This is a genomic window from Streptomyces sp. NPDC101234 (assembly GCF_044767525.1).
GTDB lineage: Bacteria > Actinomycetota > Actinomycetes > Streptomycetales > Streptomycetaceae > Streptomyces > Streptomyces sasae.
Genome location: NZ_JBIWOA010000001.1, coordinates 563,722 through 611,034, shown reverse-complemented (window position 1 = coordinate 611,034; position 47,313 = coordinate 563,722). Strand labels below are relative to the sequence as shown.

47 protein-coding genes and 1 pseudogene (1 of these 48 only partly in view) are annotated in these 47,313 nt (G+C 70.7%); 17 read left to right on the top strand and 31 right to left on the bottom strand.

Annotated elements, in window-relative coordinates; all coding sequences use genetic code 11:
* Positions 1–495, top strand: a pseudogene (locus tag ACIRR9_RS02870) (ATP-dependent helicase); the annotation flags it as partial.
* 128 nt (positions 496–623) lie between these two features.
* The gene (locus ACIRR9_RS02865; protein ID WP_403746889.1) at positions 624–1,520 is read left to right on the top strand and encodes an alpha/beta fold hydrolase; all 897 of its coding nucleotides are present in this window, start codon (positions 624–626) and stop codon (positions 1,518–1,520) included.
* Here ACIRR9_RS02865 and ACIRR9_RS02860 read toward each other — a convergent pair.
* Positions 1,517–2,416 carry an NYN domain-containing protein gene (locus ACIRR9_RS02860; protein ID WP_365347949.1) on the bottom strand — a complete coding sequence of 300 codons (900 nt, stop codon included), beginning with the start codon at positions 2,414–2,416 and terminating at the stop codon, positions 1,517–1,519. The two genes, ACIRR9_RS02865 and ACIRR9_RS02860, sit on opposite strands and share 4 nt — an antisense overlap.
* Before the next feature lie 160 nt (positions 2,417–2,576).
* Here ACIRR9_RS02860 and ACIRR9_RS02855 point away from each other — a divergent pair, with 160 nt between their 5' ends.
* The gene (locus ACIRR9_RS02855; protein ID WP_316775443.1) at positions 2,577–2,729 is read left to right on the top strand and encodes a hypothetical protein; all 153 of its coding nucleotides are present in this window, start codon (positions 2,577–2,579) and stop codon (positions 2,727–2,729) included.
* A 129-nt stretch (positions 2,730–2,858) separates the two neighbouring features.
* Here ACIRR9_RS02855 and ACIRR9_RS02850 read toward each other — a convergent pair whose 3' ends face one another.
* The 4 genes from ACIRR9_RS02850 to ACIRR9_RS02835 all read right to left on the bottom strand — a co-directional run bounded on the left by ACIRR9_RS02850 (position 2,859) and on the right by ACIRR9_RS02835 (position 6,043).
* Entirely contained in the window at positions 2,859–3,464 is a 606-nt protein-coding gene (locus ACIRR9_RS02850; RefSeq protein ID WP_403746887.1) for a MarC family protein, read from the bottom strand.
* Between the two features lie 56 nt (positions 3,465–3,520).
* Positions 3,521–4,378, bottom strand: coding sequence for a PHP domain-containing protein (locus tag ACIRR9_RS02845; protein ID WP_403746884.1), 858 nt, complete (start codon positions 4,376–4,378; stop codon positions 3,521–3,523).
* Positions 4,379–4,593: 215 nt separating this feature from the next.
* Positions 4,594–5,235 carry a DUF6758 family protein gene (locus ACIRR9_RS02840; RefSeq protein WP_403746882.1) on the bottom strand — a complete coding sequence of 214 codons (642 nt, stop codon included), beginning with the start codon at positions 5,233–5,235 and terminating at the stop codon, positions 4,594–4,596.
* 211 nt (positions 5,236–5,446) lie between these two features.
* The gene (locus ACIRR9_RS02835) at positions 5,447–6,043 is read right to left on the bottom strand and encodes a suppressor of fused domain protein (RefSeq protein WP_403746881.1); all 597 of its coding nucleotides are present in this window, start codon (positions 6,041–6,043) and stop codon (positions 5,447–5,449) included.
* Positions 6,044–6,557: 514 nt separating this feature from the next.
* Here ACIRR9_RS02835 and ACIRR9_RS02830 point away from each other — a divergent pair.
* Positions 6,558–7,688, top strand: a complete 1,131-nt coding sequence (locus ACIRR9_RS02830) for a magnesium and cobalt transport protein CorA (RefSeq protein ID WP_365347858.1) — start codon at positions 6,558–6,560, stop codon at positions 7,686–7,688.
* Between the two features lie 10 nt (positions 7,689–7,698).
* Entirely contained in the window at positions 7,699–8,211 is a 513-nt protein-coding gene (locus tag ACIRR9_RS02825) for a hypothetical protein (RefSeq protein ID WP_403746879.1), read from the top strand.
* Positions 8,212–8,624: 413 nt separating this feature from the next.
* Here ACIRR9_RS02825 and ACIRR9_RS02820 read toward each other — a convergent pair whose 3' ends face one another.
* Positions 8,625–9,350, bottom strand: a complete 726-nt coding sequence (locus tag ACIRR9_RS02820) for a hypothetical protein (protein ID WP_403746877.1) — start codon at positions 9,348–9,350, stop codon at positions 8,625–8,627.
* 199 nt (positions 9,351–9,549) lie between these two features.
* Here ACIRR9_RS02820 and ACIRR9_RS02815 point away from each other — a divergent pair, with 199 nt between their 5' ends.
* From ACIRR9_RS02815 to ACIRR9_RS02805, 3 genes are read left to right on the top strand one after another with little or no spacing between them, the layout of a single operon-like run.
* Complete coding sequence (locus tag ACIRR9_RS02815; protein WP_365347862.1) at positions 9,550–10,851, top strand: magnesium transporter MgtE N-terminal domain-containing protein; 1,302 nt, start codon at positions 9,550–9,552, stop codon at positions 10,849–10,851.
* Positions 10,841–11,437, top strand: coding sequence for a DUF1003 domain-containing protein (locus tag ACIRR9_RS02810; RefSeq protein WP_365347864.1), 597 nt, complete (start codon positions 10,841–10,843; stop codon positions 11,435–11,437). Before ACIRR9_RS02815 ends, ACIRR9_RS02810 begins: the two co-directional genes overlap by 11 nt.
* Before the next feature lie 43 nt (positions 11,438–11,480).
* Positions 11,481–12,614, top strand: coding sequence for an Mrp/NBP35 family ATP-binding protein (locus tag ACIRR9_RS02805; protein ID WP_365347866.1), 1,134 nt, complete (start codon positions 11,481–11,483; stop codon positions 12,612–12,614).
* Positions 12,615–12,774: 160 nt separating this feature from the next.
* On the opposite strand, the gene ACIRR9_RS02800 is transcribed toward ACIRR9_RS02805, so the two are convergent.
* The 5 genes from ACIRR9_RS02800 to sigE all read right to left on the bottom strand — a co-directional run bounded on the left by ACIRR9_RS02800 (position 12,775) and on the right by sigE (position 17,973).
* Positions 12,775–13,446, bottom strand: coding sequence for a hypothetical protein (locus ACIRR9_RS02800; protein ID WP_365347868.1), 672 nt, complete (start codon positions 13,444–13,446; stop codon positions 12,775–12,777).
* Between the two features lie 222 nt (positions 13,447–13,668).
* On the bottom strand, positions 13,669–14,130 hold the full coding sequence (locus tag ACIRR9_RS02795) for a sec-independent translocase (RefSeq protein ID WP_365347870.1): 462 nt from the start codon (positions 14,128–14,130) through the stop codon (positions 13,669–13,671).
* 201 nt (positions 14,131–14,331) lie between these two features.
* On the bottom strand, positions 14,332–16,116 hold the full coding sequence (locus tag ACIRR9_RS02790; RefSeq protein WP_403746873.1) for a trypsin-like peptidase domain-containing protein: 1,785 nt from the start codon (positions 16,114–16,116) through the stop codon (positions 14,332–14,334).
* A gap of 148 nt (positions 16,117–16,264) precedes the next feature.
* Positions 16,265–17,260, bottom strand: coding sequence for an anti-sigma factor family protein (locus ACIRR9_RS02785; RefSeq protein WP_403746872.1), 996 nt, complete (start codon positions 17,258–17,260; stop codon positions 16,265–16,267).
* On the bottom strand, positions 17,257–17,973 hold the full coding sequence (gene sigE, locus ACIRR9_RS02780; RefSeq protein ID WP_123974332.1) for an RNA polymerase sigma factor SigE: 717 nt from the start codon (positions 17,971–17,973) through the stop codon (positions 17,257–17,259). The genes ACIRR9_RS02785 and sigE overlap by 4 nt, the downstream gene beginning before the upstream one ends.
* A gap of 250 nt (positions 17,974–18,223) precedes the next feature.
* Here sigE and ACIRR9_RS02775 point away from each other — a divergent pair, with 250 nt between their 5' ends.
* Positions 18,224–18,907: an O-methyltransferase gene (locus ACIRR9_RS02775; RefSeq protein WP_365347876.1), complete on the top strand. Its 684-nt coding sequence runs from the start codon at positions 18,224–18,226 to the stop codon at positions 18,905–18,907.
* Between the two features lie 88 nt (positions 18,908–18,995).
* Here ACIRR9_RS02775 and ACIRR9_RS02770 read toward each other — a convergent pair whose 3' ends face one another.
* Positions 18,996–19,163 (bottom strand): DUF3117 domain-containing protein, encoded by a 168-nt coding sequence (locus ACIRR9_RS02770; protein WP_069751535.1) that lies wholly within the window; start codon positions 19,161–19,163, stop codon positions 18,996–18,998.
* Between the two features lie 379 nt (positions 19,164–19,542).
* Here ACIRR9_RS02770 and ACIRR9_RS02765 point away from each other — a divergent pair, with 379 nt between their 5' ends.
* Positions 19,543–20,346 (top strand): enoyl-CoA hydratase/isomerase family protein, encoded by an 804-nt coding sequence (locus ACIRR9_RS02765; protein ID WP_403746869.1) that lies wholly within the window; start codon positions 19,543–19,545, stop codon positions 20,344–20,346.
* Between the two features lie 100 nt (positions 20,347–20,446).
* Here the strand turns inward: ACIRR9_RS02765 and ACIRR9_RS02760 are convergent, their stop codons facing one another.
* Positions 20,447–21,034, bottom strand: a complete 588-nt coding sequence (locus ACIRR9_RS02760; protein WP_403747042.1) for a DNA-3-methyladenine glycosylase I — start codon at positions 21,032–21,034, stop codon at positions 20,447–20,449.
* A 14-nt stretch (positions 21,035–21,048) separates the two neighbouring features.
* Positions 21,049–21,408 (bottom strand): DivIVA domain-containing protein, encoded by a 360-nt coding sequence (locus tag ACIRR9_RS02755; RefSeq protein ID WP_403746868.1) that lies wholly within the window; start codon positions 21,406–21,408, stop codon positions 21,049–21,051.
* Between the two features lie 160 nt (positions 21,409–21,568).
* Here ACIRR9_RS02755 and folP point away from each other — a divergent pair, with 160 nt between their 5' ends.
* On the top strand, positions 21,569–22,429 hold the full coding sequence (folP, locus tag ACIRR9_RS02750; RefSeq protein ID WP_403250950.1) for a dihydropteroate synthase: 861 nt from the start codon (positions 21,569–21,571) through the stop codon (positions 22,427–22,429).
* Positions 22,430–22,546: 117 nt separating this feature from the next.
* Here the strand turns inward: folP and ACIRR9_RS02745 are convergent, their stop codons facing one another.
* Both ACIRR9_RS02745 and dapE read right to left on the bottom strand, forming a co-directional pair.
* On the bottom strand, positions 22,547–23,305 hold the full coding sequence (locus ACIRR9_RS02745; protein WP_403746866.1) for a TIGR00730 family Rossman fold protein: 759 nt from the start codon (positions 23,303–23,305) through the stop codon (positions 22,547–22,549).
* Between the two features lie 104 nt (positions 23,306–23,409).
* The gene (dapE, locus tag ACIRR9_RS02740; protein ID WP_403746864.1) at positions 23,410–24,489 is read right to left on the bottom strand and encodes a succinyl-diaminopimelate desuccinylase; all 1,080 of its coding nucleotides are present in this window, start codon (positions 24,487–24,489) and stop codon (positions 23,410–23,412) included.
* A gap of 93 nt (positions 24,490–24,582) precedes the next feature.
* Between dapE and ACIRR9_RS02735 the strand changes: the two genes are divergently transcribed.
* Together ACIRR9_RS02735 and ACIRR9_RS02730 are read left to right on the top strand one after the other, a co-directional pair.
* Positions 24,583–25,581, top strand: coding sequence for a heavy metal transporter (locus ACIRR9_RS02735; protein WP_403746862.1), 999 nt, complete (start codon positions 24,583–24,585; stop codon positions 25,579–25,581).
* A gap of 295 nt (positions 25,582–25,876) precedes the next feature.
* Positions 25,877–26,311, top strand: coding sequence for an ATP-binding protein (locus tag ACIRR9_RS02730; protein ID WP_403746859.1), 435 nt, complete (start codon positions 25,877–25,879; stop codon positions 26,309–26,311).
* A 168-nt stretch (positions 26,312–26,479) separates the two neighbouring features.
* Here ACIRR9_RS02730 and ACIRR9_RS02725 read toward each other — a convergent pair whose 3' ends face one another.
* Together ACIRR9_RS02725 and fdxA are read right to left on the bottom strand one after the other, a co-directional pair.
* Positions 26,480–27,574, bottom strand: a complete 1,095-nt coding sequence (locus tag ACIRR9_RS02725; protein WP_403746857.1) for a bifunctional succinyldiaminopimelate transaminase/glutamate-prephenate aminotransferase — start codon at positions 27,572–27,574, stop codon at positions 26,480–26,482.
* Between the two features lie 148 nt (positions 27,575–27,722).
* Positions 27,723–28,049 (bottom strand): ferredoxin, encoded by a 327-nt coding sequence (gene fdxA, locus ACIRR9_RS02720; RefSeq protein WP_046730523.1) that lies wholly within the window; start codon positions 28,047–28,049, stop codon positions 27,723–27,725.
* 140 nt (positions 28,050–28,189) lie between these two features.
* Here fdxA and ACIRR9_RS02715 point away from each other — a divergent pair, with 140 nt between their 5' ends.
* The gene (locus ACIRR9_RS02715; protein ID WP_403746855.1) at positions 28,190–29,221 is read left to right on the top strand and encodes a GNAT family N-acetyltransferase; all 1,032 of its coding nucleotides are present in this window, start codon (positions 28,190–28,192) and stop codon (positions 29,219–29,221) included.
* A gap of 44 nt (positions 29,222–29,265) precedes the next feature.
* Positions 29,266–30,123, top strand: a complete 858-nt coding sequence (locus ACIRR9_RS02710; protein WP_403746852.1) for a transglutaminase-like domain-containing protein — start codon at positions 29,266–29,268, stop codon at positions 30,121–30,123.
* A gap of 263 nt (positions 30,124–30,386) precedes the next feature.
* Here the strand turns inward: ACIRR9_RS02710 and ACIRR9_RS02705 are convergent, their stop codons facing one another.
* The 8 genes from ACIRR9_RS02705 to ACIRR9_RS02670 all read right to left on the bottom strand — a co-directional run bounded on the left by ACIRR9_RS02705 (position 30,387) and on the right by ACIRR9_RS02670 (position 38,037).
* Positions 30,387–31,001, bottom strand: coding sequence for a response regulator transcription factor (locus ACIRR9_RS02705; protein WP_123974343.1), 615 nt, complete (start codon positions 30,999–31,001; stop codon positions 30,387–30,389).
* Positions 30,998–32,197: a sensor histidine kinase gene (locus tag ACIRR9_RS02700; protein ID WP_403747041.1), complete on the bottom strand. Its 1,200-nt coding sequence runs from the start codon at positions 32,195–32,197 to the stop codon at positions 30,998–31,000. The genes ACIRR9_RS02705 and ACIRR9_RS02700 overlap by 4 nt, the downstream gene beginning before the upstream one ends.
* Positions 32,198–32,202: 5 nt before the next feature.
* Positions 32,203–32,943: an ABC transporter permease gene (locus tag ACIRR9_RS02695; protein WP_123974344.1), complete on the bottom strand. Its 741-nt coding sequence runs from the start codon at positions 32,941–32,943 to the stop codon at positions 32,203–32,205.
* Positions 32,940–33,872 carry an ABC transporter ATP-binding protein gene (locus ACIRR9_RS02690; RefSeq protein ID WP_403746850.1) on the bottom strand — a complete coding sequence of 311 codons (933 nt, stop codon included), beginning with the start codon at positions 33,870–33,872 and terminating at the stop codon, positions 32,940–32,942. The genes ACIRR9_RS02695 and ACIRR9_RS02690 overlap by 4 nt, the downstream gene beginning before the upstream one ends.
* A gap of 147 nt (positions 33,873–34,019) precedes the next feature.
* Positions 34,020–36,344: a hypothetical protein gene (locus ACIRR9_RS02685; RefSeq protein WP_403746848.1), complete on the bottom strand. Its 2,325-nt coding sequence runs from the start codon at positions 36,342–36,344 to the stop codon at positions 34,020–34,022.
* Positions 36,345–36,500: 156 nt separating this feature from the next.
* Positions 36,501–36,917 carry a DUF6113 family protein gene (locus ACIRR9_RS02680; protein ID WP_403746847.1) on the bottom strand — a complete coding sequence of 139 codons (417 nt, stop codon included), beginning with the start codon at positions 36,915–36,917 and terminating at the stop codon, positions 36,501–36,503.
* On the bottom strand, positions 36,914–37,780 hold the full coding sequence (gene mshB / locus ACIRR9_RS02675) for an N-acetyl-1-D-myo-inositol-2-amino-2-deoxy-alpha-D-glucopyranoside deacetylase (protein ID WP_403746845.1): 867 nt from the start codon (positions 37,778–37,780) through the stop codon (positions 36,914–36,916). Before mshB ends, ACIRR9_RS02680 begins: the two co-directional genes overlap by 4 nt.
* 62 nt (positions 37,781–37,842) lie before the next feature.
* Positions 37,843–38,037 carry a hypothetical protein gene (locus tag ACIRR9_RS02670; RefSeq protein WP_258783264.1) on the bottom strand — a complete coding sequence of 65 codons (195 nt, stop codon included), beginning with the start codon at positions 38,035–38,037 and terminating at the stop codon, positions 37,843–37,845.
* A 190-nt stretch (positions 38,038–38,227) separates the two neighbouring features.
* On the opposite strand from ACIRR9_RS02670, the gene ACIRR9_RS02665 reads away from it, so the two are divergent.
* Positions 38,228–40,348, top strand: coding sequence for a prolyl oligopeptidase family serine peptidase (locus ACIRR9_RS02665; RefSeq protein WP_403746843.1), 2,121 nt, complete (start codon positions 38,228–38,230; stop codon positions 40,346–40,348).
* Between the two features lie 152 nt (positions 40,349–40,500).
* Here the strand turns inward: ACIRR9_RS02665 and ACIRR9_RS02660 are convergent, their stop codons facing one another.
* From ACIRR9_RS02660 to ACIRR9_RS02640, 5 genes are read right to left on the bottom strand one after another with little or no spacing between them, the layout of a single operon-like run.
* On the bottom strand, positions 40,501–41,604 hold the full coding sequence (locus ACIRR9_RS02660) for an ABC transporter ATP-binding protein (protein ID WP_403746841.1): 1,104 nt from the start codon (positions 41,602–41,604) through the stop codon (positions 40,501–40,503).
* Positions 41,597–42,571 carry an ABC transporter ATP-binding protein gene (locus tag ACIRR9_RS02655; RefSeq protein WP_403746839.1) on the bottom strand — a complete coding sequence of 325 codons (975 nt, stop codon included), beginning with the start codon at positions 42,569–42,571 and terminating at the stop codon, positions 41,597–41,599. The genes ACIRR9_RS02660 and ACIRR9_RS02655 overlap by 8 nt, the downstream gene beginning before the upstream one ends.
* Positions 42,572–42,579: 8 nt before the next feature.
* Positions 42,580–43,560, bottom strand: coding sequence for an ABC transporter permease (locus ACIRR9_RS02650; protein ID WP_403746837.1), 981 nt, complete (start codon positions 43,558–43,560; stop codon positions 42,580–42,582).
* Positions 43,553–44,476 carry an ABC transporter permease gene (locus ACIRR9_RS02645; RefSeq protein WP_403746835.1) on the bottom strand — a complete coding sequence of 308 codons (924 nt, stop codon included), beginning with the start codon at positions 44,474–44,476 and terminating at the stop codon, positions 43,553–43,555. Before ACIRR9_RS02645 ends, ACIRR9_RS02650 begins: the two co-directional genes overlap by 8 nt.
* Positions 44,477–44,482: 6 nt before the next feature.
* On the bottom strand, positions 44,483–46,114 hold the full coding sequence (locus ACIRR9_RS02640) for an ABC transporter substrate-binding protein (protein ID WP_403746833.1): 1,632 nt from the start codon (positions 46,112–46,114) through the stop codon (positions 44,483–44,485).
* A 507-nt stretch (positions 46,115–46,621) separates the two neighbouring features.
* Between ACIRR9_RS02640 and ACIRR9_RS02635 the strand changes: the two genes are divergently transcribed.
* Positions 46,622–47,313, top strand: partial view of an ABC transporter permease gene (locus tag ACIRR9_RS02635; protein WP_403746830.1) — the 5' portion only. It continues 334 nt past the right edge of the window; only the first 692 of its 1,026 coding nucleotides appear in the window; the start codon lies at positions 46,622–46,624; its stop codon lies off the right edge, out of view.

Here is a 47,313-nt window from a genome sequence, read left to right as displayed (position 1 = left end):
GAGCCCAAGCCACGCCGCACCCGCAAGGCGGCAGCGACCGCCGAAGCCGCGGTCGACACCGCCGAAGGCACCGAGGCCAAGCCCCGCCGCACCCGCAAGACCGCGGCCGCCGCCCCGGAGGTCACCGAGACCGCTGAGGTCGTGGAGCCCAAGCCACGCCGCACCCGCAAGGCGGCAGCGACCGCCGAAGCCGCGGTCGACACCGCCGAAGGCACCGAGGCCAAGCCCCGCCGCACCCGGAAGGCGGCAGCCGCCGCCCCGGAGGTCGTCGAGGCCGAAGCCGCGCCCAAGCCGCGACGGACCCGGAAGACGGCCGCAGCCGCAGCCGAGGCGGCCGTGGACACCGCCGAGGCCGCCGAGGTCAAGCCCCGCCGCACCCGCAAGACGGCAGCCGCCGCCACCGCGGAGATCCCGGCGCAGGCCAGTGCGGAGCCGGAGGCCAAGCCGAAGGTCCGCCGGACCCGGAAGGCCGCTGCCGCGGCTCCCGAGGCCTGATCGCGGCACGCACCACGACGGCCCGGCCCACTTCGTGTGGGCCGGGCCGTCGGCGTCCGTGCCCCCGGGCTGCGGGATTCACCCACCGTCTCCCGGGCCGTCGCCGGCCTCCGGATAACCTCTCCCCCATGAGCAGGCCTCGTACCTTTGTCCCGCCCGCCGGTGCCCGCGCGTACGCGCTCGCCACCGAGCGGGGTGAGTTCGCCGTCGTCGACGCACCCGTGGCCGCCGGGGCCGAGCCCAAGGGGACCGCGCTGCTGCTGCCCGGGTTCACCGGCAGCAAGGAGGACTTCAGCCCGCTGCTGGCGGCACTCGGCGCGCGCGGGTACCGCACGGTCGCCGTGGACGGGCGCGGGCAGTTCGAGTCGGACGGGCCGGCGGACGACGAATCGGCTTACGCGCAGGAGGAGTTGGCGCGGGACGTGCTCGCGCAGGCGGCGGCGGTCGGCGACGGCCGGCCCGTGCAGCTGCTGGGGCACTCCCTCGGCGGTCAGATCGCGCGCGCGGCCGTGCTCCTGGACCACGCGCCGTTCCGTTCGCTGACCCTGATGGCGTCGGGCCCGGCACAGATCTCGGCCTCCCAGCAGCAGCGCGTGAAGCTGCTGCGGGACGCGCTCGCCGTGATGTCGATGGCCGAGGTGTGGGATGCCATGCAGGCCATGGAGGCGCCCGAGGAGCTGGACGAGGGCCTGGTCGACGGCCTGGACGGGGAACCGGAGGACGGCGCGGATCTGCGGCGCCGCTGGCTGGGCAACAAGCCGGCCCAACTCATCGCGACCGGCCGCCAGTTGTGCACCGAGCCGGACCGCGTCGCGGAACTCGCGGCCGTACCGCTGCCGTTCCACGTGCTGTCGGGTGCGCGGGACGACACCTGGCCGGTGCCGCTGCTGGACGACATGGCGCTACGGCTGGGGGCGCACAGGACGGTCATCGCGGGGGCGGAGCACTCTCCCAACACCGAGCGGCCGGCCCCCACCGCCGAGGCGATCGCCGCGTTCTGGGACGGCACCCCCCAGCAGGGCTAGTACTGCGTCTGGAGGTGCTCCCAGAAGCCGTCCCGCAGGGCGCGGCGGAGGTCGGCCTGGCCGCGCAGGGAGTACTGGAGCATGCCCTCGGCCTCGACGAGGAGGTCCTGGTCGACCGGGCCGGGCAGGTAGGGATGGCCGGGCAGCAGCTCGACGAGTGCCTCACGGCCGCGTGCGGACAGCCACTTCGCGGCGATCTGCGCGCCGACGAAGCGGACGTCCTCGCGGGTGGGCCGGGGGGTGCCGGTCTCGTAGGCGGCGGTGCGTCTGGAGACGTACGGCTTGAAGAACTCGAGGTCGAGGGTGCGCTGGCTGTCGACCTCCCAGAGCAGCGGCTCGGCCTGGTTGCGGCCTTCCGGGGCCTCGATGCCCCAGAGGTGGACGCGGGCGCCGTACCCCTGGGCGGCCTCGACCGCGGAGACCAGGTCCTCGTCGCCGCCGAGCAGGGCCGCGTCACTGATCGCGCGGTGCCGGGCCAGTGACTCCAGGTCCGTGCGGATCAGGGAGTCGACGCCTTTCTGCTGGTTGTTGGCGTTGAGGTTGCCGAGGCGGACCTTGACGTCGGGCAGCTCGGCGATGGTCTGCTGCTCGGCGGTGTGGATACGGCGGCGGGCGCCGTCGTACCAGTAGACGCGCAGCAGCCTGCTGTCCGCGAAGATCTGGCGGGCCTTGTCGATGAGCGCCTCGATCAGCCCCTCGGCGTCGAGGTCGAAGGCGCGGCGGTCCTCCGTCCCGGCGACGAGCCGACCCGTGGCCGCGTACAGGTAGCCGGCGTCGACGAAGATCGCATGCGTCGAGGGCGTCTTGGCCACCTCGGCGAGCATGCGGGTGAGCAGCTCGTTCGTGTGGTCGATACGGGCCCGGAGGGCGGCGAGGTCGTCGTTCATCACCTCCATTGTCCCGGCGGTCACGCTGCGAACACAACCAGTCCCGGTCAGTCTCCTCGATACCTCGTACCGGTCAGTAATTAGCCGTTCGAAAAATTTCTTTAGCGTAGGGAATGTTTGTAACACGCAAGTCGTTGACTAGGTCAGAACAGCGACGAAGGGAGAGGCCATGCGCTTCGAGATCATGCGACTCGACGAGGTTGACGGCACGACCGTGGACAGCACCGTCGTGGACGCCGCCTCCGTCAACAGGATCGTGCAGCAGGCCGCCGCCATCGGGCAGCGCCTGTGGATCCGACCGGCCGAGAACCAGGCTTCGTAACACGACGACGCGACACGAAGCAGTGAAGCATTAGTGAAGCAGTACTGACGCGCGGAACACCGCAGAGTCTTCAGAGCCCCCGTACGGCATCGATACCGTACGGGGGCTCTGCGTTTCTGTGCGGAGCGGCTACCCGCCCTTGATCACCTGGGTGACACCGTTGATGATCTGCTGCACGGCGATCGCGGAGAGCATCATGCCCGCCAGCCGTGTCACCAGCACCACGCCGCCGTCCTTGATGACCCGGATGATCAGCAGCGAGTAGCGCATCACCAGCCACAGCACCACATGGATCGCGAGGATCGCGGTCCACACGGACACCTGGGCGGCGACACTGCCCGCCTTCTGCACGGCGAGGATGACCGACACGATCGCACCGGGGCCGGCCAGCAGGGGCATGCCCAGCGGCACCAGTGCCACGTTCACGTCCTTGGTCTGCTTCGGCTCGTCGGTCTTGCCGGTGAGCAGGTCGAGGGCGATGAGCAGGAGCAGCAGCCCGCCCGCGATCATCAGCGCGGGCACGGAGACATGCAGATAGTCCAGGATCTGGTGCCCCAGCAGTCCGAAGACCGTGATCACACCGCCCGCCACGCACACGGCCTGGAAGGCCATCCGCTTCTGCACCTTGCCGGGCCGGCCGGCGGTGAGGGCGAGGAAGATCGGGGTGATCCCCGGGGGATCCATGATGACGAAGAGGGTCAGGAAGAGGGAGCCGAAGACGGCGAGGTCGAACATGACGGAGCTACATGCCTTGCGTGGAGAAAGACGGACGGGAAGTGCGCGGGCGGACCTCAGGCCCCGCCGGTCCCCGGCACCGGGAACGCGCCCGTCGCCCGGCGGGTGATCTCGCCGTACACCTCGGGGTCGGTCGTGTACTCACCGAGCAGCACGGTCTTGCGGCTGCCGTGGTAGTCGGACGACCCGGTGACCAGCAGCCCCAGCTCCCCGGCGAGGCCCCGCAGCCGTGCGCGCGTGTCCTCGTCGTGGTCCATGTGGTCGACCTCGATGCCGTCGAGGCCGGCCGCGGCCATCTCGGCGATCGCGGACTCCGGCACGATACGCCCGCGCTTGGAGGCCCCCGGGTGCGCGAACACACACACCCCGCCGGCCTGCTTGACCAGCCGGATCGCCTCGAAGGGGTCGGTCTCGTGCTTCTCCATGTAGGCCCGGCCGCCGTCGGCCAGCCACTCCTGCGTGAAGGCGTCGCTCACGGTCGGTACGACACCGAGCTCGACGAGCGCGGAGGCGACATGCGGCCGCCCCACCGAGCCGTCCCCGGCGATCCGCGCGACCTGCTCCCAGGTGACCGGCACGCCCAGCCCGTTCAGCTTGGCGATCATGCCGTGGGCGCGCGGCACCCGGTCGTCCCGGACCAGCTCACGCTCGGCGAGCAGATCGGGCTCCTCGGGGTCGAAGAGGTAGGCCAGCATGTGCATGGAGACGCCGTCGACACGGCAGGACAGCTCGGCCCCGGTGACCAGGGTGAGCCCCTCGGGCAGCGCGGCGACGGCCTCGGCGTACCCGCGGGTGGTGTCGTGGTCGGTCAGCGCGACGACGTCCAGCCCGGCAGCGGCGGCATTGCGCACCAGCTCGGCCGGGGTGTCCGTACCGTCGGAAGCGGTGGAGTGGCAGTGCAGATCGATACGCACGACACGGACTCCAGCGGGACGACACGGATAGGGACGCGTCAAGGATAACGGCTTGACGGAGCTGCCCTGTCACACCCGAAACCTGTGAGTGACCTTTACGCAGCCAACCCAGGGGCGCTGGGGGTACCCCCGGCCGAAGGCTGGGGGAGGAACTGCGCAAGCGGCCACACACCACCTGCTGCCGCGCACCGGCCGACACCCCACCCCCTTGGGCGCTACGGCTCGAGCAAGCGCGGCGACAACGCACCGCAAGGCACCAGGTCCAGCTCCGCCCCCGCGTCCCGCAGGTCCGTCAGCACCAGTTCGTCGTACATCAGCAACCCGGTCTGCTCGGGCCACACCACGATCCACAGCCACAGTCCCCGGGCCTCGCCCGCGAAAACGGCCCTGTCGTCCGGCGCCCCGGACACATGCCACAGCGGCGTCGGCCGCCCGGCGGCCAGCACCTTCGCCTGCGGCGGCTTCTCCACGTTCATCCCCGGCCCGGGATCCGGCCCGTCGATGCCCGCGTACCGCGCCCCGAGCCCGACGCCCAGTTCCTCGGCGACCAGGATCATCTCCCCTATGCCGCCGAGCGGCGCGGGTCCGGAGCAGGCGACGGCCGTCGCACGCCCCCCGCTGCGGTCGTCACCGGCGCACGCCACACCCGTGAACAGCCAGCCGACCGGCAACGGCCAGGGCATCCACACCGGCACCTGGGTGCGGTGCACCACCACACCGAGGGCCTCGACGCTGGGCGGGATCACGGGCTGTACCGGATGCACGGTCCCGTGCACGTCGCACTGCCAGGTGTCGGCGAAGAGTCCGGGAGCCCTGACCCGGCCACCACACTTCGGGCAACTGGGTTCGCCCCTCATAGGGCCCCACGGTCCTACCCGGAATCCCCCACGTCAAGGACGATCACCCGACCGGCGCACGCAACCTCGCAAAGAGGCGGGCATCGGTGCGCGCCCTTCCGATCCGGTGGGCGCCGGGCACCCCGCGGAGGGCTTCGCCGCGGCCTTTGCCAACTGACTTCCCCCGGACGGCGCTTGGTGAGCTTGCTCACCCTTGTGGCCGTCCGGCGGGTCAGTCAAGCGGGACGGACTTCCGGTTCGGATCCCGGAGATCCGTCCCGTTCGCGAGCCAGCGCTCCTGGAGGGCCTGCGCGCCGTGCACACGCTTCCAGGCGGCCTCGTTCGGCGTCATCGGCAGCAGCGGCAGGAACCGTACGGGGTCGAGAGGCTCGTCCAGCTCCAGATCCTCGACGAGACCGCCCGGCTCGCCGACCAGGACCGAGGTGAAGGGGGCGCCGGGCCACAGCGGATCGCCGACGTCGAGGGATGCACCCGGTGCCACAATCAGGCCCTCGACCTGCGGAGACGCGGCGAGTACGGCGAGCGCGCGGAGCACCTTGTCGGTCTCGGCGAGCCCGGCGCGGACCGACAGGACCAGCTCCGCCCGGGGTCCCTTGACAGGGTCGGCGACCATCGCGGTGGGGTCGGCCATGGGGTGCGCGGACATACCGAGCGTGACGTAGCGGGCGACGTTCTCGCCCTGGAGATCCTCGTGGAAACGGAGCACCTCGATACGGTCCGTACCGAGGAAGGTGACCGCCGCACGCGCGTCCGGTTCGCCCAGCGCGGTGCTCAACCGGGCCTCGACCAGAGGAAGAACATCAGCCATGTCGTGAGCATAGAACTCGTCAGTACCGGGCAAAGCAGCGCCTTGACACTGAGGGCTACTGCTACTCTGACCGCGGTGGTTCTGGGCAGCACGCAGCGCGTCGCGGTAAGTCCCCGACACCGTTGGCACTCCCTTACGAGGGACCGGCTGGAGGAGGTGGGGCTGTCATGGATCGAAGTCACCCGTGCAGTACCACTCGCTCTTCCGGCCTCTGATTCCTTCTCTGGCTGGCTGCCGCCTTTTCGTGCGCGTTGTCGTTCGGAAGAGCACTTCGTTTCGCTTGCCTGATCCCTCTGACTGATCCGCTCCGGATCGGTCTGGATCTGTTCGTCTGATCCGAATCAGTAGCGAAGACATCACCGCAATGGTGCGGTGCTCCCCGCTTTGTGGACGTGCCAAACATCCTTCCCCTACCCAAAGGGTGGGGATACCCCTTGTCAGGACGTCCTCATTCCGGGTAGTTCCACCCGTTCAACCGGTGATCTTTCGTTGCCTGTCGCGAAGGAGCCTGCCCATGTCGATGATCCGCGACCTCCGTGCCGTGGTGCGCCCGTCCCGTCCGTCCCTGCGCAAGAGCCTGCGGCCGGACACCGGCGCGTACGACACCACCCGCGACCCCGGTACGCCGTCGGCCGTCGTCGACTGCGCCGTGTACCGCGACGGCGCCCGCGTCCAGACCGCGAAGCCGCTGACCCCGCACGAGGCGATGCGGCTGGTGCGCCGCGACGGCGGGTTCGTGTGGATCGGCCTGCACGAGCCGACCGAGGCCGAATTCGCCGTTATCGCAAGCGAGTTCGGGCTGCACCCGCTGGCCGTGGAGGACGCCGTCCAGGCCCACCAGCGCCCGAAGCTGGAGCGGTACGACGACTCGCTCTTCACCGTCTTCAAGACCATCCACTACGTCGAGCACGACCAGCTCACCGCGAACAGCGAGGTCGTGGAGACCGGCGAGGTCATGTGCTTCACCGGTCGGGACTTCTTCATCACCGTCCGGCACGGCGGCCAGGGCTCGCTGCGGGCGCTGCGGCACCGGCTCCAGGACGACCCCGAGCTGCTCGCCAAGGGCCCCTCGGCCGTGCTGCACGCCATCGCCGACCACGTCGTGGACGGCTATGTCGCGGTCGCCGACGCGGTGCAGGACGACATCGACGAGGTGGAGACCGAGGTCTTCACGCCCAGCCGCAAGGGCGGGGTCTCCCGAGGTGTCGACTCGGCGCGCATCTACCAACTCAAGCGCGAGGTGCTGGAGTTCAAGCGCGCGGTGTCGCCCCTGCTCCGCCCGATGCAGCTGCTGAGCGAGCGTCCGATGCGGCTGGTCGACCCCGACATCCAGAAGTACTTCCGGGACGTCGCCGACCACCTCGCCCGCGTCCAGGAGCAGGTCGTCGGCTTCGACGAACTCCTCAACTCCATCCTCCAGGCCAACCTCGCGCAGGCGTCCGTGGCGCAGAACGAGGACATGCGGAAGATCACGGCCTGGGCCGCGATCATCGCCGTACCGACGATGGTGTGCGGGGTGTACGGCATGAACTTCAAGTACATGCCGGAGCTGCACTGGAAGTACGGCTACCCGGCGATCATGGGCGTCACGGTCGTCATCTGCCTCGGCATCCACCGCACGCTCAAGCGCAACGGCTGGCTCTAGGGTGGGCGCCATGACAAGTGAGCTGCTCGACCAGGCCCTCGTCGAGGAGGCCACGAAGAAGTCCGGCCTCGTCTGGGTCCGGGGCGCCGGGGCGCCGGCCGCGCGTGCGGTGTGGCATGCGTGGGCCGACGGGGGCGTGTGCCTGGTCGGCGACGGGGCCGAGCAGCCGTTGACGGGGCTGGCCGACGGGGGGTCGGCGGAGGTGACCGTCCGCAGCAAGGACAAGGGCGGCCGGCTGGTCACCTGGACGGCGACGGTGACCGAACTGTCCGCCGGTTCCCCCGAGTGGGAGGCGGCGGTGGCGGAGCTGAAGGGCAAACGCCTCAACGCACCCGACGGCGAGGCGATGACGGAGCGGTGGGCGAGAGAGTGCAGGGTGCTGCGCCTGACGCCGACGGGGGCGACGGGGTCACTGCCGACGGGGAACCTGGCGGAGGCACCGGTACCGACCCGGGCCACCACCCGCCACCCGATCCCGGCCGGCCTGCCGCGGCTGCTCGCCAAGCGGAGAAAGACCAAGTAGCCGAGGGCTGCGCGGAGTTCGGCACCGCCGGTCGACACCGTCGCGGCTGATCGCCGTCGCGACGGAATCAAAGGGGCCCAGCACTTCAAGCCAAACCGTCGCCCCCACCCCACGAACCCGCCGATCCCGGATTCTCGCCGGTCCCAAGAACCCACCGGTGCCACAAACCCACCGGCTCAAAGCACCCACCGGCTCAAAGCACCCACCGGCCCCAGCAGCCCATCGGCCTCATAAACCCGCCGGTCCCAGCAACCCGCCAGTCTCGTAAACCCACCGGTCCCAGAAGCTCGTCGGTCCCGTGAAGCCGTCGGCCTCATGAGCTCGCCGGTTCCATCGGTCCGCCGTGGTGGTGCTCAGCCCCCGCGGTGTCGGCCGGCGGTGCCGAATCCGCCGCAAGCTGTCCTCGACGCCCCCTATGACGTCGGCAGTTGTCGCCCGTAGTCCACCGTCTCACCCTTCTCCGGCTCGGAGACGCTGAAGTCCTTACCCCAGTCCGAGAAGGTGAGCGTGCCGGCGCCGCCGCCGCGCTCCAGGCGGAGGGGGTACGGCTTGCCGTCCAGGGAGACGTCGAGGGTGCCGCCCGAGCCGCCGTCGCCGGTGATGCGGATCGTGGGGGTGCCCGATTGTTCGTGATGGCCCGCCGTCGAGAGCGGGCCGTGCAGGGTCAGCAGGCCCGAGAGGAGGAGATCCTTGTCCGTGAAGCCGCTGAATTTCTTGTACGCGGGGTCCCCCTGCGGCACCTTCACGTACTTGCCGCCGAGCGTCCCGGCCGCACTCGTGTCGCTGCCGTCCGCATGGTTCCAGAAGTCCGCGTCGGCCTGCAGATACAGCCTCTCGCCCACCCGCAGCAGCTGGAAGGTCGAGCCCTTCGAGGTGACCGACCCGGTTCCGCCGTCCTTGTTCAGGCGCATGTCCAGCTGGTACGTGCGCCCGCTCGTCACCACGGTCCCCGCCATCCGTACCGTCTCCACCGACGTCGCCGCGGCCCGCGTCCTCGACTGGATCACGGCCGCGGACAGCTTCCCCACGCCGTTGGTCCCCGCGTCCGGATTCTCGCTGCATCCGGTGAGGACGGCCAGTGCGCACACCGCCGTCGTCGCTGCGGCGCGGCGCGTACTTCCCGGAGCGATCGTGGTCACAGACAGGGCCACCCTTCTGACGGATCCGGCACGGCGTACCGCAGCGTACCGGTGCCCCACCCGCCCGGCGGAGCGGGTCCGTCCGGACCGCCCACCAGGGCGTATCCGATCGGTACGGGCTAGCCTGAAGCCCACCGAGCGGGCAGAAAAGACAGGAAGAACATCAAGTGGCACGTCCATAGGCAAAGGAAGCGAAACCATGGCAGCCGGCGCTCCCCGGATCTTCGTCTCGCACCTCGCCGGTGTCGCCGTCTTCGATCCCAACGGCGATCAAGTGGGCCGCGTCAGGGACCTCGTCGTCATGCTGCGCGTCGGCCGCAAGCCCCCGCGACTGCTCGGCCTGGTCGTCGAACTGTCCACCCGGCGCCGGATCTTCCTGCCCATGACCCGGGTGACGAGCGTCGAGTCCGGTCAGATCATCACGACCGGCGTGCTCAACGTCCGCCGCTTCGAGCAGCGCCCCACCGAACGCCTGGTCTTCGGCGAACTCCTCGACCGCCGCGTCAAACTGGTCGAGACGGACGAGGAGGTCACCGTCCTCGACCTGGCCGTGCAGCAGCTGCCGGCCCGCCGGGACTGGGAGGTGGACCGGGTCTTCGTCCGCAAGGGCAGGACGGGCACCTTCCGGCGGGCCAGGGGCGAGACGCTCACGGTCGAGTGGTCGCAGGTCACCGGCTTCTCCCTGGAGGAGCACGGCCAGGGCGCCGAGAGCCTGCTCGCCACCTTCGAGCAGCTGCGCCCGGCCGACCTCGCCAACGTGCTGCACCACCTCTCCGCCAAGCGCCGCGCGGAGGTGGCCGCCGCACTGGACGACGACCGCCTGGCCGACGTGCTGGAGGAGCTCCCCGAGGACGACCAGATCGAGATCCTCGGCAAGCTGAAGGAGGAGCGGGCGGCGGACATCCTGGAGGCCATGGATCCGGACGACGCGGCCGACCTGCTCGCCGAGCTGCCGGAACAGGACAAGGAACGGCTGCTGAGCCTGATGCAGCCGGCGGACGCGGCCGAGATGCGGCGCCTGATGTCGTACGAGGAGCACACGGCGGGCGGTCTGATGACCACCGAGCCGATCGTGCTGCGCCCCGACGCCACCGTCGCCGACGCCCTCGCCCGGGTCCGCAACGCCGACCTCTCCCCCGCCCTCGCCGCCCAGGTCTACGTCTGCCGGCCGCCCGACGAGACCCCGACCGGCAAGTACCTGGGCACCGTCCACTTCCAGCGCCTGCTGCGCGACCCCCCGTACACCCTGGTCAGTTCGCTCGTCGACGACGACCTGCAGCCGCTCGACCCCGACGCCACGCTCCCGGTCATCGCCGGGTTCTTCGCGACGTACGACATGGTCGCCGCGCCTGTGGTGGACGAAGCGGGGTCGCTGCTCGGCGCGGTGACCGTGGACGACGTACTGGACCACATGCTGCCGGAGGACTGGCGGGAGACCGAGTTCCACCTGGACGGGGAGGAGCAGACGGAGGAGAAGGGGGCGGGGACCCATGGCACCTGAACGTGAGAGCGGCCGTGAGCGGATGCCGTCGGGCGCCACCGCGGCCTCCCGGCCCCGCGGGGCCCGCCTGGACCAGCCGCGTCCGCCGCGGCGCAGGCTGCTGCCCGAATGGGATCCGGAGGCCTTCGGACGGCTGTCCGAGCGCATCGCACGGTTCCTGGGCACCGGACGGTTCATCGTCTGGATGACGTTCGTGATCATCGCCTGGGTGCTGTGGAACATCGTGGTGCCCGGCAGGTTCCGTTTCGACGAGTACCCGTTCATCTTCCTGACGCTGGCCCTGTCCCTGCAGGCCTCCTACGCGGCCCCGCTGATCCTGCTCGCGCAGAACAGGCAGGACGACCGCGACCGGGTCAACCTCGAACAGGACCGCAAGCAGAACGAGCGGTCCATCGCGGACACCGAGTATCTGACCCGGGAGATCGCCGCCCTGCGGATGGGGCTGGGCGAGGTGGCGACCCGGGACTGGATCCGCTCGGAGCTGCAGGACCTGCTCAAGGAGATGGACGAGCGGCGGAACGGGCATCACGAACATGCCGTATTCCCGGCAGAACGGTCGGCGAGGCGTGACGTAGACGACCGTTGAGGGGCGTTATGGGGGCACTGCACCTCGCCGTACCATCGTCTGTATGGCTAGCGAAGACGCGGTGCGCGAGGCACTGGCGACGGTGAACGACCCCGAGATCAACCGACCCATCACCGAACTGGGGATGGTCAAATCGGTGGAGATCGGGGAGGACGGCGCGGTCGCGGTCACCGTGTACCTGACGGTCTCGGGCTGCCCCATGCGGGACACGATCACCCAGCGCGTCACGGACGCGGTCTCCCGGGTGGATGGGGTCACCCGGGTCGACGTGACGCTGGACGTGATGAGCGACGAGCAGCGCAAGGAGCTGGCGTCCGCGCTGCGCGGCGGGCAGGCCGAGCGCGAGGTCCCCTTCGCCAAGCCCGGCAGCCTCACCCGCGTCTACGCCGTCGCCTCGGGCAAGGGCGGCGTCGGCAAGTCGTCGGTGACGGTGAACCTCGCCGCCGCGATGGCCGCCGACGGCCTCAAGGTGGGCGTGGTCGACGCGGACATCTACGGCCACTCCGTCCCGCGCATGCTCGGCGCGGACGGCCTCCCCACCCAGGTCGAGAACATGATCATGCCGCCGTCGGCGAACGGCGTGAAGGTCATCTCCATCGGCATGTTCACCCCGGGCAACACCCCGGTCGTCTGGCGCGGCCCGATGCTGCACCGCGCCCTCCAGCAGTTCCTCTCGGACGTCTACTGGGGCGACCTGGACGTCCTGCTCATGGACCTTCCGCCGGGCACCGGCGACATCGCCATCTCGGTCGCCCAGCTGGTCCCGAACGCGGAGATCCTGGTCGTCACGACCCCGCAGCAGGCGGCGGCCGAGGTGGCCGAGCGCGCGGGCTCCATCGCGGTGCAGACCCACCAGAAGATCGTCGGCGTGGTCGAGAACATGTCCGGCCTGCCCTGCCCGCACTGCGGCGAGATGCTCGACGTCTTCGGCACGGGCGGCGGCCAGCTGGTCGCCGACGGCCTGACCCGCACGACGGGCGCCACGGTCCCGGTCCTGGGCAACATCCCGATCGACGTCCGCCTCCGCGAGGGCGGCGACGAGGGCAAGCCGATCGTCCTGACCGACCCCGCCTCCCCGGCGGGCTCGGCCCTGCGCGCGATCGCGGGCAAGCTGGGCGGCCGGCAGCGGGGCCTGTCGGGGCTGTCGCTGGGCATCACACCGAAGAACAAGTTCTAGGCCGAACGGGCTCCGAACGGACTCCGCTCCGGAGCTCCGAACGAGCTCCGGAGGCGATACGACGAAGGGGGCGCCGTCCGTCAGGGACGGCGCCCCCTTCGTCGTACGCCGTCCCGGCCGGTGCCCGTGGCCCTGCTCGCGCGGACGCGCGGCCGACGCGTCAGGCGTACTCGGCGATGTCCTTGATCATGGCGAATCCGAGACCGTACGCGGACATCCCTCTGCCGTACGCCCCCAGATGCACCCCCTCCGACGTGGAACCGGCCAGCACCCAGCCGAACTCCGACTCCCGGTAGTGGAACGGCGTGGACACCCCGTCCACCGGGAGGGACAGCGTCGACCACACGTCGCCCGCCAGGTCGTCGGCCAGTTCCCACGCGGTCTCGGTCTGCTGGTCCAGCCAGTCGTCCCGGAGGCTGTGGTCCATCTGGCCCGGCCAGGTGAAGGACAGCAGGCCGACGCCGGCCAGCCACGCGGCCGAGGAGACCGACGTGGCCTCCAGGAGACCCGTGCCGTCGGCGCTCCGCCGGGACGGGCTCGCCGCGACGGTCACGACCACCGCGAACTTCTCCCTCGACTCGTTCGCGGCCGCGGCCAGGTGCTCGTTGCGCACCGACGGCTCGTCCCCGTGTCCGATCGACCCGTGCTCGACGGCCCCGTCGGCCGCCATGCCCACCTGCATCAGCCAGCGCGGCCCCGTGAACGCCTCGTCGAGGCCGTACCAAGGGAAGGGCGCCAGCAGGTAGCCGTCGACCGTGCGGCGGGCGGCGGCGAACTGCTGTCCGCCCGCCGCGACCGACGCCTGTCCGTCCACCCGACTTGTCGTCTCCATCTGCCGGACGCCTCCTCGCTCAGTCGGTCCGGGGCGGCCCGCCCCCCTTCGGGCGCACTCGTCCGGTCCGCACAACAACTCGGCAGCATATCGACACTGCCGGGACCAGCAGCGAAAGCGCCCGGCGCGTGGGTCGCCCGAAAGGCCGGATCAAGCCGTGAGCGGCGTACTCGCGCTATGAAACGCGTCACGTACGCCGCTCGTCCGGATGTGTGAGGAGGCTCAGGTGGCGTCCGCGTCGAAGGGCGGACGGTCGTCGTCGCCCGAGCCCTCGGGCTTTTTGGTCATGTCGATCCGGCCGCCCCCCGAAGAGGACGGCGAAGAAGAAGACGACGAGGAGGACGAGGACGCGGAGTCGGCCTCGCGGCTGTTCACCGCGTCCGTGACCTCGGCCATCTCCTTCTTCAGGTCGAAGCCGTTGCGGATCTCCTTGAGCCCCAGTTCGTCGTTGTCGAGGTGCTTGCGGACGAACGTCTTGGGGTTGAGGTCCTCGAACTCGAAGTCCTTGAACTCAGGACCGAGTTCCTGGCGGATGTCCGCCTTGGCGCTCTCCGAGAACTCCCGGATCTTGCGAATGGTCCGCGTGATGTCCTGGATGACCTTCGGGAGCTTGTCCGGACCGAAGACGAGCACGGCGATCACAACGATGGTCACCAGCTCGAGCGGTCCTACGTCATTGAACACCTGAAGCTCCTTGCGATGTCCGCGGTCCTCGGCCCTCCGGTCGCTGTTGCGGGTGTTCCGTGGTCCGGGCCGGGTCCACGGTACCCGGCCCACCTGTCCGACCGGTACTGTCCCGGGCTCTCGGACTGCGTGTATACGACCGGTTTTCCGGGTTGTTTGCCTAGTCGGGGCCTGTATGGGACCCCGCCTGTGAGGTTTCTGTCAGTTCCTGTCCGAAGAGCCCAGGACCAGCGCGAGCCGCATTTCGGCGCCGGCCCGCTCGACGGTGAGGCTCAGCCGGTCGCCGGGGCGGTGCGCCCGGGTGCGGACGATCAGCTCCTCACCGGAGTGGACCGGCTGTCCGTCGAGTCCGGTGATGACATCGCCGGCCCGCAGACCGGCCCGTGCGCCGGGGCCGTCCGCGGTGACCGCCGGTCCGCCGTCGGCGGCCTTGTCGTCGATGCGGGCGCCGTCGCCGGTGTAGTTCATGTCGAGGGTGATCCCGATGACCGGGTGGGTCGCCCTCCCGGTGCCGATCAGTTCCTCGGCGACGCGTTTGGCCTGGTTGATCGGGATGGCGAAGCCGAGCCCGATCGACCCCGCCTGCCCGTCGCCGAGGCCGTCCGCGCTGTCGGCGGAGCGGATCGCGGAGTTGACCCCGACCGCCCGGGCGCGGGAGTCGAGCAGGGGGCCGCCGGAGTTGCCCGGGTTGATCGGCGCGTCCGTCTGGAGCGCGTCGACGTACGAGACGTCGCTGCCGTCACTGTTCTCGCCGCCCGCGGTGATGGGCCGTTCCTTGGCGCTGATGATCCCGGCGGTGACGGTGTTGGGCAGGTCGAAGGGGGCGCCGATGGCGACGACCGGATCACCGACGCGGACGTCGTCGGAGTCGCCGAGGGGCAGGGGCGTGAGGCCGCGGACGCCGTGCACCTGGACGACGGCCAGGTCGTAGCCGCTGTCCCGGCCGACGACGGTCGCCGTGGCGGCGGCTCCGCTGCTGAACGTCACCGTTATCCGGCCGCCGCCGGACACCGCGGGTGCGACGACGTGGTTGTTGGTGAGGATGTGGCCCTGCGCATCGAGCACGAAGCCGGTGCCGGTGGCCTGTTCGTCGGTGCCGGTGACATGCAGGGTGACGACGCTGGGCAGCGCCCGCGCGGCGATCACGGCGATGCTGCCCGGCGGCCGCCCGGGAGGCGGCGGACCGGGCTGGGGCAGTTGTACGGCCTCCAGGCCGTCGGTGCGCTCCAGATAGGCGCCGATCAGCCCGCCGCCCACACCGGAGACCACCGCGAGCAGCAGCGCGCCCGCGGCGAAGGTCCGCCGGCTGCGCGCACGCCTGCGCCCCGCCGCCGGCCCGCCCGCCCCGGTCTGCCGGAGGTCCGTCTGCGCGCCCCAGGTGCCGTCGGCCGGCGGGGCCTGCTCGGCGGCGAGCGTGGCCGGGTGCTGAACGGGCGGAGCGGGGGCCCAGGGGCCGGGACGGCCGTAGGGCGGGGTGCCGTAGGGGTCGGGGTCGTGACGGGGCTGCTGGGGGCGATCAGCGGCCGGGCCGGATCCGGCGTCGGCAACACCCTCCACGGCCGGAGCGGAGTCCACGGCGGCGGCGCCCTCCGCAGCCGGACGGGACTCCACAGCGATGACGCCCTCCGCGGCGGATGCGCGACCGGTAGCGGCGGCATTCTGGACGGTCACGTCCGGCGCCTCGGCGGGGTTCAGGAGCATCTCCGCCGGGTCCGGGAGCGCCTCGGCCGGGTCCGGCACCATGGCCGGGTTCCGGAGCGCCTCGGCCTCGCCCGTCGGCGGCTTCGGTTCGGAGTCGTCCCCGCCTTCGGTGGCCTCCTGGACGTTCCCGGCGGGGGCCACCGCCGGGGCTGCGAATCGGAAGTCGCCGTCGGTGTCCGCGGCCGCCCCGTTCGGCACGGCCGGTGTCACCTCCTTGGCCCGCTCCCCCGCAGCAGGCACCGCATCTCCGGGTGTCTCCGGTGACGTCGGTATCGCCTCGTCCATGTTCTCCTCGCGGCTACCCCGCGGCCCCCACGCACGGGCGGGCTCGCGGAAGGTCGAATCCGTGCCCGGAGCACTGTCTCGGGCATGGCTGGCTCACAGGATTCAACCAGGTTCGCGGCTCGCCGCGCAGGGGCCGTTCGACAGGCGGTCAGTGGGCCGCGCGGGAGGAATGAGAGGACTGCGAGGAGGACGGGGAGGGAGCGGAGGTCGTGTCGGGGACGGGTGCGGCGAGCAGGCTGGTGACGGTCGCCCCGGGGGTGCCGGGGGTGCCGGCCCACGAGGTGAGGGCGAACGGCGGGTTGGCGGTCAGCGGCCGTATCAGCGGGGAGACAGCGGCCGCGCCGGCCATCACCGGTGCGGTCAGTTCCCGCAGCGCCTGCTGCGCCGCGGCCGGGGAGGGCACCCCGGGGAGCAGCGGAGCGGACACCGAGGTGGAGGCCGCCGTGGCCGCCGCGGTCGTGCCGCCGAGGAACGTGCCGGACGCCAGCAGCGGGGTGAGCGAGCGGCGGCGCTGTGCGTCGGCAGCGCCGGTCGTGCCCGTGCCCGCGGTACCGGCCGGGGCGACGCTGCCGCCTCCGGTGGACCGGGCGTCGGCGGCCGGTGTGCCGGGCATGCCCGCGGTGACCCCGCCGAGGGCGACGGCGGCCAGCGAGACCGCTCCAGCGGCGACGAACGCGAACCGGATGCCGCGCGAGGCGGAGCGGTCGCCGTCCGGGCGGCCGACGGGGTGGATGCGGAAGCCTCGGTCGGCGGCCGCGGCCGCGTCGTGCGGGTGGGCCGGGACATAGCCGAACTCGAAGCGGTCCTCCCGGCTCACGCCGAAGAGCCCGCTGTCGGATCTGCGTCCCGAGGGGCCTCCCCCGCCGAACGGCGAGCCGCCGTCCGTGTCGCCGCCCCCGGGCAGCCCCTGGAGACGGGCGAGGAAGCTCTCGGAGGGCGGGGGCGGGGCGGCCTGCGCGAAGACGCTCTTCAGTGCGCGCTGGGCGTCCGCCTCGGCCTTGCACCGGGCGCAGGTCGCCAGGTGGGCCAGGACGCGGTCACGCGACTCGTGACCGAGCTCTCCGTCCACCAGGGCGGAGAGTCGGTCTCCCAGGTGCTGCTCGGCGAGCTGTCGCTCAACAGGTTTCGGTCGTGATCCACTCACGCGGTCGCGCCCCCTCCTCCCAGTGCGGGAACGCGGGGCACGAAGGAGCGCCGCTCGGCCTTGCGGGCCTCCGGGGAGCGGTGCGCGAGGGCCTTGCGCAGCTGCGAGCGGCCGCGGTGGATACGGGAGCGGACCGTGCCGAGCTTGACGCCGAGGGTCGCGGCGATCTCCTCGTACGACAGGCCCTCGATGTCGCACAGGACGACGGCGGCGCGGAACTCGGGCGCGAGGGTGTCCAGGGCCTGCTGGACGTCGGCGTCGAAGTGCGCGTCGTTGAAGGCCTGCGAGGGGGTGGGCTCGCGGCTGGGCAGGCGCTCGGCCGCGTCCTCGCCCAGGGCGTCGAAGCGGATGCGCTGCTTGCGCCGGACCATGTCGAGGAACAGGTTGGTCGTGATGCGGTGCAGCCAGCCCTCGAAGGTGCCCGGCGAGTAGGTCGACAGGGAGCGGAAGACGCGGACGAAGACCTCCTGGGTGAGGTCCTCGGCGTCGTGCTGGTTACCGGTGAGGCGGTAGGCCAGGCGGTAGACGCGGCCGCTGTGCGTGCTGACGATCTCCTCCCACGTGGGCGGAGTCCATGCCTGCCCGTCCGCGTCGGTGGAGAAGGTCGCGGTCTGGGCCTCGCCCATGGCGAAGGCTTCGGCGTGGCTTGGGTCAGCAGCGGTGTCGTTCACGGATTTCGGCCTGCCTGCCGATCCGAGAAAGCGCCGCAGCACTCCTCCCCGATCCGCGGGCGCAGCCGCACCTCCCCTGTCGGCTCTGGTGGTGTCCAGTGGAGCCCCTACCATAGCCACCTCGCCCGTTAGCTCCGGATAAGCGGTTTTACGAGAATTTGATCTGTGCTGATAGGGCTCGTCCAGCCGCATCAGCAGCTGATCGACCGCTTCCCTGTCGTCGTGATCCATTCGTGTCCCCCCGCGTCGTCTTCCACCCCTCTAAACGCCCGGTCCCATCTGCGGGTTCCCGGTGCCAACGGATACAGTCACGCCCAGGCAACCACGGGGACAGGAGAGGGTCATTACCGGCAACCGGCAGACGAGCTGGGCGTTCGCCGACGCCTACGTCGCCGAGGACGAAGCACTGCGGTGGGCCCGTGACCGGGCCCGCGAGGCAGGACTGCGCTCGGTGTCGCCCGGCACGGGCGCCGCGCTGCGCATGCTCGCCGCCTCCGTGGACGCCAAGGCGGTCGCCGAGATCGGCACGGGGTGCGGGGTGTCCGGGATGCATCTGCTGCACGGGATGCGCCCGGACGGCGTGCTGACCACCGTGGATCCGGAGCCGGAGCACCAGCAGTTCGCCAGGCAGGCCTTCCGCGCCTGTGGCTTCGCCAGCAACCGGGCCCGCTTCATCCCGGGCCGCGCCCTCGACGTGCTGCCCCGTCTCGCGGACGCCGGTTACGACCTGGTCTTCTGCGACGGCGACCGCCAGGAGTACTCCGACTACCTCGCTGAATCGTTGCGCCTGCTGCGCCCCGGTGGCCTGGTGGTTTTCGAGGGCGTCTTCGCCAACGGCCGTACGGTCGACTCCGGACCCCAGCCGACCGAGGTGCTGCGGCTGCGCGAGCTGCTGCGCTCGGTCCGGGAGAGCCCGGAGTTGGTGCCGTCGCTGCTGCCGGTCGGCGACGGGCTGCTCTGCGCCGTCAAGCGCTGACCCCGGGCGGGGAGTGTCCGGGGGTACGGCAACGCCCCGGCACCGCTTGCGGTACCGGGGCGGCCGAAAGGGTATGGTCGCTGACGCCTCAGCCGACGACGTTCTTGAGGGCGTCGGCGAGCGCCGCTGCCTCGTCAGGGGTCAGCTCGACGACGAGCCGACCGCCGCCTTCGAGCGGAACGCGCATGACGATGCCCCGCCCCTCCTTGGTCACCTCGAGCGGGCCATCACCCGTCCGCGGCTTCATGGCCGCCATGCTCGTTCCCCTTCCTGAAAACAGCTCATCGTCTACCGACGGCCCTGGAGGGCACGCGTGATCCTCGCGGGACACGCGACACCGGCATCGAACACATTGCTTCCAGGCCATTATCCCGCATCTCAGGACCCGATGACCAACATCAGTCGGCATCGCTTGGGCAACGCGCGCGAGCAAAACCACCCAATTCGGCGATGTGGCTGCGATACTGCGCCGCCGTGCGCCCTTACGCCGCCCGAGTCGCCTCCGGTTTTCTTTGACGCAGGTCACACGTCGGGTCCGGGTCCGGGACGGCGAACTCCGCCATGCTGTCCTTCGGGCATCGACGTACTGAGCGGTACGTCAGCCGCGACGGCGAAGACGACGGAGGGGAAGCACCATGACCGACACCGTGCTCTACGAAGTGAGCGACGGGCTCGCGACGATCACGCTGAACCGCCCCGAGGCGATGAACGCGCTCAACATCGCGACGAAGGTCGCCCTTCGGGAGGCCGCGCAGGAGGCGGCGGCCGACACGACGGTCCGGGCGATCCTGCTGACCGCGGCCGGGGACCGGGCGTTCTGTGTGGGCCAGGACCTCAAGGAGCACATCACTCTGCTCGCGTCCGACCGGGAGACGGGCGCGGGGCAGACGATGACGACGGTCCGGGAGCACTACAACCCGATCGTGCGGGCGCTGGTGTCGGCGCGGAAGCCGGTGGTGGCCGGCGTGAACGGGGTGGCCGCCGGGGCCGGGTTCGGGTTCGCGCTGGCCGCGGACTACCGGGTGGTCGCCGACACGGCTGCCTTCAACACGTCGTTCGCCGGGGTAGCGCTGACCGCGGACTCCGGGGTGTCGTGGACGCTGCCCCGGGTGGTGGGGCCGGGGCGCGCCGCCGACCTGCTGCTGTTCCCGCGGAGCATCAGCGCGCAGGACGCGTACGAGTGGGGTATCGCCAACAAGGTCGTGCCGGCGGCGGAGCTGCGGGCCGAGGCCGAGAAGGTGGCCCGGACGCTGGCCGACGGTCCGACCGTGGCGTACGCGGCGCTGAAGGAGGCCGTCGCCTACGGGCTGTCGCACTCCTTGGACGAGACGCTGCAGAAAGAGGACGAGCTGCAGGCTCGGGCCGGGGCTTCCGAGGACCACGGGATCGCCGTGCAGGCGTTCGTGAACAAGGAGAAGCCCAAGTACTTGGGGCGGTGAGTTTTTGGGGCGGTAGCGCGCCGTGGGGAACTGCGGGTGCGTCGTGGCCGGTCGCGCAGTTCCTCCCCCAGCCTCCGGCCGGGGGTACCCCCAGCGCCCCTTACGGGGCGCTACGCGCGACGCAAGTTTCCAGGTGGTCGTTGACCAGGCCGCATGCCTGCATCAGGGCGTACGCCGTCGTCGGGCCGATGAAGCGCAGGCCGCGCTTCTTCAGGGCCTTCGACAGGGCCGTGGACTCCGGGGTGACCGCCTGGACGTCGGACAGGGTCTTCGGCGCGGGGTAGGTGCCCGGCTTCGGGGCGTGCGACCAGATCAGCTCGTCCAGCTCGCCCGGCGCCCACTCCGCCAGGACCTTCGCGTTGGCCATCGTCGCGTCGATCTTCGATCTGTTGCGGATGATGCCCGGGTCGGCCAGCAGGCGTTCGCGGTCCTCCTCCGTGAAGGTCGCGACCTTCTCGATGTGGAAGTCGGCGAAGGCCGCCCGGAAGCCCGGGCGGCGGCGGAGGATCGTGATCCAGGAGAGGCCCGACTGGAAGGCCTCCAGGCTGAGGCGCTCGTAGAGGGCGTCGTCGCCGTGGACCGGGCGGCCCCACTCCTCGTCGTGGTACGCCACATAGTCCTCGGTGGACAGGGCCCAGGGGCAGCGGAGCCTGCCGTCCGGGCCGGCCACGGCCGCGCCCACGGTCACCTCGCCGTCCTCGGTCACGGCCGGTCCTCCGACGCGGGCTTGTCCAGCGAGGTGTGCGCGGTACGCGGCCCGGCCTGGGCGCCGGCCAGCGCGGACTCCAGGTCGGCGATCCGGGCGTCGCGCTCCGCGAGCTCGGCGCCGAGACGGCTGAGCGCGTCGTCGACGTCCGCCATGCGGTAGCCGCGCGGGGCGAGCGGGAAACGGAGGCTGTCCACGTCCGCGCGGTTGACCGGGCGGTCCGGGGGCAGCGGGTCCTGGAACCGCTCCGGGGCGACCTCCGGCAGCGGGCTGCTCTCGCCGCCGCTCACCACGGAGAGCGTGACCGCGGCGACCACGACCGCGAGCGCGACGACCAGGAACAGGAACATAACCATCGCGGTGGCCCCCAGGCTCGATGAAGCTCGGTACAGCAGCACTCGTTGTGCTCAGTGTGCTCGGTATCGAATGTGTCTGTGTCCGATCGTGCCATGCGAGTCTGACGGTTAGGGTCGCAGGCGGCCGTAGCGAGGCATTTACTACGAGAGGTCACAGGGGATGCTCAGGCTGGGCAGGCGGGAATTCGGACCGAACGAGCCGGTGATCATGGCGATCGTGAACCGGACGCCGGACTCCTTCTACGACCAGGGGGCGACCTTCCGTGACGAGCCGGCCCTCGCGCGCGTGGAGCAGGCGGTCGCCGAGGGGGCCGCGATCATCGACATCGGCGGGGTGAAGGCCGGGCCGGGCGAGGAGGTCACCGCCGAGGAGGAGGCACGGCGGACCGTCGGGTTCGTCGCGGAGGTACGGCGGCGGTTCCCGGAGGTCGTCATCAGCGTGGACACCTGGCGGGCGTCGGTCGCGGAGGCCGTCTGCGAGGCCGGGGCGGATGTGCTGAACGACGCGTGGGGCGGGGTCGATCCGGGGCTGGCGGAGGTCGCGGCGCGGTACCGGGTGGGGCTGGTGTGCACGCACGCGGGCGGGGCCGAGCCTCGGACGCGGCCGCACCGGGTGACCTACGACGACGTCATGGCCGACATTCTGCGGGTGACCCTCGGGCTGGCCGAGCGGGCCGTCGCGCTGGGGGTGCCCCGGGAGTCGGTGATGATCGATCCCGGGCACGACTTCGGCAAGAACACCCGGCACAGCCTTGAGGCGACGCGGCGGCTGGACGAGATGGTCGGGACGGGGTGGCCGGTGCTGGTCTCGCTGTCCAACAAGGACTTCGTGGGCGAGACGCTGGACCGGCCGCTGAAGGAGCGGGTGATCGGCACGCTGGCGACGACGGCGGTGTCGGCGTGGCTGGGGGCGCAGGTCTACCGGGTGCACGAGGTGGCGGAGACCCGGCAGGTGCTGGACATGGTGGCGGCGATCGCCGGGCACCGGCCTCCGGCGGTGGCCCGGCGGGGGCTGGCGTAGCGGCCCGGGGGCTTCGCCCCCCAGACCCCCGAGAACCTCGCCCACCCACCACCCGACTCGGTGGATCGAGAAGTGCACGACAGAACGAGTCGGGTCGGTGGGCGGGCAACGACGGCTTCAGCGGGCCGCTTCCTTCGACACCAGTGCCACCGCCTCCGCCACGTCGTCCGTGACGTGGAACAGGAGCAGGTCCTTCTCGGACGCCTTGCCCTGGGCGATCAGTGTGTTGGTCAGCCAGTCGACCAGGCCGCCCCAGTACGCGCTGCCGAACAGGACGATCGGGAAGCGGGTGACCTTCTGGGTCTGGACCAGGGTGAGGGCCTCGAAGAGTTCGTCGAGGGTGCCGAGACCGCCCGGCAGGACGACGAAGCCCTGTGCGTACTTGACGAACATCATCTTCCGCACGAAGAAGTAGCGGAAGTTGAGGCCGATGTCGACGTAGGGGTTGAGTCCCTGTTCGAAGGGGAGCTCGATGCCGAGGCCGACCGAGACTCCGCCCGCCTCCAGCGCGCCCTTGTTGGCCGCCTCCATGGCTCCCGGGCCGCCGCCCGTGATCACGGCCCAGCCCGCCTCGACCAGGCCCCGGCCGAGCTTCACGCCCGCGTCGTACTCCGGTGAGTCCACCAGCGTCCGCGCGGAGCCGAACACGCTGATCGCGGGCGGAAGTTCGGCGAGCGTGCCGAAGCCCTCGATGAACTCCGACTGGATGCGCAGCACCCGCCAGGGGTCCGTGTGGACCCAGTCGGAGGGGCCGCCCGCGTCCAGGAGGCGCTGGTCCGTCGTGCTGCGGGTCACCTGACCGCGCCGTCGGAGGACCGGTCCCAGGCGCTGCTCGTCCGGCGGCACCTTTTTCCCCTCGGGGTTCCCGGTAGGCATATGCGCGCTCCCTCCGCTTGCAGGTGTATCCGCCCCAGCGTAGATCCGCTCGGGTTACGTGCGCGGGACGTCGGCATGTCGGGTGTGAAGCGCCACTGTGCCCGTCACCTCGTCAGCCAGGCGCGGAGTCGCTCCTCGCCCGCCAAGATCTTGGAGATTTCCACCCTTTCATCCCTTTTGTGCGCCAAGTGCGGGTTGCCGGGGCCGTAGTTGACCGCGGGGACACCGAGGGACGAGAAGCGGGAGACGTCGGTCCAGCCGTACTTGGGCATCGGAGTACCGCCGACCGCCTCGATGAAGGCCGCCGCGGCCGGGTGGGAGAGGCCGGGCAGCGCGCCGGGGCTGCGGTCGTCGATCACGAACTCCGCGACCCCGCAGTCGGCGAAGACCTCGCGGACATGCGCGATCGCCTCCTCCTCGGAACGGTCGGGGGCGTACCGGAAGTTGACGGTGACCACGCACTCGTCGGGGATGACGTTGCCGGCCACCCCGCCCGAGATGCCGACCGCGTTGAGGCCCTCGCGGTACTCCAGGCCGTCGATGACCGGGTAGCGCGGCTCGTAGGCGGCGAGGCGGGCCAGGATCGGGGCGGCCGCGTGGATCGCGTTGGAGCCCATCCAGGAGCGCGCCGAGTGCGCGCGCTCCCCCTTCGTCCTCAGCAGCACGCGCAGGGTGCCCTGGCAGCCGCCCTCGACCTCGCCGTCCGACGGTTCGAGGAGTACCGCGAAGTCGCCGGCCAGCCAGTCCGGGTGGGCCTCGACGACGTGCTTGAGGCCGTTGAGATGCGCGGCGACCTCCTCGTTGTCGTAGAAGACGAAGGTCAGGTCGCGGTTCGGGGCCGGGACGGTGGCCGCGATGCGCAGCTGGACCGCGACGCCCGACTTCATGTCGCAGGTCCCGCAACCCCACAGCACGCCGTCCTCGTCCAGCCGGGACGGCACGTTGTCGGCGATCGGGACGGTGTCGATGTGGCCGGCCAGGATCACCCGCTCCGCGCGCCCCAGGTTCGTGCGGGCGATCACGTTGTTGCCGTACCGGTCGACCGTCAGATGCGGCAGGGCCCGCAGCGCGTCCTCGATCGCGTCCGCGAGCGGCTTCTCGGCACCACTCTCCGAGGGGAAGTCGACGAGTTGCGCGGTCAGCGCGGCGGCGTCCAGCGTGAGGTCAAGCGAGGTGTCGGCCATGGCTTCGACCCTAGCGCGCTCCAGCCTGTGGGCAGGTTCACAGGCTTCCGCACCCGGGGTTGAGCGCCTCGTACTCTCCAGTATGTTGTACGCGTGCCAGAGCCGTCCCCCACCCGCCCCAAGCGTTACCGCCGCCTCCTGCGCTTCATGTCGGGCCTGCTGATCCTGTGCGGCGTCGCGGCCTACCTGGTCGTCCAGTACGTCACCGGAGGCGGTGGCACCGAGGGCTGCAAGGTCGTCTCGGGCCGGAGCGACGGCGAGTCGTACCAGTTCACGCCCGAGCAGGCGGTGAACGCGGCGACGATCGCCGCCGTCGGCACCGGCCGGGGCATGCCCGAGCGGGCGGTGGCCATCGCCCTGGCGACCTCGATCCAGGAGTCGGGGCTGCTCAACATCAAGCACGGCGACCGGGATTCGCTGGGCCTGTTCCAGCAGCGGCCCTCGCAGGGCTGGGGCACCAAGGCGCAGATCCTGGACCCGGCGTACGCGGCGGGCATCTTCTACGCGCACCTGGCCAAGGTGCCCGACTACCAGACCCTGCCGCTGACGGTGGCCGCGCAGCGCGTGCAGCGCAGCGGCTACCCGGAGGCCTACGCCAAGCACGAGGAGGACGCCACGCTGCTGGCGGCGGCCCTCACCGGGCAGGCGGCGGCCACCCTGACCTGCGACGGGCGCCCCGCGGCCACGACCGTGGCGACGGCCGTCGGCCCGGACGCGGTACGGACCGCCCTGGTACGGGACTTCGGGCGGGACGCGGTCGAGGAGGCCGGCGCGGAGGTGAGCGGTGTGCCGGTGAAGGCGCCGACGCCGACGCCGAGCCTGACCGCCACGGCGCACGGGCGGACCGTGACCGTGCCGGTGCCGGAGGGGAAGAAGACCGACAAGGCGGGGCGCACCGAGAGCGAGCGCGGCTGGCAGCTCGCGCACTGGGCGGTGGCCAACTCCACGGCGCTGCACATCCAGCGAGTGTCGTACGCGGGCCGGGAGTGGGCCGCCGGGAGCACGGACAGCCAGTGGCAGGCGACCTCTTCCCAGAGCACGGGCGGTGCGGAGAAGTCCGCGGGGTCGGTGCGGATCGTGACCGGGCAGTAGGCCGGGCAGCAGTTCGGGCGGCAGTTCGGGATTTCACTCCGGCGGGTCAGCCGGGACGGGACACGTACGTGGTGTGCGCAGGTTTTCGCACGCTCACTCGCGCATGCGTGAAATCCCTTGGGAGCGTGGGGGCGTAAGGATTCTGCGGGGCCGCGTTGCCGACGCCCTTTGCCCGTTTTTATCCACACCCGATAATGCGATGCGTTATCAATTCTTTACCTTGGGCCTCCGCAACCTTCGCGGGCTTCGAGCGGTAGTCACGGCGATCACGTTCCCTCCCGTCGAATGGAGCATCATGTCCCTCCCTCTGACCCGCCGGATCGCCCGTGCCGCGCTGCTCGTCGCAGCGGGAGCGGCTGCCGGGGTCGGTGCGGCCGGCTCCGCCGGCGCGGCCCCGAGCCTGCCGGCCACCCCGAACCTGGGCGGTCTGACCGCGCTGGACGGGACGAACGTCGGCAACACCGCCGACGGTGCGACGCAGCACGTCACCGGGACCCTCGGTCACACCGGAGGCAAGGCCGTGGAGTCGACGGTGCCGGCCGCGGCCAAGACCGGCGGCAAGGCCGTCAGGAAAGTGGCGCCGACGGTGCAGCACACCGCGGGCGACGCGGCCGGCTCCGCGGGCGGGCTGCTGGGCGGTGCGACGTCCACGGCGGCCAAGGGTGGGCTGCCGACGGATGGGCTCGCGAAGGGCGGCCTGCCGGTCAAGGGGCTTCCGCTGGGGGGCTGACGGCGGGGCGTCGGCGCCGGTGCCGGTGAATTCAGACCGGTGACTTCGAAAGGGACCCGGGGTTTTCCCTGGGTCCCTTTCCGCTGCGCTTCGGCTGCCGGCCGGTGGGGGCTGGCCCACGCGGCGGAGCCGCATATCGATACAGCCCCGCGCCCCTTACGGGGCGCTTCAGCCGAGTCGTGCCACCGCTGCCCGAATGCGCTCGTCCGTCGCTGTGAGCGCCACCCGTACGAAGTTCTCTCCCGCCTCGCCGTAGAAGTCGCCCGGTGCCACGAGGATGCCTCGCTCGGCCAGGTGGGCGACCGTCTGCCAGCAGGACTCGTCCCGCGTCGCCCACAGGTAGAGGCTCGCCTCGCTGTGTTCGATGCGGAAGCCGTGGGACAGGAGGGCCTCGCGCAGGGCCGTGCGGCGGGACGCGTAGCGCTCCCGCTGCTCCTGGACGTGGGTGTCGTCGGAGAGGGCCGCCACCACCGCCGCCTGGGTCGGGGCAGACGTCATCATGCCGCCGTGCTTGCGGATCTCCAGGAGCGGGCCCAGGACCGCCGGGTCGCCGGCCAGGAAGGCGGCGCGGTAGCCCGCGAGGTTGGAGCGCTTGGAGAGGGAGTGGACGGACACGATGCCGTCGTACGAGCCGCCGTTGACGTCCGGGTGCAGGACCGAGACCGGGTCGGCCTCCCAGCCCAGTTCGAGGTAGCACTCGTCGGAGAAGACCAGGACGTCGTGGGCGCGGGCCCAGGCGACGATCTCCGTGAGTTCCTGCCGGGAGAGGACCTTGCCGGTCGGGTTGGACGGGGAGTTCAGCCAGAGGAGCTTCAGGTTCGCCGGGTCCAGGTCGCGCGGGTCGCCGTAGACCTCGTAGTCGGCGCGGGCGAGACGGGCGCCGACCTCGTAGGTCGGGTACGCGAGGCGCGGGTAGGCGACCTTGTCGCCGGGGCCGAGGCCCAGCTGGGTGGGGAGCCAGGCGACGAGTTCCTTGGAGCCGACGATCGGGAGGACGTGGCGGTGGGTGACGTCGCGGGCGCCGAGGCGGCGCTCGACCCAGCCGGTGATCGCGTCGCGCAGCCCCGGGGTGCCCCAGACCGTGGGGTAGCCGGGCGAGTCGGCCGCGTCGATCAGGGCCTTCTGGATGAGGTCGGGGACCGGGTCCACCGGGGTGCCGACCGAGAGGTCGACGATGCCGTCCGGGTGTGCCGCTGCCGTCTTCTTGTACGGTTCCAGCTTGTCCCAGGGGAAGGTGGGCAGACGGTCGGAGACTGCGGACACGGTTGCTTGCTCACTTTCTTCGGTACGACCGGTACGACCGACAACGGCCGGTACGGCAAACGCCTCGGCCCCGTACGGCGCCGATCGGACGTGATCAGGCCGTACGGGACCGAGGCGGCACGGTGTTGCGGCGGGCCGCCGGTGCGGGTTACTCGGCCTCGGCCTGCGGCGGCAGCGCGGCGATGAAGGGGTGGTCGCGCTCGATCAGGCCCAGCTTGCTGGCGCCGCCGGGGGAGCCGAGGTCGTCGAAGAACTCGACGTTGGCCTTGTAGTAGTCCTTCCACTCCTCGGGAGTGTCGTCCTCGTAGAAGATCGCCTCGACCGGGCAGACCGGCTCACAGGCACCACAGTCGACGCATTCGTCCGGGTGGATGTACAAGGACCGCTGGCCCTCGTAGATGCAGTCGACCGGGCACTCCTCGATGCACGCCTTGTCCTTCACGTCGACACAAGGCTGCGCGATGACGTAGGTCACGCTGTCGTTCCTCCTCGAATGGGCGCTGGCGGGCCTCCGTAGGCTCCGCCGCCTGGCGCGCGGGAGCGCGGCGTCGTCGATGCCCGCCCCTAGTATCTCCGTTCTTGGGCATGATCCGAACAGGAGGGGTGAACTGACCAGTGGAAATCTCTGCCGCGGGACGCTTCGAGGTCCGTATCACCGCTGATGACGTGGGCAAACGGGTCTCTGTGCGACGTTTGACCGGAAATGGCGTCACTGAGGAGAAGTTCACCGACACGGTGGGTGTTCTCACATCATGGGACGACGACGGCGTGCTGACGATCACACGGCGGGACGGGGAGACCGTCCGGATACCGGAGTCCGCGCTGGTGGCGGGCAAGGTGGTGCCGACCGCTCCGGCGCGCCGCCGGGGACCGGCGGCGAATTATCAGGAACTCGCGCGTGTCGCCGCACGCGGCTGGCAGCCGGTGGAGAGCGAGCGGCTCGGCGAGTGGGAGCTGCGGGCCGCCGGAGGGTTCACCCGGCGGGCCAACAGCGTGCTGCCGCTCGGCGACCCGGGGCTGCCGCTCGACGCCGCGCTGGACGCCGTACGGCGGTGGTACGGCGAACGGGGGCTGCCGACGTACGTGCAGACCGCGACCGGCGCCGAGGGGACCCAGGAGCTGCTCTGCGCGGAGCTGGAGCGGCGGGGGTGGGTGCGTGAGGTGAGCGCCGAGCTGTGGGTCGGGGGGCTGGCGCCGGTGGCGGACCGGGCGGAGGGCGCCGGTGTGGTGCTCTCCCGGACGGCCGACGAGGCCTGGCTGGCGCGGTACCAGCGCAAGGGCGTGAGCGAGGTGGCGCTGCGGGTGCTGGGCGGCGGCCCGTCGGTGTGGTTCGCGACCGTTCCCGGCGAGTCCTCCGGGTCCGGGGATGCCCCCGCGGCCATCGGGCGGCTGGTGGTGGACGGCCGGTGGGCCGGGTTCGCCGCCGTCGAGGTGGATCCGGGGCTACGGCGACGGGGGCTGGCCACCGAGGTCATGGCCGCGCTAGCCCGGCGGGCGCTGGCGGAGGGTGCGTCGGCGGCCTGGCTCCAGGTGGAGGCGGAGAACGAGGGGGCGCGGGCGCTGTACGGGCGGCTGGGCTTCGCGGCGCACCACGCGTATCACCACTACCGGGAGCCGGGACGGGAGCCGGGAACGGACGGCTTCTGAGGTTCTCGGCGGTACGGATCATTCCGGAAGGGCACGAAAGAGCTATGGGTTCCCCTCATCCACACCCGCCGTCACCGGAGCGGGCCGCCGAGGTACGGCGGCGGTTCGCCGAGGAGGCGCGGTCCGAGCGGCCCGATCTGGCGACGCTGTGTCTGCTGCTGGGCGCGGCGGCCGACGGTTCACTGGACGAGGCCGGGATCGACGCGGCGCAGATGGAACTGGACCGGCTGGCCGGGCAGCTGCCGTACCGGCCGGGCGGGCCGCTCGCCTGGGCCACGGCGGCGCGCCGGGTGCTGGGCGAACGGTTCGGTTTCCAGGGCGCCGCCGCGGACTACCAGCGGCTGGAGTCCTCGCTGCTGCACGAGGTGCTGCGGCGGCGGCGCGGGCTGCCGATCCTGCTGTCCGTGGTGTGGCTGGAGGTCACCCGGCGGGCGGGGGCTCCGGTGTACGGCGTCGCGCTGCCGGGGCACTTCGTGGTCGGCTTCGGGACGGCGGAGGAGCAGGTGCTGGCCGATCCGTTCGACGGGGGGCGGGTGCTGAGCGGGGCGGACGCGGAGCTGCTGGTGGTGGGAGCGGCGGGGGTGCCGCTGGAGCCGGCGATGCTGCAGCCGGCAGACCCTTTGGACGTCGTACGCCGCATCCTCAACAACGTGCGGGCGTGGGCGGCGGCCCGCCCCGAGCGGTCGGACGTCGGCCTGTGGGCGGTGGACCTGTCGCTGCTGCTGCCGTCGCATCCGGCGCGGTTGCGTTACGAGCGGGCGCGGTTGCTGGTGGAGCGGGGTGAATTCGTCGACGGGGCCGAGGAGTTGGAGGAGTACGCGGGGTTGATCGACGTGGTCGACGAAGGAGCGGCGGAGAAGGTACGGGGCGAGGCACGGGCAGCCCGGGCTCGCCTCAACTGACGCCACGGATGGTCCTGTTCGCCATAGGGGTGGCGGTGCGTGGGCGGCTGCGGGTGTGTGGGGGCTGGTCGCGCAGTTCCCCGCGCCCCTTGGTCGGCTGCGCCGGTCGGCATCGATCAGGCGCCGCCCCTCACCTGCCATCCCCGCGGTCACCGTCGATCCGCCGGCCCCTTTGATCCGCCGGTCTCTTTGATCCGCCGCGACGGTGCTCAGCCACTACGGCGTTGTCCGGCGGTGTCCATCCGGGCGAGTCCCTCGGCCGGCTACAGCCAGCCCTTCTCGCGGGCGATGCGGACCGCTTCTGCTCTGTTGCGGACTGCCAGTTTCTGGATCGCCGTCGAGAGGTAGTTGCGTACCGTTCCCTGGGAGAGGTGCAGCGCCGCGGCCAGCTCCGCGTTCGTGGAGCCGTCGGCCGCCGCGCGGAGGACCTCTCGTTCGCGGTCGGTCAGGGGGTTGGCGCCCTCCGCCAGCGCTGCCGCGGCCAGTGTGGGGTCGATGACACGTTCGCCGGCGAGCACCTTGCGGACGGCTTCGGCGAGTTGGGCGGCGGGGGCGTCCTTGACCAGGAACGCGTCGGCGCCCGCCTCCATCGCGCTGCGCAGATAACCGGGGCGGCCGAAGGTCGTGAGGACGACCAGCTTGACGGCCGGCAGCGCCTTGTGGAGCTGGGCCGCCGCCTCGATGCCCGTACAGCCCGGCATCTCGATGTCGAGCAGGGCGACGTCGATGTCGTGCTGCTGGGCCGTCGGCAACACCTCGTCGCCGCGCGCCACTTGGGCCACGACCTCGATGTCGTCCTCAAGTCCCAGCAGGGCCGCCAGCGCCTCGCGGACCATCGACTGGTCCTCGGCGAGGAGGACCTTGATCGTGCTGCTCATGCACCGGATCCTACGGCCATGCCGGAGGGGAGCGGGACTCGGGCGACGAGACGAAAACCGCGCTTCAGGCGGCCCGCCTCCAGCGTGCCGCCGGCCTTCTCCAGGCGCTCGGTGAGACCGGTGAGGCCGTTGCCGGGCCCCTTCCCGGAGCCGCCCGAGCCGTTGTCCTCGACGGCGAGTTCGAGGACCCGGCCGTCCAGGGTCTGGCGGCGCAGCAGTTCGACCGTGCAGGCGGTCGCGCCGCTGTGCCGTACGACGTTGGTGATCGCCTCGCGCAACGCCCACGCGAGGGCCGCCTCGCCGTCCTCGGACACGTCGGCGAGGTCGGGGTCGGCCGGGACCTCGGCGGTGACCGCGGCGGCGGTCAGGGCGACCTGGGCGCCCGCGAGTTCGGCGGCGAGCCGGGGCCGCCGGTAGCCGGTGACGGCCTCCCGGACGTCCACCAGGGCCTGCCGGCTGACCTGTTCGATGTCGGCGACCTGCTGGGCCGCCTTGTCGGGGTGGTCGGGGAGCATCCGGCCGGCCAGCTCGCTCTTCAGGGTGATGAGGGAGAGGGAGTGGCCGAGCAGGTCGTGCAGGTCCCGGGCCAGGCGCAACCGCTCCTCGTTGGCGGCCAGTTGGGCGACCGTGGCGCGGGCCTTGCGCAACTCGATGGTGGTGGCGACGAGTTGCCGGATGCCCGTCATGGAGTAGCCGACCAGGAGCACCACCAGGAACAGGCCCCAGGCCTCGTCCAGGTTGTGGGCGTGCCAGCCCGCCAGCATCATGGCGGCGGTGGTGGCCGGGATCGTCCAGTAGGCGACGCGGAGCGGGAAGGTGACCCCGCACATCACGGAGACGTACACGAACAGGCCGAGCCAGGAGCTGCCGAGGCTGAAGGCCAGGACGACCGCGAGCACCCACTGCACGGCGACCACGGCGGTGACGGCCCCGCCGCGGAACGGCCGTCCCATCTGGCGGAAGACGATGGTCAGGTAGATCCCGACGAAGGCCGCCAGACCGGCCCAGCCGGCCACCGTGGCACCCATGGTGTGGTGGCCGGCGGTCAGGTCGCCCACCGGGGAGGCCAGGAAGACCAGCCACGGCAGGACCCACACCAGCTTGCGGATCGCCTCGCCGCGGTTGCGGGGCGGTGCGCCGATCCGCATCAGCCGCTCCGCCCGGGCTTCCTCGTCGGGCCGCAGGTCTTCCGTCATCGTGCTCACGCCTTCAGCGTGTCCTTCCGGTACAGCCAGGCCGCGCCGCCGACGAAGAGGGCGAAGAAGACGACGAGGATGGCGATGTCCTGGGCTTTCGGGGCCTGGCTCTGTTCGATGGCCCGCCCCAGTGCAGCGTACGCGTGCGTGGGCAGCCACTTCGCGATGTCCTGGAGCCAGGTCGGGAAGGAGGAGGACGGCCACCACAGGCCGCCGAGGATCGACAGGCCGAAGTAGGTGATCATCGTGATCGGGCGGACCGCGTCGCCACTCGCCAGATACCCGATGGCGACGCCGAGCGCGGCGAAGACCAGGCTGCCGGCCCAGATCGCGCCGGTGAGGGCGAACCACTGCCAGGCTTCCAGTCGTACGTGCTTGACCGAGGCGGCGACCAGGAAGACGACCACGATGGAGGGCAGGCTCACCACGGCGGCGCTGGCGGTCTTGGCGAGGACGTAGCCGCGCCCGGGGAGGGTGGTCAGCCGCAGCTGCCGTACCCAGCCGCTCTCGCGCTCCTTGGCGATGCGCTCGCTGTTGCCCATCAGAACGGCGGTGAGGGCGCCGAACGAGGCCATGGAGACCATGACGTAGGCGGCGACGGAGAGGCCGGTCTTGTCGACGGTGGCGTTGCTGCCGCCCTGGCTGGCGACCAGCAGGAAGATCAGCGACGGGTAGATCACGGAGAAGAACAGGAACTTGCGGTTGCGCAGGGCGCGGGCGAGCTCCAGCTTGATCAGGGCGTTCATGACTGCTTGGCCTCCTCGGCCTCCGTGATGGCGACGAACGCCTGCTCCAGACCGAGCCCGGCGACTTCGAGGTTGCGGGGGTAGACACCGAGGCCGTAGAGCGCGTGGACGGTGGCGTCGGCGTCGGACGACTGGATGCGGACGGTCTGGCCGGAGACGTCTATGCCGGTGAGGAAGGGCAGCGCCCGCAGCGGGGCCTCGTCGATCTCGCCCTCCAGGTCGAAGGCGATCCTGCGCGCTCCCGCCTTGGCCTTGATCTCGGCGGCGGTGCCGTCGGCGAGCAGCCGTCCCCGGTGCAGCACCAGCACCCGGTCGGCGATGGCGTCGGCCTCTTCCAGGTAGTGGGTGGCGAACAGGACCGTACGCCCCTGGTCGGCCTGTTCGCGCATGGTGGCCCAGAAGGCCTGGCGGGCGGAGACGTCCATGCCGGTGGTCGGCTCGTCCAGGACGATCAGGTCGCTGTCGCCGGCGGTGGCGAGGGCGAAGCGGACGCGCTGGGCCTGGCCGCCGGAGAGCTTGTTGACCTTGCGGTCGGCGATCTGCGAGATCCCCGCGCGGGCCAGGACATCGGCGACCTTGTACGCCCTGGGGTGCAGATCGCAGGCCAGCTTGACCAGTTCGCGGACGGTGACCTCGTCCATCAGGCCGCCGCTCTGCAGCATCGCGCCGACCCGTCCGGCGACGATGGCCTCGCGCGGGCTCATGCCGAAGACGCCGACCGTGCCGGTGTCGGCCTGCTTGAGGCCGAGCAGCAGGTCGAGCGTGGTCGACTTGCCGGCGCCGTTGGGCCCGAGCAGGGCCACGGTCTCCCCCGGGTGCAGCCGCAGCGAGAGCCCGTCGACGGCCCGCACACTCCCGTAGGTCTTGCTCACTTGGTCGAACCCGACGACCGGGGTACCGGTGGCCGTCGTCGCCGCTGTCGTTGTCATGTCTCCATGCTGGCGGCGGCCCCCTGTCCGGGGGCAGTGCCGACCGTCCGGAGAGCCGCATGACAGATGTCATGGGCGGAGCGTGACAGGACGAGAGGGGGCGCCCGGTGAGTACCGGGCGCCCCCTCTCGTGGTGTTCGGCTTCGGCTAGCTGGGGTTCGTCTCGATGACCCCGATGCGCTGTGCCGTCGTCTTGCCCACGAGCGCCTTGCGCAGCGCGGCGACCACGTCCTGCGGGAGGACGGCGCGCTTGCCGGTCGCGGTCGTGATCTGGACGCCGTCGAAGGTGCTGCCGTACGCCGCCTTGAGGGCTTCCAGGTTGTACGTCTCCACGAGCTTGCCGTCGATGGCCTTGAATCCGAGGATCTTCGGCAGTGACAGGGCGCCGAACGGGATGCGGTGCGCCGCGTCCGTCTGCACGAAGACCTTGGCAGACATCGCCGGCTCCGCGAACGCCTTCATCTCGCGGTCGACCTCCGCGTTGGAGACCGTCGGCTGCCGGGTGGTCGTGGGGACGGTGACCGCGGAGGCGGCGCCCGTTTCCACCATCGTCTTGTACGCCTGCTCGACGGCCGTCACCGAGCCGGACGGGTCGATGCCCTTGCCCGCCTTGCCGTAGACGGCGACGGCCTTGCCGGAGGTGAACTTGATCGTGCCGTCGGTGACCGAGCCGGAGCTGCCGCCGAGGTCCTTGAGGGCGGCCTGGAGCTTCTCCTCGTCGGTCGGCATGGCGGGGTCGACGACCCGCTTCTGGCCGAACAGGGAGCCGATCACGGAGACCGGGTTGTAGTCGCTCTTCGCGGCCGCATCGACCGTCGACTGGATGTCGAACTGCAGACCCGCCTGGTCCGGCGGCAGCGAGACCGTCTTGCCGTCGACCGACAGCTTCAGCGGCTTGTTCACCCGGCTGCCGAACGCGTCGTCGAGCTTCTTGACGGCGTCGTCGCGGGTGCCGCCGCCGATGTCGACGCCGAGCACGGTGGTGCCCTTGGGGACGTCGGAGTGGTTCATGAGGAGCCCGGCGCCGTAGACGCCGAGGCCGGCGACGACCACGACACCGCCGAGCAGCGGCAGCTTGCTGCGCTTCTTCTTGGCCTGGGCCTTGCCCTTGCTCTTGGAGTCGGCCGAGGGCGGCGAGACCGGCTCGGGCAGCTTCGGGGGCGTGTGCGGCAGCGGCCCGTCGGTGGGCGCACCGGGTGCGAACGGGGAGTTCAGGCCGGGCGGCACGACCGGGATGCCGCTGGTGACGGTGTGGCCGGAGACGTTGTCCGCCGGGGAGCCGTAGCCGGGCATGCCGGGTTCGGGGGCCGGCTTCTGCGGGGTGAGGATCGCGGTGTCGTCGCTCAGGCCGCCGCCGGGGCCGAGTCCGGCGCCCGCCGGGCGCGCGCCGGGTCCGGCCTGGGGGGTACGGCGGGCGGGGGCGCCCGGGCCCGCCCCGGGACCCGCGGGACCGCGCGGTGCTCCGAACGGCGCGCCGCCGTTGAAGGACTCGGCGCCGGGAGCGCCCGGCGCGCCGAAGGGCTCACCGCCGCTGACCGGCGGGACGAACGGGCCGTCGCCGGTGACCGGGCCGCCGGTGGGGCCCGCCGGGCCCTGCGGGCCGCCGGGGCCACCGGGCCGGCCGGGACCGTTGAAACCACTGGGGCCGCCGGGACCGGCCGGGCCGCCACCGGGCGCACCGGAGCCGGTCTGGGCGCCGTTCCGGCCGCCGTTCTCGGTGAAGTACGGCAGGTCGTCGCGGCGGGACTCGCCGCCGCTCTTCGCGCCGCCCCGGGAGCCGCCGAGCGGGCCCGCGGCGAGCGCCTCGGTGACGTCGAAGGAGCCGGTGCCGCCGCCGTGGCCGGGGGCCACCGGGCCGCCGGTCGCGCCCGCGGGCAGACCCGCGCCGTTGGTCGAGCCGGGCCGGGACGTGCCGGGCACGCTGACGGAGCCGACGACACCACCGGGGCGGCCGCCATTGGGACGCGGGGCTCCCGGGGTGCCCTGCGCGGCCGGACCAGCCGGACCAGCCGGACCGGTCGGCGCCGCGGGCGAACCGCCGGGCGTTCCGGCCCCGTTGGTGGCGCCGCCGCGCTGACCGCTCTTGGCCGGGCCGGACTTGCGCGGCGCGAACCAGTCGGTGGTGGGCGCGGGCGCCGGTTCGGCGGCGGGCGGCTCGGCATTGCCGGCCGGCGTGGCGGCGCCCGTCGGCAGCGCGTGCGTGCCCGTCTCCTCGCTCACGGCGCTGTCGGCGTCCGTGACGGGGGTACGGACGACCACGGGCGGAATCGGCCGCGATCCGGGGATGTTGATCCGGATCCGGGTCGTCAGCGTGGTCTCGGTCTTGCGTTCCTCCGGCTGGGCGGCCGAACGGCCGGTGCCCGCGCCGTTCTCGGAAGCCATGGGGGTCCCGTACGGCGGCGTGCCCGAGGGGTATGCGGCTCCTCCGCGCCCGTTGGGCCCGGAGGACGGAGTGTCAGTTTCACGACTCAAGGCAGGTTCTCCCGGTTGGCTCCACCGCCCGTTACGACCTTGCTCGGGCGGCTCGGCGGCGCGCACCACCATACTGGCCACATCTGGCGCTTATCCCATGACCGCTGGGGAAACCCACACCGGACTCGCACGTGCGCCCCACGGCGAAGTGGTACGTCACTTGCCAAGTCGGACGCCGTCAGCTTCCGGTTGCCGCCCCAAACCTACTGTGGCGCAGATCACAGCCAGCGCCATGCCGCCGAGCAGGAAGAGGTAGGAGCCGACTCCCGCACCGAAGAGGAAGTCGCCTTCCGGCCGGCTGGTGGTGAGGAAGAGGACGGCGACGACCCAGCCGAAGGCGGGTGCGACCGCTCCGCCCCGGCTGCGCGTGGCCCGCGCCCCGCCGAGGAAGAGCCCGGCGGCACCGGCCAGGGCGAGCAGCAGCCCGCCCGGGAACCAGCCGGCCTGGACGAGGGACCCGGCGGCCCCGACCACGGCGCCGAGCACGATCAGCCCGAACAGGGCGACGATCCGCCCCGCGGAGGGCGGTTGCAACGGTTGCGCGAGCATCGAGCCACGTCCGGCGGAACTCATGAAGCCTCCCCGAGGCCTGCGAAGAGATCGGTCTCACGCGGCGCACCCTGCTCGCCGCCCACCAACTCGTAGTACTCGGTGATGAATACGGGCTGCGCCAGCTCGTTGCTCAACACGAAGTAGGGCACCGTGCCGGGTGCCACCTCGATCTGGGTGGCATGGGCGGCCATCGCCGCGGTCTTCGCAGCGGTGTACGCGGTGCCGTCGATCTCGGTGGTGACCTGGCGGTCCTCGACCACGCCCGGCACGTCGTCGACGGCGGCGGACTTGTCGAAGGGCAGCCCCGGCAGGTCGTCCTGGAGCCGGGCGAAGGCGGCCTCGGCGACCGCGCGCGGGACGCGGTTCCAGTAGACCTTGGGGATGCGGTGACCGGCCTCGGCGGCCAGTTCGACGGCGCGCATGGCGACGCGGTGGGCCTGGATGTGGTCCGGGTGGCCGTACCCGCCGTTGTCGTCGTAGGTGACGAGGACCTGGGGACGGGTCTCCAGGATGACCTCGACCAGATGCCGGGCGGCCTCGTCGACGTCGGCCTGCCAGAAGCAGTCGGGGGTGTCGTTCTCGGGCAGGCCCATCATTCCGGAGTCGCGGTAGCGGCCGGGGCCGCCGAGCAGCCGGAAGTCGGCCACACCGAGCTCGCGCATGGCGGCGGTGAGCTCGCCCAGCCGGTACTCGCCCAGCGCGGGTCCGGTCAGATGCCGCAGCTCGGGCGGGATGACCTCGCCGCCCTCGCCGAGGGTGCAGGTGACCAGCACCACATGGGCGCCCTGGTCCGCATAGCGGGCCATGGTGACGCCGTTGTTGATCGACTCGTCGTCCGGGTGCGCGTGCACGAGCAGCAGACGCCGGTCAGGGACTTCCGTCATGGCCCCACCCTACGAAACGACACCGACAGTGCCACGCAGGCCCGGGGCCGCTCCGGACGGGGTCAGAACTTGATGCTGCCGATCATGCTGGCCACGTTGGTCGTCAGGTCGCTGATCGTCGGTGCGACCGTCGAGGAGGCGAGATAGAAACCGAGCAGCATGCAGATGACCGCATGACCGCCCTTCAGACCCGACTTCTTGATCAACAAGAAGACGATGATCGCCAGCAGCACCACCGCCGAAATCGAGAGTGCCACGGCGGCTCACCTCCAAAGATCCCAGGGACGCGGGGGGTTCGGACTATGGGGGTTGTAGATCGGTACAGCAATTCCTCGCGGAAGCCAGCAGGTTCATACCCACCCAGCGGTAGTGATCATAACTATGCGTGCTCGCGCATCGCTCGGCGCACGGCCGCACAAGGGGGCGCATGGCCAATATGGTCAGGGCATGAAGACCGAGGCTGTCTCATTCCCCCGCCGGCACGCCCGCACCCAGCGTTTCACGCTCGGCGCGCCGCGCGCGTTCACCGTGGCCCCTGACGGCTCCCGCGTGGCGTTTCTGCGCTCCGGTTCCGGCACGGACCGGGCCAACTCCCTGTGGGTGCTGGATGTATCGAGCGGTGAGGAGCGCCTCGCGGCGGACCCGCGAACCCTGCTCGGCGGTGCCGATGAGCACCTCTCGCCCCAGGAGCGGGCCCGTCGCGAACGCAGCCGTGAGGGTGGTGCCGGCATCGTCGGCTACGCCACCGACGCGACCCTGGAACTGGCGTCTTTCGCCTTGTCAGGACGGCTTTTCACGGCCGAGCTCAGGGCCGGCACGGCGCGCGAACTCACGGTACCCGGGCCGGTGATCGACCCCCGCCCCTCCCCCGACGGCCGCCATGTCGCGTACGTCGCGGAGGGCGCCCTGCGGGTCGTGGGCACCGAGAACGAGGGCGACCGGGCACTGGCGGAGCCGGAGTCGGAACAGGTCACCTATGGATTGGCCGAGTTCATCGCGGCCGAGGAGATGGGGCGTTCGCGGGGCTTCTGGTGGTCGCCCGGGTCGGACCGGCTGCTGGTCGCGCGCGTGGACGACACGCCGGTGCAGCGGTGGTGGATCGCGGACCCCGCCCACCCGGAGCGTGAGCCACATCATGTCGCGTACCCCGCGGCGGGCACCGCCAACGCGGATGTACGCCTGTTCGTGTGCGACCTCGACGGGGAGCGCACGGAGGTCTCCTGGGACCGGGCACGCTATCCGTACGTGGCGCATGTGCACTGGTCAGAGGCGGGTGCACCGCTGGTGCTCGTACAGGCGCGCGACCAGCGCAGCCAGCTGTTCCTCGCCGTGGACCCGGGGTCGGGGGCGACCCGGATGGTGCACGCGGACGAAGATCCAAAATGGCTTGAACTGTTCGGCGGGGTGCCCTGCTGGAGCCCCTCGGGACAGCTGGTGCGGATCGCCGACGAGGGCGGCTCGCGGGTGCTCGCGGTGGGTGAACGGCCGCTCACCGGAGCCCAGTTGCACATCCGTGCGGTGCTCGACGTGACCGCCGACGACGTGCTGGTTTCCGCGTCCGCCGGCGAGGAGGCCGAGTCCCCGGAGATCGGCGAGGTGCACGTCTACCGGGTCAACGAACTCGGTGTGGAGCGCGTGTCGCAGGAGCCCGGTGTGCACACGGCGGTACGCGCCGGGGGCGTGACCGTATTGGTGTCCGCCACCCTGGACAGCCCGGGCGCCCGTGTCCAGGTACTGCGCGACGCAAAACATCTGGCGACTGTCACGTCGTACGCCGAAGACCCCGGTTTGTCCCTGCGCGTGACACTCACCGAGGGGGGCGCACGTCGAATTCCGTGCGCCGTGCTTATGCCACGGGACTACCACGGGGACACTCCCCTTCCGGTTTTGCTCGACCCCTACGGGGGTCCGCACGGACAGCGGGTGGTCGCCGCGCACAACGCCCACCTCACCTCGCAGTGGTTCGCCGACCAGGGCTTCGCGGTGATCGTCGCGGACGGCCGGGGCACCCCGGGCCGCTCCCCCGCCTGGGAGAAGTCCATCAAGGACGAGGTCGCGGCGACCGTCCTCCAGGACCAGGTCGACGCGCTCCAGGCACTCGCCGCCGACTTCCCCCTGGACCTGACCAAGGTGGCGATCCGCGGCTGGTCCTTCGGCGGCTACCTCGCCGCGCTCGCGGCCCTGCGCCGCCCGGACGTCTTCCACGCGGCGGTGGTCGGCGCCCCGGTGACCGACCTGCGCCTGTACGACACCCACTACCAGGAGCGCTACCTCGGCGACCCGGCCGAACAGCCGGAGGTCTACCGCCGCAACTCGGTGATCGACGACGAGGGCCTGACCGAGGCGGCCGAACCGCACCGCCCGATGATGGTCATCCACGGCCTGGCGGACGACAACGTCGTGGTCGCCCACTCCCTGCGCCTGTCCTCGGCCCTGCTGGCGGCGGGCCGCCCGCACGAGGTGCTGCCCCTGTCGGGCGTGACCCACATGACCCCGCAGGAACAGGTGGCGGAGAACCTGCTCCTGCTCCAACTGGACTTCTTGAAGAGGTCACTGGGGCTCGGGTAGGGGCACGGCAACGGGCCGGAGCGACATGGCGCGCTCCGGCCCGTTTACGGCACCCGCACGGCCGTACGCTGTTAAGACTGTCGCGTCCGTATATCGGGACCGGGTCGGCCAAGTTGCCTGCGTGTTAACGCGATTGACCCCGGTTCGTCCCGCTATACACCCCCGTCACCAAGATCGTCCTGCGACTCCTCCGGCGGGACCACCTGCTTCTCCTCCGCGAAATGGCACGCCGAGTCGTGCGCCGCCGGCCCCGACGTGAGCCGGAACGCGGCGGGCACCGCGAGCAACGGCACCTCCACGGCGCACCGCTCCTGCGCCTTCCAGCACCGGGTGCGGAACCGGCACCCGGACGGGATGTCCGTCGGCGACGGAACGTCCCCGCTCAGGATGATCCGCTCCCGGTGTTCCCGTGCCTCCGGGTCCGGCACCGGCACCGCGGAGAGCAGCGCCTGGGTGTAGGGGTGGGTCGGGTGGTCGTAGATCTCCTCGTCCCTGCCGATCTCCACGATCCGCCCGAGGTACATCACCCCGACCCGGTCCGAGATGTGCCGCACGATCGACAGGTCGTGGGCGATGAAGACGTACGACAGGTCGAAGTCGTTCTGGAGCCGGTCGAGCAGGTTGATCACCTGGGCCTGGACGGACACGTCCAGGGCGGAGACCGGTTCGTCGGCGACGATCACCTCCGGCCGCAGCGCCAGCCCGCGCGCGATGCCGATGCGCTGCCGCTGGCCTCCGGAGAACTGGTGCGGATAGCGGTTGATGTACTCGGGGTTGAGGCCGACGACGTCGAGCAGTTCCTGGACCCGTCTGCGCCGGTCGCCCTTGGGAGCCGCCTCGGGGTGGATCTCGTAGGGCTCCCCGATGATGTCGCCCACGGTCATCCGGGGGTTGAGGGAGGTGTACGGGTCCTGGAAGACCATCTGGATGTTGCGGCGGACCGTTTTCAGCGCACGTCCGCTCAGCCTGGTGATGTCCTCACCCTTGTACTTGATGGACCCGGCAGTCGGCCGCTCAAGATTGACCAGCATCTTGGCGACCGTCGACTTGCCGCAGCCGGACTCCCCGACGATGCCGAGGGTCTCTCCTTTGTTGAGGACGAAATCAACACCGTCAACAGCCTTGACCGCACCGATCTGCTTCTTGATCAAGATGCCCTGGGTCAACGGGTAGTACTTGACCAGTCCACTCACTTCCAGGATCGGCTCAACAGGCCGCCGCTCAACAGGCCGCCGCTCAACCACCTCGTCAACCATTGAGGCACTCCCTCCAGAAGTGACAGGCGCTGCCCCGGTGCGGGTCCACCTCGTACAGCGGTGGTTCGTCGGTGCGGCACACGTCCTGGGCCATGGGGCAGCGCGGGTTGAAGGCGCACCCGGGAGGGATGTCCATCAGGTTGGGCGGCAGCCCCTTGATGGCGTAGAGCTCCTGGCCCTTCTGGTCCAGGCGCGGGATGGAGTCGAGCAGTCCGCGGGTGTACGGGTGCGCCGGCGCCTTGTAGATGTCGTGCACGGGCGCCGACTCGACGATCCGCCCCGCGTACATGACGGCGATCCGGTCGGCGACGTCCGCGACCACACCCAGGTCGTGGGTGATCAGGATCAGCCCCATGTGGTACTCGCGCTGCAACTCGGCGAGCAGATCCATGACCTGGGCCTGGACGGTCACGTCCAGCGCCGTCGTCGGCTCGTCGGCGATGATGAGCGCCGGTTCCAGGGCCAGCGCCATGGCGATCATGATGCGCTGGCGCATGCCCCCGGAGAACTGGTGGGGATAGTCCCGCACCCGCTGGGCGGCGCCCGGGATCCGCACCCGGTCCATCAGCTCGACGGCCCTGGTCCGCGCGTCCTTCCTGGACATCCCCCGGTGCACGACGAACATCTCGCCGAGCTGGTCGCCCACGCTCAGTACCGGGTTCAGCGCCGACAGCGCGTCCTGGAAGATCATCGCCATCCCGGCGCCCCGGATCTTCCGCCTCTCCTCTTCTTTCAGTTTCAGCAGATCCCGCCCCTGGAAGAGGATCTCGCCCCCGCCGATCCGCCCCGGTGGCATGTCGAGGATCCCCATCACGGCCTGGGCGGTCACCGACTTGCCGGACCCCGACTCCCCCAGCACGGCCAGCGTCTCCCCCGCGTCCACGGCGTAGGAGACCCCGTTGACGGCGTGGGCGACCCCGTCCCGGGTCCGGAACTCCACGTGCAGATCGCGCACTTCGAGCAGCACGGCGGCGCTCACCTCAGCTTCGGGTCGAGGGCGTCGCGCACCGCGTCGCCGAGCATGATGAAGGCCAGGACGGTGAGGGCGAGGGCGCCGGAGGGCCACAGCAGCGCGTGCGGGGCGTTGCGGATGTAGGGCGAGGCGGCGGAGATGTCGATGCCCCAGGAGACGCTGGGCGGCTTCAGACCGACGCCGAGGTACGACAGGGTCGCCTCCAGCGCGATGTAGGTGCCGAGCGCGATGGTCGCCACGACGATCACCGGGGCGACGGCGTTGGGCGCGATGTGCCGCAGCAGGATCCGGGAGTTGGAGGCGCCGAGGGCGCGGGCGGCCTGGACGTAGTCGTTCTGCTTGGCGGTGATCACCGAGCCGCGGGCGATCCGGCAGATCTGCGGCCAGCCGAGCAGCACCATGAACCCGATGACCGGCCAGACCGTATTACTGGTCACCACGGAGAGGAGGACGAGACCGCCGAGGACGACCGGGATCGCGAAGAAGATGTCGGTGATCCGGGACAGGAGCGCGTCCCAGCCCCCGCCGAAGAACCCGGCGAGCCCGCCGAGCACCGACCCGAACAGCGCGACCCCGAGCGTGGCGCAGACGCCCACCGTGACGGACGTACGGGCCCCGTAGACGGTCCGTGTGTAGACGTTGCAGCCCTGTCCGTCGTACCCGAAGGGAGCGCCCGGCTGGGAGCCCTCCTGGGCCTTGGAGAGGTCGCACTTGAGGGGGCTGCCGGAGGCGATGAGCGAGGGCCACAGGGAGATGACGACCAGGAAGAGGATGACGAGCGCGGAGATGATGAAGACGGGGTTGCGCCGCAGGTCCCGCCAGGCGTCGGACCAGAGCGAGCGCGGCTTGGCCGCCGGGCCGGTGCCGAGCGGTCCCCCGGGTGTCCTCTCCAGCGTCTCGGCCTCGGTCGTCGCGAGGTCCATCGCCCCGCCCGCTCCGGTTCCCGCGATCGCCCGGCCGGGCTCGAACGGCTGCTCAGGCATAGCGGATCCTCGGGTCGAGTACGGCGTAGAGAAGGTCGACCAGGAGGTTGGCGACGAGGAAGACAAGGACGAGGACGGTCACGAAACCCACCACCGTCTGGGTGTTCTGACGCAGGATCCCCTGGTAGAGCTGGTAGCCGACGCCGTGGATGTTGAAGATCCGCTCGGTGACGATGGCACCGCCCATCAGCGCGCCGATGTCGGTGCCGATGAAGGTGACGACAGGGATGAGGGAGTTGCGCAGCAGGTGCCGGGTGATGACCCGGTGCCGGGGCAGGCCCTTGGCGACCGCCGTACGGACGTAGTCGCTCCGTCTGTTCTCCGCGATGGAGGTACGGGTCAGCCGGGTGACATAGGCGAGGGAGACGGAGGCGAGGACCAGTCCCGGCACGATCAGCTCGCCGAAGGTGGCGTCCGGGGAGACGGACGGTTTGATCCAGCCCCATTGCACGCCGAGCAACAGCTGGAGCAGCAGGCCGGTGACGAAGGTCGGTACGGAGATGACCACCAGGGTGGCCAGCAGTACCCCGGTGTCGACGGGCCGCCCGCGGCGCAGACCGGTCAGGACGCCGAGTGTGATGCCGATGACGATCTCGAAGAAGATCGCCACGATCGTCAGCCGGATGGTGACGGGGAACGCGGTGGACATCAGCTCGGTGACCGGCTGCCCGTTGAACGCCGTACCGAAGTCACCGGTGAAGACGTTCCCCATATAGGTGAGGTATTGCTGCCACACCGGCTTGTCGAGTCCGAACTCCTTCTTCAACTGGGCGGCGGTCGCGGGATCGCAGGCCCGCTCGCCGCACAGTCCGGCGATCGGATCGCCCATCACATTGACCATCAGGAAGATCAGCAGCGTGGCCCCGACGAAGACCGGGATCATCTGGAGCAGCCGCCGGACGACATAGCGTCCCATGCCGGTTCAGCTGACCTTGATCTCGTTGTAGACGGGGACGCTGAACGGATTGAGCGCCACGTTCGACAGCCGCTCGGAGTATCCGGCGCTGCCGTTCTGGTACCAGAGCGGAATGGCGGCCATGTTGTCGCGGACGACTCCCTCGGCCTGTTGGAAGGTCGACACGGCCTTGGCGGTGTCGGTCTCGGCGTTGGCCTGGTCGACGAGTTTGTCGAAGTCCTTGTTGGACCACTTGCCGTCGTTGGAGGAGGCGTCGGTGTAGTAGAGCGGCTGGAGGAAGTTCTGGATGAGCGGGTAGTCCATCTGCCAGCCCGCGCGGAACGGCCCGGTCATCTTGTGCTGGCCGATCTGGTTGCGGAAGTCGGCGAAAGTGCCGACCGGATTCCCGACGCACGCCTTGTCGTTGCCCAGTGCGTTGTTGATGGAGTTGCACACGGCGTCCACCCACATCCTGTGCGAGCCGGTGTCGGCGTTGTACGTGATCTTGAGCTGTCCGCCGGGCAGGCCCCCGCCCTCCTGGATGAGCTTCTTGGCCTGGGCGGGGTCGTAGTCGCAGGCGCTCCCGCACAGCCCTTCCTTGAAGCCGCCCTCCGCGCCGAGCACCGGCGAGGTCCAGTCGGTGGCCGGGGTGCGGGTGTTCTGGAAGATGGTCTGGGTGATCTGCTTCCGGTTGATGGCCATGGAAATGCCGGTGCGGACCTTGTCCGATCCGCTCTTGTTCCAGGCGCTGTCGTAGTAGGGGAAGGCGAGGGTCTGGATGATGCCGGCCGGGGTGTTGATGTAACGGTCACCGAGATCGTTCTTGACGTTCTTCAGCTGCGAGGCGGGAACGTCGTCGACGAGGTCGAGGTTGCCGGCGATCAGGTCGGTGTAGGCGGTGTCACTGTCCGTGTAGACCTTGAGGGTCACCCCGGCGTTCTGCGCTTTGTCGTCCCCGGGGTAGCCGTCCCACTTCTTCAGGACCATCTGCGAGCCCTTGGTGTACGAATCGATGGCGTACGGCCCGTTGCCGACCGGTTGCTTCAGCCAGCCGGCGTGGTCGGTGAAGAAGGCCTGGGGCAGCGGGGCGAAGGCCGCGTATCCGAGGGTGTCGGGGAAGCTGGAGAACTTCTGGTTCAGCCGCACGGTGAAGGTCTTGTCGTTGACGACCTTCAGTCCGTCCAGCTTGTCGGCGGTCTGGGAGCCGCCGGCCGGGTGGACCTTGTCGTAGCCCTGGATGTAGCCGAAGAAGTAGGCGTTCTTCTGGTTGTTCCTGAGGCTCGCTCCGTAGTTCCAGGCGTCGACGAAGGACCTGGCGGTCACCTTCTCGCCGTTGGAGAAGGTCCAGCCGTCCTTGACGGTGATCGTGAAGTTCTGCGAATCGCTCGTGTCGATCTTCTCGGCGAGCATGTTCCGGGCCTTGCCGGTCTTCGGGTCGTACTTCTTCAGACCCCGGAAGATCATGTCGAGGACCTTGCCGCCCTGGACCTCGTTGGTGTTGGACGGCTCCAGGGGATTCTGTGGGTCTCCCCAGGAGGAGCTGAGCACCCCGCTGCCGCCCCCTGGGCCACCGCTGCCGCCACCGCCACCGCAGGCCGTGGCCGCGAGCGCCACCACCACCGCGCAGGCCGCCCCTCGGGCGTGCGTGGCTGAACGCATGGCGTGCCTCCTCCGTGAAGGGTGATCCGCGAATCATCCGTTATCGGCCAATATCGACCCAACAGGTCGATACTGCCCATCCATCGGCCCGAACGGAGGCACCCCAAGGGCCCCATGACGGCCTTTGGGGGGACACCTCACCCGATTGCAGGCACCCCCTCCGGAGGGGGTTGAGGATCTTCGGGCGGCGACGCAATGGATCTTTGCGTAACGATGCCGAAACGTTGGATTGCGACCCGTCGATGTACGCATTTCGGCACCCACGCGTCCGCATAACGAACTCCTTGCCCGTTTCGCCGGATTAGCCCGACCTAAAGCACGGACCGATTACGGCGCGCTACCCGCGTAGCTACGGAACGACCAAGACCAAGCAAAGAAAGTAAAGAGCAACCCAAGTCGGCCGAGAATTTATTGACCTTGAATGAATTGCGTTGAAAAAGTCCGGCGTAGCCCGTAGGGGAGTGTGCCCTGCGGAGTCATCAGACCCTCCCTTGGGCCAGGAGCACCATGACCCCCCCAACTCCATCCACGGCCCCGCTTGAGGTGACCGACGAGAGCGCCGAGAAGTCGATCACTTCTCCCGACTCGAAGGCCGGCGCGAGCAGGTCCCCGGGACAGCTCGCGTGGCGCCGCTTCAAACGGGACCGCACGGGCGTCATATCGGCGATCATCGTGATCTTCTTCTTCGCGATCGCGCTGGCCGCGCCACTGATATCCAAGCTGTACGGGAAGGATCCGTACACGACGTACGCGAGCCAGGACCCGAGCCTGCTGGACCCCTTCTCGTACCCGGCGGGTGCGAACGGCGGCATGAGCTCGCAGTTCTGGTTCGGTATCGAGCCGCAGCTGGGCCGTGACGTCTTCACCTTCCTGATCTACGGCATCCGGACCTCGTTGGGCATCGCCCTGGCCGCCACCCTGATCACCACCGCCGTCGGCGTCGTGGTCGGCGTGACCGCGGGCTACCTGGGCGGCAAGACGGACTACCTCGTCGGCCGGATCATCGACGTCGTGCTGTCGATCCCCTCGACGCTGTTCATCATCGCCTTCATGCCGGTGGTGTTCGGCCTGTTCGTCGCCGCCGACGACAACATCCCGACCTGGCTGCGGGCCGTCACGCTCATCCTGATGATGTCCTTCTTCGGCTGGGCGTCGATCGCCCGTCTGCTGCGCGGCCAGGTACTCGGCCTGCGCGAGCG

Excerpts from the sequence above, each read along its gene's own strand:
- ACIRR9_RS02640 (WP_403746833.1), bottom strand. The coding sequence starts at position 46,114 with ATGCGTTCAGCCACGCACGCCCGAGGGGCGGCCTGCGCGGTGGTGGTG.
- ACIRR9_RS02815 (WP_365347862.1), top strand. The coding sequence starts at position 9,550 with ATGGCAGCCGGCGCTCCCCGGATCTTCGTCTCGCACCTCGCCGGTGTC.
- ACIRR9_RS02680 (WP_403746847.1), bottom strand. The coding sequence starts at position 36,917 with ATGAGTTCCGCCGGACGTGGCTCGATGCTCGCGCAACCGTTGCAACCG.
- ACIRR9_RS02770 (WP_069751535.1), bottom strand. The coding sequence starts at position 19,163 with ATGGCGGCCATGAAGCCGCGGACGGGTGATGGCCCGCTCGAGGTGACC.
- ACIRR9_RS02650 (WP_403746837.1), bottom strand. The coding sequence starts at position 43,560 with ATGCCTGAGCAGCCGTTCGAGCCCGGCCGGGCGATCGCGGGAACCGGA.
- ACIRR9_RS02660 (WP_403746841.1), bottom strand. The coding sequence starts at position 41,604 with ATGGTTGACGAGGTGGTTGAGCGGCGGCCTGTTGAGCGGCGGCCTGTT.
- ACIRR9_RS02765 (WP_403746869.1), top strand. The coding sequence starts at position 19,543 with ATGACCGACACCGTGCTCTACGAAGTGAGCGACGGGCTCGCGACGATC.
- ACIRR9_RS02700 (WP_403747041.1), bottom strand. The coding sequence starts at position 32,197 with ATGACGGAAGACCTGCGGCCCGACGAGGAAGCCCGGGCGGAGCGGCTG.
- ACIRR9_RS02865 (WP_403746889.1), top strand. The coding sequence starts at position 624 with ATGAGCAGGCCTCGTACCTTTGTCCCGCCCGCCGGTGCCCGCGCGTAC.
- ACIRR9_RS02825 (WP_403746879.1), top strand. The coding sequence starts at position 7,699 with ATGACAAGTGAGCTGCTCGACCAGGCCCTCGTCGAGGAGGCCACGAAG.
- ACIRR9_RS02645 (WP_403746835.1), bottom strand. The coding sequence starts at position 44,476 with ATGGGACGCTATGTCGTCCGGCGGCTGCTCCAGATGATCCCGGTCTTC.
- ACIRR9_RS02855 (WP_316775443.1), top strand. The coding sequence starts at position 2,577 with ATGCGCTTCGAGATCATGCGACTCGACGAGGTTGACGGCACGACCGTG.
- ACIRR9_RS02710 (WP_403746852.1), top strand. The coding sequence starts at position 29,266 with ATGGGTTCCCCTCATCCACACCCGCCGTCACCGGAGCGGGCCGCCGAG.
- ACIRR9_RS02690 (WP_403746850.1), bottom strand. The coding sequence starts at position 33,872 with ATGACAACGACAGCGGCGACGACGGCCACCGGTACCCCGGTCGTCGGG.
- ACIRR9_RS02705 (WP_123974343.1), bottom strand. The coding sequence starts at position 31,001 with ATGAGCAGCACGATCAAGGTCCTCCTCGCCGAGGACCAGTCGATGGTC.
- ACIRR9_RS02830 (WP_365347858.1), top strand. The coding sequence starts at position 6,558 with ATGTCGATGATCCGCGACCTCCGTGCCGTGGTGCGCCCGTCCCGTCCG.
- ACIRR9_RS02805 (WP_365347866.1), top strand. The coding sequence starts at position 11,481 with ATGGCTAGCGAAGACGCGGTGCGCGAGGCACTGGCGACGGTGAACGAC.
- ACIRR9_RS02695 (WP_123974344.1), bottom strand. The coding sequence starts at position 32,943 with ATGAACGCCCTGATCAAGCTGGAGCTCGCCCGCGCCCTGCGCAACCGC.
- ACIRR9_RS02755 (WP_403746868.1), bottom strand. The coding sequence starts at position 21,408 with ATGGTTATGTTCCTGTTCCTGGTCGTCGCGCTCGCGGTCGTGGTCGCC.
- ACIRR9_RS02835 (WP_403746881.1), bottom strand. The coding sequence starts at position 6,043 with ATGGCTGATGTTCTTCCTCTGGTCGAGGCCCGGTTGAGCACCGCGCTG.
- folP (WP_403250950.1), top strand. The coding sequence starts at position 21,569 with ATGCTCAGGCTGGGCAGGCGGGAATTCGGACCGAACGAGCCGGTGATC.
- mshB (WP_403746845.1), bottom strand. The coding sequence starts at position 37,780 with ATGACGGAAGTCCCTGACCGGCGTCTGCTGCTCGTGCACGCGCACCCG.
- ACIRR9_RS02745 (WP_403746866.1), bottom strand. The coding sequence starts at position 23,305 with ATGCCTACCGGGAACCCCGAGGGGAAAAAGGTGCCGCCGGACGAGCAG.
- ACIRR9_RS02840 (WP_403746882.1), bottom strand. The coding sequence starts at position 5,235 with ATGAGGGGCGAACCCAGTTGCCCGAAGTGTGGTGGCCGGGTCAGGGCT.
- ACIRR9_RS02800 (WP_365347868.1), bottom strand. The coding sequence starts at position 13,446 with ATGGAGACGACAAGTCGGGTGGACGGACAGGCGTCGGTCGCGGCGGGC.
- ACIRR9_RS02665 (WP_403746843.1), top strand. The coding sequence starts at position 38,228 with ATGAAGACCGAGGCTGTCTCATTCCCCCGCCGGCACGCCCGCACCCAG.
- ACIRR9_RS02810 (WP_365347864.1), top strand. The coding sequence starts at position 10,841 with ATGGCACCTGAACGTGAGAGCGGCCGTGAGCGGATGCCGTCGGGCGCC.
- dapE (WP_403746864.1), bottom strand. The coding sequence starts at position 24,489 with ATGGCCGACACCTCGCTTGACCTCACGCTGGACGCCGCCGCGCTGACC.
- ACIRR9_RS02730 (WP_403746859.1), top strand. The coding sequence starts at position 25,877 with ATGTCCCTCCCTCTGACCCGCCGGATCGCCCGTGCCGCGCTGCTCGTC.
- ACIRR9_RS02860 (WP_365347949.1), bottom strand. The coding sequence starts at position 2,416 with ATGGAGGTGATGAACGACGACCTCGCCGCCCTCCGGGCCCGTATCGAC.
- ACIRR9_RS02850 (WP_403746887.1), bottom strand. The coding sequence starts at position 3,464 with ATGTTCGACCTCGCCGTCTTCGGCTCCCTCTTCCTGACCCTCTTCGTC.
- ACIRR9_RS02790 (WP_403746873.1), bottom strand. The coding sequence starts at position 16,116 with ATGGACGAGGCGATACCGACGTCACCGGAGACACCCGGAGATGCGGTG.